This window comes from Citrobacter sp. Cpo091 (genome assembly GCF_030332645.1).
Classification (GTDB): Bacteria; Pseudomonadota; Gammaproteobacteria; order Enterobacterales; family Enterobacteriaceae; genus Citrobacter; species Citrobacter portucalensis.
The window spans coordinates 519,045-576,715 of sequence record NZ_JAOWHL010000028.1; the positions used below are offsets into that span (position 1 = coordinate 519,045).

The 57,671-nt window shown below is 51.3% G+C and carries 49 protein-coding genes and 1 pseudogene (2 of these 50 cut by a window edge); 17 read left to right on the top strand and 33 right to left on the bottom strand.

Annotated features, from left to right (window positions below; genetic code table 11):
* The 3 genes from OGY04_RS05965 to OGY04_RS05975 form a co-directional block, all read right to left on the bottom strand.
* Positions 1–908: the 5' end (the start) of a nitrate reductase subunit alpha gene (locus tag OGY04_RS05965; RefSeq protein ID WP_060682192.1), read on the bottom strand. Its footprint begins 2,833 nt before the window's first position; only the first 908 of its 3,741 coding nucleotides appear in the window; it begins with the start codon at positions 906–908; its stop codon lies off the left edge, out of view.
* A 96-nt stretch (positions 909–1,004) separates the two neighbouring features.
* The gene (locus OGY04_RS05970) at positions 1,005–2,390 is read right to left on the bottom strand and encodes a NarK family nitrate/nitrite MFS transporter (protein ID WP_008784805.1); all 1,386 of its coding nucleotides are present in this window, start codon (positions 2,388–2,390) and stop codon (positions 1,005–1,007) included.
* A 212-nt stretch (positions 2,391–2,602) separates the two neighbouring features.
* Positions 2,603–3,181 (bottom strand): TetR family transcriptional regulator, encoded by a 579-nt coding sequence (locus tag OGY04_RS05975; protein ID WP_057068227.1) that lies wholly within the window; start codon positions 3,179–3,181, stop codon positions 2,603–2,605.
* Positions 3,182–3,298: 117 nt separating this feature from the next.
* Between OGY04_RS05975 and OGY04_RS05980 the strand changes: the two genes are divergently transcribed.
* The gene (locus tag OGY04_RS05980) at positions 3,299–4,783 is read left to right on the top strand and encodes an MFS transporter (RefSeq protein WP_286584948.1); all 1,485 of its coding nucleotides are present in this window, start codon (positions 3,299–3,301) and stop codon (positions 4,781–4,783) included.
* Between the two features lie 3 nt (positions 4,784–4,786).
* Here OGY04_RS05980 and OGY04_RS05985 read toward each other — a convergent pair whose 3' ends face one another.
* The 3 genes from OGY04_RS05985 to yddG all read right to left on the bottom strand — a co-directional run bounded on the left by OGY04_RS05985 (position 4,787) and on the right by yddG (position 7,736).
* Entirely contained in the window at positions 4,787–5,227 is a 441-nt protein-coding gene (locus tag OGY04_RS05985) for a GFA family protein (RefSeq protein ID WP_003833032.1), read from the bottom strand.
* Positions 5,228–5,310: 83 nt separating this feature from the next.
* Positions 5,311–6,393 carry a porin OmpD gene (gene ompD, locus OGY04_RS05990; protein ID WP_103770613.1) on the bottom strand — a complete coding sequence of 361 codons (1,083 nt, stop codon included), beginning with the start codon at positions 6,391–6,393 and terminating at the stop codon, positions 5,311–5,313.
* 461 nt (positions 6,394–6,854) lie between these two features.
* On the bottom strand, positions 6,855–7,736 hold the full coding sequence (yddG, locus tag OGY04_RS05995; protein ID WP_286584950.1) for an aromatic amino acid efflux DMT transporter YddG: 882 nt from the start codon (positions 7,734–7,736) through the stop codon (positions 6,855–6,857).
* A 288-nt stretch (positions 7,737–8,024) separates the two neighbouring features.
* Here yddG and fdnG point away from each other — a divergent pair, with 288 nt between their 5' ends.
* The 4 genes and pseudogenes from fdnG to OGY04_RS06015 form a co-directional block, all read left to right on the top strand.
* A complete protein-coding gene (gene fdnG, locus OGY04_RS06000) occupies positions 8,025–11,072 on the top strand; it encodes a formate dehydrogenase-N subunit alpha (RefSeq protein WP_162623433.1) in 3,048 nt (1,015 codons plus the stop codon).
* 13 nt (positions 11,073–11,085) lie between these two features.
* Positions 11,086–11,970, top strand: a complete 885-nt coding sequence (fdnH, locus tag OGY04_RS06005) for a formate dehydrogenase N subunit beta (protein ID WP_003833024.1) — start codon at positions 11,086–11,088, stop codon at positions 11,968–11,970.
* On the top strand, positions 11,963–12,619 hold the full coding sequence (fdnI, locus tag OGY04_RS06010; protein WP_003020054.1) for a formate dehydrogenase-N subunit gamma: 657 nt from the start codon (positions 11,963–11,965) through the stop codon (positions 12,617–12,619). Before fdnH ends, fdnI begins: the two co-directional genes overlap by 8 nt.
* Before the next feature lie 129 nt (positions 12,620–12,748).
* Positions 12,749–13,349 (top strand): annotated as a pseudogene (locus tag OGY04_RS06015) (inorganic diphosphatase); the annotation flags it as partial.
* Positions 13,350–13,390: 41 nt separating this feature from the next.
* Here the strand turns inward: OGY04_RS06015 and OGY04_RS06020 are convergent.
* The 5 genes from OGY04_RS06020 to sra all read right to left on the bottom strand — a co-directional run bounded on the left by OGY04_RS06020 (position 13,391) and on the right by sra (position 18,216).
* On the bottom strand, positions 13,391–13,675 hold the full coding sequence (locus OGY04_RS06020; protein WP_003833018.1) for a HigA family addiction module antitoxin: 285 nt from the start codon (positions 13,673–13,675) through the stop codon (positions 13,391–13,393).
* Positions 13,675–13,953 (bottom strand): type II toxin-antitoxin system RelE/ParE family toxin, encoded by a 279-nt coding sequence (locus OGY04_RS06025; RefSeq protein WP_003833016.1) that lies wholly within the window; start codon positions 13,951–13,953, stop codon positions 13,675–13,677. The genes OGY04_RS06020 and OGY04_RS06025 overlap by 1 nt, the downstream gene beginning before the upstream one ends.
* Positions 13,954–14,173: 220 nt before the next feature.
* Complete coding sequence (locus OGY04_RS06030; protein ID WP_286584951.1) at positions 14,174–15,889, bottom strand: ABC-F family ATP-binding cassette domain-containing protein; 1,716 nt, start codon at positions 15,887–15,889, stop codon at positions 14,174–14,176.
* A 309-nt stretch (positions 15,890–16,198) separates the two neighbouring features.
* Positions 16,199–17,896, bottom strand: coding sequence for a malate dehydrogenase (maeA, locus tag OGY04_RS06035; RefSeq protein ID WP_003833011.1), 1,698 nt, complete (start codon positions 17,894–17,896; stop codon positions 16,199–16,201).
* 179 nt (positions 17,897–18,075) lie between these two features.
* A complete protein-coding gene (gene sra / locus OGY04_RS06040; protein WP_003833009.1) occupies positions 18,076–18,216 on the bottom strand; it encodes a stationary-phase-induced ribosome-associated protein in 141 nt (46 codons plus the stop codon).
* Positions 18,217–18,443: 227 nt separating this feature from the next.
* Between sra and OGY04_RS06045 the strand changes: the two genes are divergently transcribed.
* Positions 18,444–18,875, top strand: a complete 432-nt coding sequence (locus OGY04_RS06045) for an OsmC family protein (protein WP_286584952.1) — start codon at positions 18,444–18,446, stop codon at positions 18,873–18,875.
* An 84-nt stretch (positions 18,876–18,959) separates the two neighbouring features.
* Here the strand turns inward: OGY04_RS06045 and OGY04_RS06050 are convergent, their stop codons facing one another.
* The 6 genes from OGY04_RS06050 to OGY04_RS06075 are packed head-to-tail and all read right to left on the bottom strand — an operon-like array spanning position 18,960 to position 24,669.
* The gene (locus tag OGY04_RS06050; RefSeq protein ID WP_128317398.1) at positions 18,960–19,730 is read right to left on the bottom strand and encodes a 3-hydroxybutyrate dehydrogenase; all 771 of its coding nucleotides are present in this window, start codon (positions 19,728–19,730) and stop codon (positions 18,960–18,962) included.
* A gap of 11 nt (positions 19,731–19,741) precedes the next feature.
* The gene (locus tag OGY04_RS06055; RefSeq protein ID WP_196776256.1) at positions 19,742–21,136 is read right to left on the bottom strand and encodes a GntP family permease; all 1,395 of its coding nucleotides are present in this window, start codon (positions 21,134–21,136) and stop codon (positions 19,742–19,744) included.
* Between the two features lie 37 nt (positions 21,137–21,173).
* Complete coding sequence (locus tag OGY04_RS06060; protein ID WP_111465569.1) at positions 21,174–22,097, bottom strand: 3-hydroxyacyl-CoA dehydrogenase family protein; 924 nt, start codon at positions 22,095–22,097, stop codon at positions 21,174–21,176.
* Positions 22,087–23,292, bottom strand: coding sequence for an acetyl-CoA C-acetyltransferase (locus OGY04_RS06065; protein WP_286584953.1), 1,206 nt, complete (start codon positions 23,290–23,292; stop codon positions 22,087–22,089). The genes OGY04_RS06060 and OGY04_RS06065 overlap by 11 nt, the downstream gene beginning before the upstream one ends.
* A 10-nt stretch (positions 23,293–23,302) precedes the next feature.
* Complete coding sequence (locus tag OGY04_RS06070) at positions 23,303–23,959, bottom strand: CoA transferase subunit B (RefSeq protein ID WP_208744301.1); 657 nt, start codon at positions 23,957–23,959, stop codon at positions 23,303–23,305.
* A gap of 2 nt (positions 23,960–23,961) precedes the next feature.
* Positions 23,962–24,669 carry a CoA transferase subunit A gene (locus OGY04_RS06075; RefSeq protein ID WP_003020020.1) on the bottom strand — a complete coding sequence of 236 codons (708 nt, stop codon included), beginning with the start codon at positions 24,667–24,669 and terminating at the stop codon, positions 23,962–23,964.
* A 142-nt stretch (positions 24,670–24,811) separates the two neighbouring features.
* Here OGY04_RS06075 and OGY04_RS06080 point away from each other — a divergent pair, with 142 nt between their 5' ends.
* Positions 24,812–25,702 (top strand): LysR family transcriptional regulator, encoded by an 891-nt coding sequence (locus OGY04_RS06080; protein ID WP_003020016.1) that lies wholly within the window; start codon positions 24,812–24,814, stop codon positions 25,700–25,702.
* 19 nt (positions 25,703–25,721) lie between these two features.
* Here the strand turns inward: OGY04_RS06080 and OGY04_RS06085 are convergent, their stop codons facing one another.
* Genes OGY04_RS06085 through OGY04_RS06115 form a run of 7 tightly spaced genes read right to left on the bottom strand, consistent with a single transcriptional unit; the run spans position 25,722 to position 32,639 of the window.
* A complete protein-coding gene (locus tag OGY04_RS06085) occupies positions 25,722–26,657 on the bottom strand; it encodes an ABC transporter ATP-binding protein (protein ID WP_100272458.1) in 936 nt (311 codons plus the stop codon).
* Positions 26,650–27,636 (bottom strand): ABC transporter ATP-binding protein, encoded by a 987-nt coding sequence (locus OGY04_RS06090; protein WP_191227178.1) that lies wholly within the window; start codon positions 27,634–27,636, stop codon positions 26,650–26,652. Before OGY04_RS06090 ends, OGY04_RS06085 begins: the two co-directional genes overlap by 8 nt.
* Positions 27,633–28,529, bottom strand: coding sequence for a D,D-dipeptide ABC transporter permease (gene ddpC, locus OGY04_RS06095; protein WP_048235365.1), 897 nt, complete (start codon positions 28,527–28,529; stop codon positions 27,633–27,635). The genes OGY04_RS06090 and ddpC overlap by 4 nt, the downstream gene beginning before the upstream one ends.
* Positions 28,526–29,548 (bottom strand): ABC transporter permease, encoded by a 1,023-nt coding sequence (locus tag OGY04_RS06100; protein ID WP_003020008.1) that lies wholly within the window; start codon positions 29,546–29,548, stop codon positions 28,526–28,528. The genes ddpC and OGY04_RS06100 overlap by 4 nt, the downstream gene beginning before the upstream one ends.
* Before the next feature lie 44 nt (positions 29,549–29,592).
* On the bottom strand, positions 29,593–31,155 hold the full coding sequence (locus OGY04_RS06105) for an ABC transporter substrate-binding protein (RefSeq protein WP_003832992.1): 1,563 nt from the start codon (positions 31,153–31,155) through the stop codon (positions 29,593–29,595).
* A gap of 15 nt (positions 31,156–31,170) precedes the next feature.
* Positions 31,171–31,758 (bottom strand): D-alanyl-D-alanine dipeptidase, encoded by a 588-nt coding sequence (gene ddpX / locus OGY04_RS06110; RefSeq protein WP_008784783.1) that lies wholly within the window; start codon positions 31,756–31,758, stop codon positions 31,171–31,173.
* Between the two features lie 14 nt (positions 31,759–31,772).
* Positions 31,773–32,639, bottom strand: coding sequence for a MurR/RpiR family transcriptional regulator (locus OGY04_RS06115; protein WP_048214192.1), 867 nt, complete (start codon positions 32,637–32,639; stop codon positions 31,773–31,775).
* Positions 32,640–33,040: 401 nt separating this feature from the next.
* Between OGY04_RS06115 and hdeB the strand changes: the two genes are divergently transcribed.
* The 5 genes from hdeB to OGY04_RS06140 all read left to right on the top strand — a co-directional run bounded on the left by hdeB (position 33,041) and on the right by OGY04_RS06140 (position 37,800).
* Positions 33,041–33,370 carry an acid-activated periplasmic chaperone HdeB gene (hdeB, locus tag OGY04_RS06120; RefSeq protein WP_003019999.1) on the top strand — a complete coding sequence of 110 codons (330 nt, stop codon included), beginning with the start codon at positions 33,041–33,043 and terminating at the stop codon, positions 33,368–33,370.
* 155 nt (positions 33,371–33,525) lie between these two features.
* A complete protein-coding gene (locus OGY04_RS06125; protein ID WP_111465575.1) occupies positions 33,526–35,469 on the top strand; it encodes a methyl-accepting chemotaxis protein in 1,944 nt (647 codons plus the stop codon).
* Between the two features lie 179 nt (positions 35,470–35,648).
* Positions 35,649–35,963 carry a helix-turn-helix domain-containing protein gene (locus tag OGY04_RS06130; protein ID WP_032943458.1) on the top strand — a complete coding sequence of 105 codons (315 nt, stop codon included), beginning with the start codon at positions 35,649–35,651 and terminating at the stop codon, positions 35,961–35,963.
* The gene (locus OGY04_RS06135) at positions 35,956–37,227 is read left to right on the top strand and encodes a type II toxin-antitoxin system HipA family toxin (protein ID WP_048235368.1); all 1,272 of its coding nucleotides are present in this window, start codon (positions 35,956–35,958) and stop codon (positions 37,225–37,227) included. The genes OGY04_RS06130 and OGY04_RS06135 overlap by 8 nt, the downstream gene beginning before the upstream one ends.
* A 54-nt stretch (positions 37,228–37,281) precedes the next feature.
* On the top strand, positions 37,282–37,800 hold the full coding sequence (locus OGY04_RS06140) for a hypothetical protein (protein WP_008784779.1): 519 nt from the start codon (positions 37,282–37,284) through the stop codon (positions 37,798–37,800).
* Here OGY04_RS06140 and OGY04_RS06145 read toward each other — a convergent pair.
* The 5 genes from OGY04_RS06145 to OGY04_RS06165 form a co-directional block, all read right to left on the bottom strand.
* Positions 37,797–39,164 (bottom strand): glycoside hydrolase family 10-like protein, encoded by a 1,368-nt coding sequence (locus OGY04_RS06145; protein WP_048235369.1) that lies wholly within the window; start codon positions 39,162–39,164, stop codon positions 37,797–37,799. The two genes, OGY04_RS06140 and OGY04_RS06145, sit on opposite strands and share 4 nt — an antisense overlap.
* A 12-nt stretch (positions 39,165–39,176) precedes the next feature.
* On the bottom strand, positions 39,177–39,464 hold the full coding sequence (locus tag OGY04_RS06150) for a VF530 family protein (RefSeq protein ID WP_048235370.1): 288 nt from the start codon (positions 39,462–39,464) through the stop codon (positions 39,177–39,179).
* A 134-nt stretch (positions 39,465–39,598) separates the two neighbouring features.
* On the bottom strand, positions 39,599–40,927 hold the full coding sequence (locus OGY04_RS06155; protein ID WP_194841943.1) for an HlyD family type I secretion periplasmic adaptor subunit: 1,329 nt from the start codon (positions 40,925–40,927) through the stop codon (positions 39,599–39,601).
* Entirely contained in the window at positions 40,927–42,666 is a 1,740-nt protein-coding gene (locus tag OGY04_RS06160) for a type I secretion system permease/ATPase (RefSeq protein WP_286584957.1), read from the bottom strand. The genes OGY04_RS06155 and OGY04_RS06160 overlap by 1 nt, the downstream gene beginning before the upstream one ends.
* 10 nt (positions 42,667–42,676) lie before the next feature.
* Positions 42,677–48,010, bottom strand: a complete 5,334-nt coding sequence (locus OGY04_RS06165) for a peroxidase family protein (RefSeq protein ID WP_008784774.1) — start codon at positions 48,008–48,010, stop codon at positions 42,677–42,679.
* Positions 48,011–48,642: 632 nt separating this feature from the next.
* Between OGY04_RS06165 and OGY04_RS06170 the strand changes: the two genes are divergently transcribed.
* Together OGY04_RS06170 and OGY04_RS06175 are read left to right on the top strand one after the other, a co-directional pair.
* Complete coding sequence (locus OGY04_RS06170) at positions 48,643–49,830, top strand: OmpP1/FadL family transporter (protein WP_048235374.1); 1,188 nt, start codon at positions 48,643–48,645, stop codon at positions 49,828–49,830.
* Positions 49,831–50,067: 237 nt separating this feature from the next.
* A complete protein-coding gene (locus tag OGY04_RS06175; protein WP_003832974.1) occupies positions 50,068–50,697 on the top strand; it encodes a winged helix-turn-helix transcriptional regulator in 630 nt (209 codons plus the stop codon).
* 112 nt (positions 50,698–50,809) lie between these two features.
* On the opposite strand, the gene OGY04_RS06180 is transcribed toward OGY04_RS06175, so the two are convergent.
* Positions 50,810–51,196, bottom strand: coding sequence for a KPN_03583 family lipoprotein (locus OGY04_RS06180; RefSeq protein WP_008784771.1), 387 nt, complete (start codon positions 51,194–51,196; stop codon positions 50,810–50,812).
* 254 nt (positions 51,197–51,450) lie between these two features.
* Here OGY04_RS06180 and OGY04_RS06185 point away from each other — a divergent pair, with 254 nt between their 5' ends.
* The 3 genes from OGY04_RS06185 (at position 51,451) to OGY04_RS06195 (ending at position 54,323) form a co-directional block, all read left to right on the top strand.
* A complete protein-coding gene (locus OGY04_RS06185; RefSeq protein ID WP_286584958.1) occupies positions 51,451–53,433 on the top strand; it encodes an alkyl/aryl-sulfatase in 1,983 nt (660 codons plus the stop codon).
* A gap of 153 nt (positions 53,434–53,586) precedes the next feature.
* Positions 53,587–53,853: a type II toxin-antitoxin system TacA family antitoxin gene (locus tag OGY04_RS06190; protein ID WP_103285209.1), complete on the top strand. Its 267-nt coding sequence runs from the start codon at positions 53,587–53,589 to the stop codon at positions 53,851–53,853.
* Complete coding sequence (locus OGY04_RS06195; protein WP_286584959.1) at positions 53,841–54,323, top strand: GNAT family N-acetyltransferase; 483 nt, start codon at positions 53,841–53,843, stop codon at positions 54,321–54,323. Before OGY04_RS06190 ends, OGY04_RS06195 begins: the two co-directional genes overlap by 13 nt.
* Before the next feature lie 297 nt (positions 54,324–54,620).
* On the opposite strand, the gene OGY04_RS06200 is transcribed toward OGY04_RS06195, so the two are convergent.
* The 3 genes from OGY04_RS06200 to OGY04_RS06210 all read right to left on the bottom strand — a co-directional run.
* Positions 54,621–55,808 (bottom strand): OmpP1/FadL family transporter, encoded by a 1,188-nt coding sequence (locus OGY04_RS06200; RefSeq protein ID WP_286584960.1) that lies wholly within the window; start codon positions 55,806–55,808, stop codon positions 54,621–54,623.
* A 92-nt stretch (positions 55,809–55,900) separates the two neighbouring features.
* Positions 55,901–57,016, bottom strand: coding sequence for a DUF4056 domain-containing protein (locus OGY04_RS06205; RefSeq protein ID WP_048235380.1), 1,116 nt, complete (start codon positions 57,014–57,016; stop codon positions 55,901–55,903).
* Positions 57,017–57,671 carry the 3' portion of a BamA/TamA family outer membrane protein gene (locus OGY04_RS06210; protein ID WP_286584962.1) on the bottom strand. The gene runs 458 nt beyond the window's last position, so the window shows 655 of its 1,113 coding nt (coding positions 459–1,113); its start codon lies off the right edge, out of view; it ends in the stop codon at positions 57,017–57,019.

Genomic DNA, 57,671 nt, shown 5'->3' on the forward strand with positions numbered 1-57,671 from the left:
TCTGTTCCTTGTTTGGGTGCCAGCCACTGATCGCACAGTTTGGCGACTTCCGAGTAATCCGGCGTAATGGCAATCGTCTTGGTGCCTTTGTAGCGTACTTCTGTGAAAAAGTGCGCATCCGGGGTACGAGTCTGCGGCACGTTAGAACCCCAGGCGATGATATAGCTGGAGTTATACCAGTCGGCGGATTCAGGAACGTCGGTCTGCTCGCCCCAGGTCATCGGTGACGCGGGCGGTAAGTCGCAGTACCAGTCATAGAAACTCAGACATGTTCCGCCGATTAGCGAGAGATAGCGAGTGCCGGCGGCATAGGAAACCATCGACATCGCCGGGATCGGGGAGAAGCCGACCACGCGATCCGGGCCGTAGGTTTTCACCGTCCAGACGTTGGCGGCAGCAATCAGCTGATTAAGCTCTTTCCAGTTCGAACGGATAAATCCACCGCGCCCGCGTACCTGCTTGTAGCTCTGGCATTTTTGCGGGTCGTTCATAATGGATTCCCAGGCCAGCACCGGATCGGGTTGGTGGGAGAGGGCGTCGCGCCACAATTCGATTAAGCGTTTACGCACCAGGGGATATTTCAGGCGGTTAGCGCTATAGAGATACCACGAGTAGCTGGCGCCGCGTGGACAGCCACGGGGCTCATGATTTGGCAGGTCAGGACGAGTACGCGGGTAGTCGGTTTGCTGCGTTTCCCAGGTCACCAGCCCGTTTTTAACGTAGATCTTCCAGCTGCATGAGCCGGTACAGTTAACGCCGTGGGTAGAACGCACAATTTTGTCGAACTGCCAGCGCTGACGATAGCTGTCTTCCCAGTCCCGGTTGGTATGCATCACTTGCCCGTGCCCCTCGGCAAACGTATCGCCCTTTTGTTTAAAGTAGCGAAAGCGGTCTAACAGTTTACTCATGACATAACTCCTGCTTCGATAATATTGCCGACGGTGAATCGAACTCCAGGCCTGATCCGGCCTACCTAAATGTCCGATCCTGCGGTATCCATTTTGTTATTTTTTTTGTGATTTACGGCCATAGACCAACCAGGTCACCAGCACGCAGACGATGTAAAACACGAGGAATATTTTCATGGCACCCACCGGAGAGCCGGTCAACGCCAGCGATGAGCCAAACGCTTTAGGAATGAAGAAGCCCCCCACTGCGCCAATAGCGGAAATAAATCCCAGGGCGGCGGCGGTATCGGTTACCGCTTCCCGCTGAGCCTGTTCTTCGGTACCACCATGCAGCTTCACCCGATAAATTGTGATTTTGCGAAAGATCACCGCAATCATCTGGAAGGTTGAACCGCTGCCCAAACCCGCGGTCAGGAACAAGCCCATAAACACCAGGTAAAACGCGATAAAGCTACCTTCGCCCGAGCCGGGCAAAGTGAGAAACAGCAGGGCGCTGAACAGTGCCATAAAGATGAAGTTAATTAAGGTGACACGCACACCACCAAACTTGTCAGAGATAACACCACCCGCCGATCGTGCAAGCGCGCCGATGAAGGGGCCGAAGAACGCCAGTTGCAGGATATTCACGTCGGGGAACTGGGTTTTCGCCAGCATGGCAAAGCCTGCCGAAAAACCGATAAATGAACCGAAGGTGGCGAGATACAGCAGACTTAATAACCACAGATGAAAACGCTTGAGTACCGGTAGCTGGGAGGCAATTGAGGCCTTCGAGCTGGCAATGTCGTTCATTCCCATGCCCGCTGCCACGGTGGCTATCAGCAGTAACGGCACCCATATCCATGCTGCATTGGCCAGCGACAATAACGAGCCGTCAGCTTGCGGTACGCCCTGTACGCCCAAAAAGGTAAATATGGGCAGAAAGATCACCAGTGGCGCGATCAACTGCATCACGCTGACGCCGAGGTTGCCGAGACCACCGTTAACGCCTAATGCGCTACCTTGCTTCGCTTTGGGGAAGAAAAAGCTGATATTGCCCATGCTGGAGGCAAAGTTAGCGCCAGCAAAACCACACATCAGCGCAATGATTATAAATACTCCAAACGGAGTAGCGGTATTTTGCACGGCAAATCCGAGCCAGACGCAGGGAATAACCAGAATAATCGTGCTAAAAATGGTCCAACGACGCCCACCAAATATAGGTACCATAAAGGAGTAGGGCACGCGTAATATTGCACCAGAAAGAGATGGCAATGCCGTTAATAAAAACAGTTGGTCGGTGGTGAAATTAAAACCAATTTTATTCAGATTGACGGCTACGGCGCTAAACAACATCCAGACGCAGAACGCAAGCAGCAGACAACTTACTGATATCCAGAGGTTTCTGCGCGCAATGTGCTTGCCTTTATTTTCCCAAAAGCCGGGGTTCTCTGGTTTCCAGTCAGTTAAAAGATAACGATTATTTTTCTCATTTGATGATGACATATTATTCTCCATGCACATGCCGTTCATGAAAAAGAAATAAACGCATGCAGCGCCGCGCGGCTTCTTTTTAGAAACTATTGAAAAGTTTTAGGAATATTGACTGAAAGAATAGATAAAAAAGCGCAATAACGCGGCGTGATGGGAGAATTACACGTTGCTTAAGTGTTACTAATTGTAAACATAAAAGATGTATTGTTAATCCATCTATTACATCAAATAAATAACTCCTGCGTTATCATACGATCAAGATGACGATCGAATGCAGGATCGGCCATTTCCTCAATACCTAATATGTACATACCATCCAGGCCGCAGACTAATGCGATTAAGCGCCATGCGACGTCGGCGGCATCAGGCGCGGATGAGAACTCACCGGCTTTCTGTCCTTGTGTAATGATGTTGGCGGTTTCTTCGTGCCACATTCGCATGGTCAACAGGTAGGCGCTTTTAATTTCCGGATCTTTACCCGCAACAACCTGTGCTTCACGCCATAGCTTAATATAGGGTTCCAGACCACCATCTTCACTGCCTAGCATCGCATGCAGTCGCTCACGGAAACTGGCGTCTTCGCTGACCAGTTCGGCATCAAGTAGGGTGCGGATCAGGCGCACAAATGCCTGGGATTTGAGTTCGCCGGCAGAGGCGAAATGGTGATGTACCTGGCCCGTCGCGACGTGAGCTTCTGCAGCAATGCGTCGAACCGTCATGGCGGAAAATCCTTCTTCAAGTGCGACACGCATTGCTGCTTGCAGAATCACTTCCCGACGTTCATCCCGATTTAGATAGCTCATCATTCCTCCTGTACCCGTATAGATCGCAGTCTAACAAAAAGTTGGACATATGTTCAATTTTCCGTAGGATCGCTAAAGCTGGACATGTGTCCAGTTTTGGTTTCGTTAGGGAGTTTTATGTTTCGTCAGTGGTTAACGTTAGTCATTATTGTGCTGGTCTACATCCCTGTTGCGATTGATGCAACGGTGCTGCACGTTGCCGCGCCCACGCTGAGTATGACGCTGGGTGCCAGTGGTAACGAGCTGCTGTGGATCATTGATATTTATTCCCTGGTAATGGCCGGAATGGTATTGCCAATGGGTGCGCTGGGGGATCGCATCGGCTTTAAACGTCTGCTGCTGTTAGGCGGTGGATTATTTGGTCTCGCATCGCTGGCGGCCGCTTTTGCTCATAGCGCAAGCTGGCTGATTGCAACCCGGGCGGTATTGGCAATTGGCGCGGCGATGATTGTTCCGGCAACGCTGGCGGGTATTCGCGCCACGTTCTCTGAGCAACGGCATCGAAATATGGCGCTCGGCGTCTGGGCGGCGGTCGGTTCCGGCGGTGCGGCGTTTGGCCCACTGGTTGGCGGGATGCTGCTGGAGCACTTCTACTGGGGGTCCGTATTCTTAATTAATGTGCCGATTGTCCTGGTGGTAATGGCTTTAACCGCACGCTTAGTGCCGCGCCAGGCTGGACGTCGCGATCAATCGTTAAATTTTGGTCATGCGATAATGCTGATTGTTGCCATTCTGCTGTTGGTTTACAGCGCTAAAACCGCGCTGAAAGGGCATACGGCGACCGTTGCCATCGCCCTGACGCTGTTAACCGGCGCTTTACTGTTGTGGCAGTTTGTCCGTATCCAGCTTGCGGCAGCTCGCCCGATGATTGATATGCGTCTGTTCACGCATCGCATTATCTTGAGCGGTGTAGTGATGGCGATGACCGCGATGATAACGCTGGTGGGTTTTGAGTTGCTGATGGCTCAGGAACTACAGTTTGTTCACGGTTTAACACCATATCAGGCTGGATTGTTCATGCTGCCTGTGATGCTGGCAAGTGGTTTCAGCGGACCGATTGCCGGTATGTTGGTTTCACGCCTTGGATTACGTTGTGTGGCAACGGCGGGCATGACACTGAGCGCCGTCAGTTTTTACGGCCTGGCGATGACGGATTTCAGTAGCCAACAGGTACAAGCCTGGATTTTGATGGCTTTGCTCGGTTTCAGCGCCGCCAGTGCGCTCCTGGCTTCAACGGCGGCTATCATGGCAGCAGCGCCGGCGGAAAAAGCCGCGGCCGCTGGCGCCATCGAGACAATGGCTTATGAACTGGGGGCAGGACTTGGGATCGCTATCTTTGGCTTACTGCTGAGCCGTAGCTTTTCTGCATCGATTCTGCCGCCAGCCGGACTTAATGCGCAGGAAATGGAACGTGCCTCATCGTCAATGGGGGAGGCGGTACAACTGGCGCACTCGCTCCCGTCGTCACTGAGTGAGGCATTGCTGACGGCTGCCAGAGAAGCGTTCACCTGGTCACATAGCGTGGCCTTAAGCAGCGCCGGCAGCATGCTTATCATATTAGCGATAGGAATGTGGTTCAGTCTGGCAAAGGTACAACGTTAATAACTAGTGAGCTAAATGACAGGGGTAATCCATCTCTTCGACTTCTTTCCCACTCAGTCGAGCGTATTGCCCCGTCAGTCTCCAGAACGCAGGTTGCGTTTCCGTATAGATCTCTGCCGCTAATATCAGGCGGCGGCGATCTACCTCATTAAGTTCCAGAAGTGTCCATGGAATAAAGTAGCGATCGCTGTCCGTCAACGTAAACCACAGTGGGCATCCGCAGCCGGAACAGAAGAACCGTTCACCACGATTTGAAGAAGGAAAGTGCGAAGGTTCTGCCGATTCTGGCGACATCAGCGGGTGAGCGCTGGCTTCCAGATACATGGCGATGCCGCCTGACCATTTCTGACACAGCGTACAGTGGCAGGCATAGACATCCAGCATTTCGACGTCAACGGTAAAATGACTCTGTCCGCAAAGACAACGACCAGTGAATGTCTGCACGGCATACTCCTTATGACCGAGTCTACATTAAGAGAAAAAGCCAGCCCTTGAAGGACTGGCTTTGTATTCAGACTACAACAAAATTAGAACTGGTAGTTCAGACCAACAGCCACGATGTTGTCAGTGCTTACACCGGCAGCATTGGTGAATGCATTGTCATCCAGCAGGTTGATTTTGTAATCAACGAAGGTAGACATGTTTTTGTTGAAGTAGTAGGTAGCACCCAGGTCTACGTATTCAACCAGATCCTGGTCGCCGTAATTGTTGATGTCTTTACCTTTGGATTTCAGGTAAGCAACGGACGGACGCAGACCGAAGTCGAACTGGTACTGTGCAACAACTTCAAAGTTCTGTGCTTTATCAGCGATACCGTTAACTTTAGAACCATAGGTGGTCATGTTGCGGGTTTCGGAGTAGGTGGTTGCCAGGTAGATGTTGTTCGCATCATATTTCAGACCAGCAGCCCATACTTCAGCGTTTTTACCGTCAGCTTTGAACGCGCTGCCAGCATTGCTCTGAGAGTCAGTACGGTCAGATTTCGCATAGGTAGCACCTACGCCGAAGCCTTCATACTCGTAAGTAGAAGACAGACCGAAACCGTCGCCATTAGCTTCTTTGTCGTTGCTACGGTCATTTTTGCCCTGGTACTGAGCAGCAAAGTTCAGACCTTCAACCAGACCGAAGAAGTCGGTGTTACGGTAGGTTGCAACGCCAGTAGTACGGCCAGTCATGAATACGTCAGTCTGGGTCCAGGTATCACCACCGAACTCAGGCAGGACGTCGGTCCATGCGCCGATGTCGTATGCTACGCCGTAGTTACGACCGTAGTCGAAAGAACCGTATTCAGCGAATTTCAGACCAGCGAATGCCAGACGAGTTTTGTCGCTGTTGGAACCACCGGTGGATTCAGTACGGTTACCTTTGAATTCATATTCCCACTGACCAAAACCAACCAGCTGGTCATTGATCTGAGTTTCGCCTTTGAAGCCCAGACGCGCGTAGGTTTTGTCGCCATCGCTGCCGTTGTCGTCAGAGAAGTAATGCTGAGCGTGAACTTTACCGTAGATATCCAGTTTGTTTGCGTCTTTGTTATATACCTCAGCTGCGTTTACCGCACCTGCCGCCAACAGGCTAGTCACTGCCACTGCAACTAATTTAAGTTTCATTCTAAATAATCCTTATAATTTTTTCTTGGTGTGTTTCCTAAACCATTGCTAAACGAAGGGGTTCGTCAATGGCAAACTATTTTTAAATGACGCAGTGGTATAAGTTCAATAATAAGTTTCATAATATTGCGAAATATTTGAATTTGTGTGATCCAGATCTACATAATATAGCTGATTGTATTAATCTTTATATGTGACAAATCTGAATGGGTATATTTACGTAGGGGACTATTGTGCCGTCTATGGTTTAAATGGCGTTAGTCACGCAGGTATAATATATACATACTGAGGAATATAGATAAGCATGCAATATTTTCGGGAGTTAATTAATCACCAATTATTTAACATTAAATTAAACAAAAATAAACATAAACCACAAGTGGAATGAACATTTATTATTCATTAATTTGATTACAGTGTAGCCGGGTTTCAGATTTGCGCGATAAAACCCGGATTTTTTTTCAGGCGCAGCGTGTTGCCAACCAGCAAAGTAGCGAACCCGCACAAACCATCAATGCACCCTGCCAGAAAGATAGCGACAACGGGGCGCTGAGCAACACAGCAGCCAGAGCAGAGGATAGCACTGGGGTAAAATAGGAACCTACGGCCATGATGGTCACGTTGCCATGCAAAATGCCAATATTCCACGCCGCATAGGCAAATCCTAACGTTAATGCCGCTGAGAACATTTTAATAGTCACCGAAGTGCTGAAATTCATTTCTGGTTGCGGAGTCATAAAATAGTAAACCCACAAACTTGCAGCCGTTAGTAAAACGAATACGGTAATACCGTTAAAGCCTTTTGCGTATTTATTGGTCACCGTGCAATACGTTGCCCAGATAAATGCGCCAAGAAAGGCGAGGAAATAGCTCAGCGGGCTGCTGGCAACGTTGTTTATAATTTCACCAGGATTAAGGCCATTTTCGCCACCCAATACCCAACAAACCCCGGTCAATGCGATAATTAATCCAGGGATTACCAGCCAGGTTGTTTTTTGACCATTAAATAAAATAGCAAACAATATCGTCAGACTCGGCCAGAGATAATTGACCATACCGACTTCAATAGCCTGGTGACGAGTAGCCGCATAACCGAGAGCCAGCGCTAAACATATTTCATAGGTAACAAAAAGCACGCTACCCGCGATTAAATAACGCACAGGAATTTTTCTGATATTCGGAAAGCCGACGGTAAAAATCAGCAACAGGCCACTTAACGAAAAAATCATTGCTGCGCCACCCGCAGGACCCAGTCCTTCACTTACCCCACGCATTAGCCCGACCATCGTGCTCCAGAGCACGATGGCAATGAGCCCAATTAACGTCGCTTTTTGTTTTGTCATTCTGATTGTCTGTCCATGGTGCTGGCAAAAATTTAAGCTGAAATTTATAGCACTTTTACACCGTAGCGCGCTAACTAATTACCTTTTACCTACCCCCTTATGGGTACAAAGGTTAAACAAAGTGCACTATTTAGTAGCGGAACCGTTTCGTTATTGATTTGACGCAAAAAAAATATGGATATAGCTGATAGTTTCGTCGCGAAGTTGTACATGTCATCTTTCAATTATGCCGCGTTGGCGCGATCTGAGAGATGTCCTGTACGAATCCCTGCAAAAAAGAGGAAAGCAATGGACGTCAGCCGCAGACAATTTTTTAAAATCTGCGCGGGCGGTATGGCGGGAACAACAGTAGCTGCTCTGGGTTTTGCACCCAAAATGGCACTGGCTCAGGCGCGAAACTATAAGCTTTTACGCGCCAAAGAGATCCGAAACACCTGCACATACTGTTCCGTAGGTTGCGGGCTATTAATGTATAGCCTGGGAGATGGAGCAAAAAACGCCAAAGAGTCGATTTACCATATTGAAGGGGATCCGGATCATCCGGTGAGCCGTGGGGCATTATGCCCTAAGGGCGCAGGATTACTGGATTACGTGCACAGTGAAAACCGTCTGCGTTACCCGGAATACCGTGCACCAGGTTCCGACAAATGGCAGCGTATCAGCTGGGATGAAGCATTCACCCGTATCGCGAAGCTGATGAAAAATGACCGTGACGCCAACTTTATTGAGAAGAATGAGCAGGGCGTAACGGTAAACCGCTGGCTTTCAACCGGGATGCTGTGTGCATCTGCGGCAAGTAATGAAACCGGCATGCTGACGCAAAAATTTGTGCGCTCACTCGGCATGCTGGCAGTAGACAACCAGGCGCGCGTCTGACACGGACCAACGGTAGCAAGTCTTGCTCCAACATTTGGTCGCGGTGCGATGACCAACCACTGGGTTGATATTAAAAACGCTAACGTCGTGATGGTGATGGGCGGTAACGCCGCTGAAGCACATCCAGTGGGATTCCGCTGGGCGATGGAAGCCAAAAACAACAATGATGCCACGCTGATTGTTGTTGACCCTCGTTTTACACGTACAGCTTCGGTGGCGGATATCTATGCGCCAATTCGTTCCGGCACGGACATTACGTTCCTGTCCGGCGTCTTGCTGTACCTGATTGAAAACAACAAAATTAACGCTGAATACGTTAAGCATTACACCAATGCCAGCCTGCTGGTGCGGGATGACTATGCTTTTGAAGACGGTCTGTTCAGCGGGTATGACGCGAAAAAACGCCAATACGATAAATCGTCCTGGAACTACCAGTTCGATGAAAACGGCTACGCGAAACGCGATGAAACGTTAAGCCATCCTCGCTGTGTCTGGAACCTGCTAAAACAGCACGTTTCCCGCTACACGCCGGATGTGGTGGAAAACATTTGTGGTACGCCGAAAGAAGACTTCCTGAAAGTCTGCGAAGTGCTGGCTTCCACCAGTGCAGCCGATCGCACCACCACGTTCCTGTATGCGCTGGGTTGGACTCAGCATACCGTCGGGGCACAGAACATCCGCACCATGGCGATGATCCAGTTGCTGCTCGGCAACATGGGGATGGCAGGTGGCGGTGTCAACGCCTTGCGCGGCCACTCCAACATTCAAGGGTTAACCGACTTAGGTCTGCTCTCTACCAGCCTGCCGGGCTACCTGACGCTGCCGTCAGAGAAACAGACAGACCTGCAAACCTATCTGGCCGCAAACACGCCAAAAGCGACATTGGCCGATCAGGTTAACTACTGGGGCAACTATCCGAAGTTCTTCGTCAGCCTGATGAAATCTTTCTACGGCAATGCAGCGCAGAAAGAAAATGACTGGGGCTTTGAGTGGCTGCCGAAGTGGGATCAGTCCTACGACGTCATTAAATACTTCAACATGATGGATAGCGGGAAAGTCACCGGCTACATCTGTCAGGGCTTTAACCCTGTTGCGTCCTTCCCGGACAAAAACAAAGTGGTGCAGAGCCTCAGCAAACTGAAGTATCTGGTGGTTATCGATCCGCTGGTGACCGAAACTTCAACGTTCTGGCAGAACCACGGTGAATCAAACGACGTTGATCCGGCGTCGATTCAGACTGAAGTCTTCCGTTTGCCTTCTACCTGCTTTGCGGAAGAAGACGGTTCCATCGCCAACTCCGGCCGCTGGCTGCAGTGGCACTGGAAAGGTCAGGACGCACCGGGTGAAGCCCGCAACGACGGCGAAATCCTTGCCGGTATTTACCACCGCCTGCGCGACATGTATCGCACTGAAGGCGGTAAAGCTGTAGAACCCGTTCTGAAAATGAGCTGGAACTATAAGCAGCCGGACGAACCGCACTCCGAAGAAGTGGCGAAAGAGAACAACGGCTATGCGCTGGAAGATCTCTATGATGCCAACGGCGTGCTGGTTGCGAAGAAAGGTCAGTTGCTCAACAGCTTTGCGCTGCTGCGCGATGATGGTTCTACGTCATCATCCTGCTGGATTTATACCGGCAGCTGGACCGAGCAGGGCAACCAGATGGCCAATCGCGATAACGCCGACCCGTCAGGTCTCGGTAATACGCTGGGCTGGGCCTGGGCATGGCCGCTAAACCGTCGCGTGCTGTATAACCGCGCTTCGGCGGATCCGCAGGGTAAACCGTGGGATCCAAAACGCATGCTTATCCAGTGGAACGGTACGAAGTGGACGGGGAACGATATCCCGGACTTCAATACCGCGGCACCGGGCAGTGGCACCAATCCGTTTATCATGCAGCCGGAAGGGCTGGGGCGTCTGTTTGCTATCGATAAGATGGCGGAAGGTCCGTTCCCGGAACACTACGAGCCGATGGAAACGCCGCTGGGCACTAACCCGCTGCACCCGAATGTGATCTCCAACCCGGCAGCGCGTCTGTACGAAGCGGATAAACTCCGTATGGGCACGAAACAGGACTTTCCGTACGTCGGGACGACCTATCGTCTGACCGAACATTTCCATACCTGGACCAAGCACGCATTGTTGAATGCGATTGCCCAGCCAGAGCAGTTTGTGGAAATCAGCGAAACGCTGGCGGCAGCGAAGGGGATCAACAACGGCGATCACGTGAAAGTCAGCAGCAAACGTGGATTTATTCGCGCAGTTGCCGTGGTCACTCGTCGTCTGCGTACCCTGAACGTCAACGGTCAGCAGGTAGAAACGGTTGGGATCCCAATCCACTGGGGCTTTGAAGGAGTCGCGCGTAAAGGCTTTATCGCCAACACCCTGACGCCGAATGTCGGTGATGCAAACTCGCAAACGCCGGAATACAAAGCGTTTTTAGTTAACATCGAGAAGGCGTAAGGGAGGCGAACATATGTCTATGGAAACGCAGGACATCATCAAACGGTCCGCAACAAACTCCATCACGCCGCCGCCTCAGGCCCGTGATTACAAAGCAGAAGTCGCGAAGCTGATCGACGTTTCCACCTGTATAGGCTGTAAGGCCTGTCAGGTGGCATGCTCAGAGTGGAACGATATCCGCGATGAAGTTGGCCACTGCGTCGGGGTTTATGACAACCCCGCCGATCTCAGCGCCAAGTCCTGGACGGTGATGCGATTTACCGAAACCGAACAGAACGGCAAGCTGGAGTGGTTGATTCGTAAAGACGGCTGTATGCACTGTGAAGATCCGGGCTGCCTGAAGGCGTGCCCGTCTGCCGGGGCCATCATCCAGTACGCCAACGGGATTGTCGATTTCCAGTCAGAGCACTGCATTGGCTGCGGCTACTGTATTGCCGGGTGTCCATTTAATATTCCGCGCCTCAATAAAGAGGATAACCGGGTGTATAAATGTACGCTGTGTGTGGACCGCGTCAGCGTCGGGCAGGAACCTGCCTGCGTGAAAACGTGTCCGACCGGGGCAATACATTTCGGCACCAAGCAGGAAATGCTGGAAATGGGTGAACAGCGTGTGGCCAAACTGAAGGCACGCGGTTTTGAACATGCCGGTCTTTACAACCCGGAAGGTGTGGGCGGCACGCACGTCATGTACGTTCTGCATCATGCCAACCAGCCTGAACTGTATCACGGCCTGCCAAAAGACCCGCAGATAGATACCTCTATCAATCTGTGGAAAGGAGCGCTGAAGCCGCTGGCCGCTGCCGGATTTATCGCCACCTTCGCCGGACTGATTTACCACTACATTGGTATTGGTCCGAATAAGGAAGTGGACGACGACGAGGAGGATCATCATGAGTAAGTCGAAAATGATTGTGCGCACGAAATTTATCGACCGCGCCTGTCACTGGACGGTGGTGATCTGCTTCTTCCTGGTAGCGCTGTCGGGGATTTCATTTTTCTTCCCGACTCTGCAATGGCTGACGCAAACCTTCGGTACGCCGCAGATGGGACGCATTTTGCACCCGTTCTTCGGCATACTGATCTTCGTGGCACTGATGTTCATGTTTGTACGCTTTGTGCACCACAACATCCCGGATAAGAAAGATATTCCGTGGCTGAAAAACATTGTGGAAGTACTGAAAGGCAATGAACACAAAGTGGCGGATGTGGGCAAATACAACGCCGGACAGAAAATGATGTTCTGGTCGATTATGAGCATGATTTTCGTGCTGCTGATTACCGGTATCATTATCTGGCGTCCGTACTTTGCGCAGTTCTTCCCGATGCAGGTCGTGCGCTATAGCCTGCTGATCCATGCGGCTGCGGGGATTATCCTGATGCACGCCATCCTCATCCATATGTATATGGCATTCTGGGTGAAAGGATCGATTAAAGGTATGGTCGAAGGGAAAGTGAGCCGTCGCTGGGCGAAGAAACATCACCCACGTTGGTATCGCGAAGTTGAAAGACAAGAAGCGAAAAAAGAGAGCGAGGAGGGGGTTAACTAATCCCTGATGTTCCCTCTACGCAATGGCGCTACATCGGTAGCGCCATTTTTTTGCCAAAAAAACGTCATGTTTCTGTCATCTGCTGAACGTAAGGTGTTGTCTTTCCGATAATAGAAGAGTTAAAAGACAATGCATCTGGTGAAAAAATTACTCGCAGTCAGCGTGTTTCTTTGTGCTTCAGCTCAGGCACAGAACATCCTCGAATTTCCTCAGCCGGAGAACAACCCGGAAGAGTTTTATGCCGTAACCGAAATTCCGGCAGGTGGAATGATTAAATATGAAACCGACGCCAAAACCGGTTTTATCGTTGCCGATCGCTTCCAGTCAATGCCGGTTGCCTATCCCGCCAACTACGGTTCACTCACCCAGTCTTTAGCCGGTGACGGTGACCCGCTGGACGTCATTTTTTATACCCGTGCGCCGCTTGCTCCGGGAACGTTGATTAAGCTGCGCGCTATTGGCGTACTGAAGATGATCGACGGCGGTGAAAAGGACGACAAAATTGTCGCCGTTCCGGCCAGTAAAATTGACCCCACTTATGACGACATCAAAGAGTTAAGCGATCTGCCCAAGATTGAAGTTCAACGTCTGGAATCTTTCTTCCGCGTGTACAAAGATCTGCCGGAAGGGCGCAAGAAGGTCGAATTAAACGGTTTCAATGACGCCGCTACGGCAAAGCAAGAGATCAAACAGGCCTGGGATGCCTGGAAAGAGAGAAAACCGCAGCAATAAATGGTATGCCGGATGACAAAAGTATATCCGGCATTTATATCACTGTACCGCCAGCTTACGCAGACGTGAAATATCCACGCTTTTTTGGGCCTCTGCCAGACTCCAGGTATTTTGCAGGTTTAACCACATTTCGGGTGAACTGCCAATCACTACGGAGAGTTTAATCGCCATCTCAGGCGTCAGAGCCGCTTTCCCGGTTAATAGTCGACTTGCCGTTGACGGTGCAATCTCCATAGCTCTGGCAAACTCGCGCAGGCTGACATTGAGTTCTTCCAGCGCTTCCTGAATGATATCCCCAGGACGGGGATGATTTGCCATCTTCATCAATGATAGTCCTCGTAATCCAGTATGTACGCGTCGCCATTGACGAATTCAAACGTAATACGCCAGTTACCTGAAACAGAAATTGCCCATATGCCGTCGCGTTCACCCACCAGAGGATGTAGCTTATAACCGGGCATATTGATATCTGTAACCTTGCTTGCCGCATCAATAACGGCAAGTCTGTGTCGTAATCGTCGGACATGTTTCGCCATAACGCCTGATGTTCGTCCATGAAGAAACAAATCGCGCAATCCCTTGTGCCTGAAGTTCATGATCATCCGTATCATCCTTGTTCCTTCAAGAGGAACACTACCATCAATGTTCCGTTAAACGCAACACCAAGATTGCGATATTTAAAATTGTGCGGCGAATGTGCAAAAAGAAAAAGGGAGAAGGGGAATAACTGGAAAGCGTCACGCAAGAATTGCCGGATGCCTGGCCTACACGCGCATTTTGCTGATGTAGGCCGGATAAGCTTGCGCCATCCGGCAATAAAGATTACTCAAGTTGTGCGTTCAGACGTTCAATCTCCTTGCGCCATTGCGCCTGTAACAACGGTTTTTGATGTTTCGGCTTGCGGGCGAGATCGTCGGCCAGACGCTGCTCAAGATCGAGAAGTTGTTCCAGCAATCTATCGCTGTCACCGCTTATTTCAGTTTTCTCTTCGGCCACCGTTTTGGGAACGGTTATCTCCGCGGACGTTTCCCGAATACGCGCATTGACCGCCTCCAGATCGTGCCATTCACTGAGTTCGCCATTGTCGATTAACCAGAACCGGTTGCAGCTTTGGCTGATAAGCTGCCGGTCGTGACTGACCAGCAACACGCCGCTGTTATAGCTTTGTAGCGTTTCTGCCAGCGCCTCTTTGCCTTCCATATCCAGATGGTTGGTCGGTTCATCGAGCATCAGCAGACTGTAGCGCGCAAGCGTCAACCCAACAAACAGTAACCGGGAGCGCTCACCGCCGCTTAACGTGCTGACTCGCTGCGCATGACGAACCCACGGAAATCCCGCGCTAATCAACGCCATCTTGCGAATCTCTGGCTGCGGGGCAAACGCTTCCAGCGCGTCAAACAATGAATCGTTATCGGCAAGCTGATGCAGCGTCTGGTCGTAATAACCCAGGGTAACACGCGGGTGTAACACCAGTGAAGGTGATGCCAGCTGTGACTGAAACTGTTGCCAGATAAGCCTTAACAGCGATGATTTCCCGCAACCGTTACGCCCGACAATCGCCACGCGATCGCCACTTTTTAACCGGATACCGGCAATGGAAAACAGTGTATCTGCACCGGGAGCAGGGGCTACAGACAGATTGGTCATCTCCAGCAAACGATCTGCACGCAGGGCATCACCCTGCAATGTTAGTGTCCACTGACTTCCTGACGTTACTTCTGTTTGCACCTCTTTCAGGCGCTGTACCTGTTTTTCCATCTGCTTGGCCTTGCGGGAGAGATCTTCGTTGTCGTAGACCCGCCCCCAGGTTGCCAGCCGTTTGGCGCTGGCAGTCACCCGGTCTATCTCTTTTTGCTCAGCCTTGTGGCGCAGAGCATCGCTGACATCTCTTTCTGCCAGAGCCTGACGCGCTGCACTACAGGGTAGATCAAACGCATGGAGGGTGCGATCGCGCAAGATCCAGGTTCCGTGAGTCACCGCGTCCAGCAGCTGCGGGTCGTGGGAGACCACCACAAAACTGCCAGACCAGTTCTGTAAGAACTGCTCAAGCCACAGTAATGTAGGCAAATCCAGGTGGTTACCCGGTTCATCCAGCAGCAGCAGGTCAGGATTACGCATCAGTGCCCGCGCTAATAGCAAGCGCGTGTGCTGGCCACCGCTCAACGTTTGCGCTGTAAGAGATAAATTCTCTGGCGTAAAACCCATTTCGGCAAGCAGTGCTTCAACCCGCCACTGCTGAGCTGCGCGTTCATGCTCGGGAAGTTGAGCGAGAACGGCTTCCTGCAGCGTAAGCGGCAGTATATCGTCAGGTAGATGTTGTTCTACACGCGCGAGATGGCAGTGATTCGCCTGCGCGATTGCCCCACTGGTGGGCGAGATCGTGCCATCGAGCAGTTTTAACAGTGTGCTTTTGCCGCAGCCGTTGTAACCGATAAGCCCGATGCGGTCGCCTTTTTTCAGGGTAAAGGAAAGATCGTCGAATAGCGTGCCGAATGCCGTATCAACGTGTAAGGATTGTGCGGTTAGTAATGTGCTCATTGTTGCTTACTCAAGAGTTACAGGCGTGAAAACGCCTCGTCAAACATCGCTGACGATAACCCGGTAAGCCCGAGAGAAGGGGATTTAGAAGTTAGCTTCGCTCAAGCAGAAGTTATCGCAGCACGATACCGATAACGCTTGAGCACTGGCGATCGCCAAAAGCATGTGAAACGATAAAACGTTCACAGTACAGCATAAGTATCCTCCTTTTGTTTTTCAGAATGTTAATCGGTGGTGAAAGTGTAATCGTAAGTTACGCAAAAGCGCAAGTGTTGAACGCCCGGCAGCAGTGTGCCGCCGGGCAAACCGTCAAATAGAAGTACGACGGTAGTCGCGATATTCTGCCTGCCAGAAATTATCGTCAATCGCCTGTTGCAGCGCTTCGGCGGAGGTTTTCACTGCCACACCTTGCTGCTGAGCCATTTTACCGACGGCAAAGGCAATGGCGCGAGAAACGGTCTGAATATCTTTCAGTTCCGGTAGTACCAGACCTTCACCGTTGAGCACCAGCGGTGAATACTGCGCCAGCGTTTCACTCGCCGACATCAGCATTTCATCAGTGATGCGCGATGCGCCAGACGCAATCACACCCAGGCCGATACCCGGGAAGATATAGGCGTTGTTACACTGGGCGATTGGGTAAATTTTATCTTTCCACAGTACCGGTGCGAACGGACTACCGGTCGCAACCAGCGCGTTACCTTCGGTCCAGGCGATAATATCCTGTGGTGTAGCTTCAACACGGGAAGTAGGGTTGGACAACGGCATGACGATCGGACGCGGACAATGCTTGTGCATTTCGCGGATGATCTCTTCGGTAAACAGGCCGGTTTGTCCGGAAACGCCAATCAGGATATCCGGCTTAACGTTGCGGACCACATCGAGCAATGACAGCACATCTTCTTGGGTATCCCAATGCTGGAGATTTTCGCGTTTTTGCACCAGTTTGGTCTGGAAGGAGAGCAGGTTCGGCATTTTGTCTGTTAACAGGCCGAAGCGGTCGACCATGAATACGCGTTGACGCGCCGCTTCTTCGCTTAGACCTTCACGCTGGATCTGCGCAATGATCTGCTCGGCGATCCCGCAACCGGCGGAACCTGCGCCGAGGAAGACGATGTTCTGTTCGCTCAACTGGCTACCGGCCGCGCGGCTAGCCGCAATCAGCGTACCGACAGTAACCGCCGCGGTGCCCTGAATATCGTCGTTAAACGAGCAAATTTCATCACGATAACGGGTCAGCAGTGGCATAGCGTTTTTCTGGGCGAAATCTTCAAACTGCAACAGCACGTCCGGCCAGCGATGCTTCACGGCCTGGATGAATTCATCAACGAATTCGTAGTATTCATCATCAGTGATACGCGGATTGCGCCAGCCCATATACAACGGATCGTTCAGCAGTTGCTGGTTGTTGGTCCCCACGTCCAGTACCACCGGAAGAGTATAGGCCGGGCTAATTCCGCCACATGCGGTATATAGCGACAGTTTACCGATTGGAATACCCATCCCGCCGATCCCCTGATCGCCAAGACCTAAAATACGTTCGCCATCGGTGACAACGATGACCTTGATATTGTGGTTAGGGACGTTTTGCAGGATATCGTCCATATTGTGGCGGTTCTGATAAGAGATAAACACGCCGCGCGCACGACGATAAATCTCAGAGAAACGCTCACAGGCCGCGCCGACCGTTGGGGTATAGATAACTGGCATCATTTCATCCAGGTGATTATGCACCAGTCGGTAAAACAGGGTTTCGTTGGTGTCCTGGATGTTGCGCAGGTAAATATGTTTGTCGATTTCGGTTTTGAATCCCTGATATTGGATCCAGGCGCGTTCAGCCTGTTCCTCAATCGTCTCGACCACTTCCGGCAGTAACCCCAGCAGGTTGAAGTTACGGCGTTCTTCCACACTGAAGGCGCTCCCTTTATTCAGTAAAGGGAATTCCAGCAGTACCGGGCCAGCGTAGGGGATGTAAAGGGAACGCAGTTTTTTGGTTTCGTTTTCCATGTCACTCACTCTTTTTTGAATAACCGTCCCTGGCGCTCTTTATGATCGTATGTGGCCTGTCCGCCAGGGAAACGGGCGAAGTATAAAGCATTGTGAATGGGTTAAGGGGTTTTATAAGCAAAAACACCACTGCGGTTGCAATGGTGTTTATCTCGTTACTCAGTCAGACGTGCGAAAGGCTACTTGCCGTCAGTGCGGCGCTTTCTTCCAGTAGGATTATTGACCACGTTGGTTTTGTCACCTTCGGTCACGATTTTACGTTGATTTGAGATTTTGTGGTCCAGTCCGAGAATATGACGGGCCTGACGGTTCGATTTCATTCTAACTCCTTAATCCTGTTACTGGTTTCAAGGGCGAGCCCGTATGAGAACGGACGAAATACAACCTGATATAAAGCCGATGTTCAACATAACGGCTTTCTGGATGGTCGGTCATTTTATCTGAAAGGTCAATGCTTAAGCGGCAAATGAGAACTATCCCGTATGTAACATGCTTTTTCTCAGCCGTCCTATACTAGTAACTCCGACGACAACACAGGAGAGCGGTAATGACTATCCATAAGAAAGGTCAGGCACACTGGGAAGGCGACATTAAGCGCGGCAAAGGCACTGTGTCGACCGAAAGTGGCGTGTTGAATCAGCAACCGTATGGGTTTTATACACGATTTGAAGGTGAGAAAGGCACCAATCCTGAAGAGTTGATTGGCGCGGCCCATGCAGCCTGCTTCTCGATGGCACTTTCGCTGATGCTGGGCGAAGCAGGGTTTACACCAGATGCCATTGATACCACTGCCGATGTTTCTCTGGATAAAGTAGATGCCGGGTTTGCGATCACTAAAGTCGCGTTGCATAGCCAGGTGAGCGTGTCGGGGATAGACGCCGCCACGTTTGACGGCATCATCCAGAAAGCAAAAGCCGGATGCCCGGTATCGCAGGTACTGAACGCGGATATTACGCTGGATTATCAACTGAAGTCTTAATCATGGCGCGCCGGATGCGACTGCGTCTTATCCGGCCTACGACTGTGCCGGATGTAAGTCAGTCTTATCCGGCACCTGATGATGTTATTGCGCTACCCAACCGCCATCCATATTCCACGCCACGCCGCGCACCTGCGCCGCACCGTTTGAACACAGAAATAGTGCCAGCTCACCTAACTGTTCCGGCGTGACGAATTCGCGCGACGGCTGCTTTTCCGCCAGCAGGGCGTCACGCGCAGCCTCAGGCTCTGCGCCTTCGGCAATACGCTTATCGATCTGCTGCTGGACCAGCGGCGTGAGCACCCAGCCGGGACACAGCGCATTGCAGGTGACACCCGTCTGCGCGGTTTCCAGTGCGATGGTCTTGGTGAATCCCACCACGCCGTGCTTCGCCGCTACGTAGGCAGATTTCTCTTTTGAGGCCACCAGGCCGTGAACAGAAGCGATATTAATGATGCGCCCCCAGTTTCGCGCGCGCATACCAGGAAGCGCCAGACGCGTGGTGTGAAAAACGGAAGAGAGATTAATGGCGATAATCGCGTTCCATTTATCAACCGGGAAGGTTTCCACCGGGGATACATGCTGGATTCCCGCGTTGTTGACCAGAATATCAACACCGCCGAATTCGCTCTCGGCATAGCGCATCATGTCGGCAATTTGCGCTTCATCGCTCAGATCCGCGCCATGATAACCTGGCGTTTTGCCATATTGCGCAACAGCGTCTTTGGCGGCATCCACATCACCAAACCCGTTGAGGATCAGGGTGGCGCCCGATTGCGCCAGCACCTGTGCGATACCTAATCCGATACCGCTGGTCGAGCCGGTAACCAGGGCGGTTTTTCCCGTTAAGTTCATGATGATTCTCCTTAAACAATTCCGGTGGTGTAGAAGACGCCGATGACAAACAGTACGGCCAGACTTTTAATGACGGTAATAGCAAAAATTCCGCCATACGCCTGACGGTGGCTGAGACCGGTGATAGCTAATAAGGTAATGACTGCGCCGTTATGCGGCAGGGTGTCCATACCGCCGCTGGCCATAGACGCCACGCGGTGAAAGACTTCAAGTGGGATATTGGCAGCGTGAGCGGCCGCGATAAAGGTGTCAGACATGGCGGCAAGGGCAATACTCATCCCGCCAGACGCCGAACCGGTGATCCCGGCGAGCGTAGTGATACTGATAGCTTCATTGAGCAGCGGGTCAGGAATAGCCGCCAGTGCTTTTGACAGTACAAGGAAACCTGGCAGGGCGGCGATCACTGCGCCAAAACCGTACTCTGACGCGGTGTTCATCGCCGCGAGGATCGCGCCGCCAACCGCCGTTCTGCTGCCTTCCGCCAGGCGACCTTTAATGTTGCGATAGCCGAAGAGCACCACCAGCAGGATCCCAGAAATCAGCGCCGCTTCCACTGCCCAGATAGCAGTGATTTTACCGACTTCGGTGGTAATCGGTTTGGCGAGACCCGGAAGCTCCAGTTGATGCGTGGCGCCATACCATTGCGGGATCCAGCGGGTAAACAGCAGGTTAAATACCCCAACCAGGATCAGCGGAGAGATCGCGATGATCGGGTTCGGCAGATTAATGTTATCCGGCGTTTCCGGCTCGTTTAACAGTTCAGTCCCATAGCCTTCATTCTTTGCCTGCGCTTTACGACGCTGACGTTCGAGATAAACCAGACCAACAACGATGATAAACACGGAACCTATCAGACCCAGCCACGGCGCGGCCCAGGCGTTGGTACCGAAGAAACTGGTCGGAATAATGTTCTGGATCTGCGGTGTGCCTGGCAGGGCATCCATGGTGAAGGAGAACGCGCCCAGCGCAACGGTTGCCGGGATCAGCCGCTTCGGGATATTGCTCTGACGGAACAGTTCGGCCGCGAACGGATACACCGCAAACGCCACGACGAACAGCGATACGCCGCCGTAGGTCAACAGCGCACATACCAGCACAATAACCGGAATGGCATGGCGACGGCCGAGAATGTTGATAGCGGCGGCAACAATGGAACGTGAAAACCCAGATAACTCGATTAACTTGCCAAACACTGCCCCCAGCAAGAACACCGGGAAGTACAGCTTCACAAAACCGACCATTTTTTCCATAAACAGGCCGGTGAAGGCAGGGCCGACGGCGCTGGGTTCGGTAAGCAATACAGCACCTAATGCTGCGATGGGGGCAAACAGAATGACGCTGTATCCGCGATAGGCTGCCAGCATCAGCAGGCCCAGCGCTGCCAGGGCGATTAATACACTCATCATGACTCCTTATTATTATATTGGGGTACAGAAAGAGACGTTATGGCTTCAGGGCAAATCGCAGCTGATGCTCCCTGCGTTGCTGGATGTATTCCTTGCGCGAATCATCCCAATGATAAAAACCCTGACCACTGCGTACACCGGTATTACCGTTGGCGACCTTGTCAGCGACCAGCGTCATCATGTCGCTGCCGGTTGCCAGTTCCGGAAGCAGATGCCGACAAATGTCCTGCACCGTAGAAAGTCCGGTCATATCAGCAGCCTCCAGCGGACCGACCATTGCATAGCGACGTCCGAGCGAGGCGCGCATCACCTGATCAACCACTTCTGCGCTGGCGATGCCGCTTTTAACGATATGTAGCGCTTCACGCAGCAGAGCAAACTGCAGTCGATTGCCAACAAACCCTGGTGCTGCGCGGTCGAGCACCACGGCCTCAAGTTGCATCGCGATCAGTTGTTGTTGCAATTCATGGAGATACTCCGGCTTCGTTGCGGTGCCAGGTACAATTTCGACCAGCGGAATAAAATGTGGCGGGTGCCAGAAATGGGCGATCAGCAACCGTTCAGGATGGGCGAGTTTTTCTGCCAACGCATCCGGCGGCAGGCCGCTGGTATTACTGGCAATAACGGCCTCCGGCGCGATCAGCTCTTCCAGTTGCGCATACAGTGCGTGTTTAAGTTCGAGCCGCTCCGGGATCGCTTCAATCAGTAACCGGCATGCGGCAATATCCTGTAGCGAGGTTGTGCCGTGCAGGCGAGCCACGACCGTCGCTTTTTCACCAATTGCAAATTGATCGGTGACAATCAGCTCATCCAGGATACCGCCAGCAACTCCGCTTATTTCTGCAATTCGGCTGCTATCGGTATCGTATAACCAGACATCGTAACCAAAACGGGCGAAGTGGGTAGCAATGCCGACCCCCATTAATCCCGCGCCCAGAATGCAGATAGGCTTACTTTGCATGAGCTACCCCCTGCGGACGTTCTACCGCCAGCGCCACCCCCTGACCACCACCTACGCACAGCGTGGCCAATCCTTTGGCTGCGTTGCTACGCGCCATTTCATGCAGCAGCGTTACCAGAATTCGGCAACCTGATGCGCCAATCGGGTGCCCCAGCGCAATCGCACCGCCGTTCACGTTTACCCGGTTGCTGTCCCAGTTCAGGGATTCGCCAACCGCCAGCGCTTGCGCAGCAAAGGCTTCGTTGGCTTCGATAAGATCCACGTCATTTAGCGTCCAGCCAGCACGCTTCAGGCACTGGAGTGACGCTTCTACCGGCCCAATGCCCATAATGGCGGGATCGACGCCAGAAACCGCGTAGCCCGCCACCTGGGCAAGCACTGGCAGATTGAGTTCCGCCGCTTTGGCGGCGCTCATCAACATCACCGCGGCGGCACCATCATTGATGGATGATGCATTTCCGGCGGTCACCGTGCCGTTACCCGGACGAAACGCCGGTTTAAGTTGCGCCAGCTTGTCGGCCTGAGTATCCGGGCGAGGTTGTTCGTCACGGTCCACCACACGTGGCGGCTTTTTGCCCTGTGGGACGCTGACCGGCGTGATTTCCGCGTTAAAACGACCCGCTTCAATGGCGGCGGCAGCTTTTTGCTGGGAGTGCAGGGCAAAAGCGTCCTGCTGCTCACGACTGATTACGAACTTATCCGCCAGATTTTCGGCAGTAATACCCATGTGATAGTCGTTGAACGCATCCCACAGGCCGTCATGCACCACGCTGTCTTTCATACTGGCATGACCCAACCGCAAACCGGCCCGCGCGCCGTCGAGAAAATAGGGCGCATTGCTCATGCTCTCCTGGCCTCCGGCGATCACGATTTGCGCATCGCCACAGCGAATCGCCTGTACAGCCTGATGCACCGCCTTCAAACCTGAGCCACACAGCAGGTTGATGGTTAACGCGGGCGTGGTGACCGGCAGTCCTGCCCGTAACGCCGTTTGTCTGGCTGGATTCTGGCCGCAGCCCGCAGCCAGAACCTGACCTAAAATCACCTCATCAATTTGCTCAGGTGCCACAGCCGTTTTTTCCAGCAGCGAACGGACTACCGCCGTGCCTAACTCCACGGCGGAAAGTGGTGCCAGCACGCCATGAAAACTGCCAATCGGGGTGCGCGTTGCCGCGACAATTACAACATCCTGCATGGTCAGCTCCTCAGTTAAAGTGCATTTCGGGGACAGCTTCGGGAACGATCAGCTTGCCGGCGGTTCTGGCGACAATTTCATCCACGCTGATGCCCGGTGCACGCTCACGCAGAATGAACGCACCGTCGGCAATTTCCAGCAGAGCCAGGTCGGTAAGCACGCGTTTGATGCAGGCCACGCCGGTCAGCGGCAAGGTGCAGGCGGGAAGCAGTTTGGACTCACCGTTTTTGGAAGCATGGGTCATTACCACAATGATATTGTCAGCTCCGGCAACCAGGTCCATCGCGCCGCCCATGCCTTTCACCATTTTTCCGGGGATCATCCATGAGGCGATATTGCCGTTAACATCGACTTCAAACGCACCGAGCACCGTCAGATCAACGTGGCCGCCGCGGATCATGGCGAAGGATTGCGCCGAGTCGAAAATCGCCGCGCCTTTGCGCGCCGTCACTGTCTGTTTCCCGGCGTTGATCATGTCGGCATCAATTTCGTCTTCTGTGGGAAACGGCCCCATACCCAGCAAACCGTTTTCTGATTGCAGCATCACGTCCATGCCATCAGGGATGTAATTTGCCACCAGCGTGGGAATGCCGATTCCAAGGTTGACGTAATATCCGTCTCGCAGCTCGCGGGCGACGCGCATCGCCATTTGTTCACGCGTTAACATGGTCAGGCTCCTTTCTGGCGCAGGGTGCGTTGTTCAATACGTTTTTCAAACTGCCCCTGAATAATGCGGTTAACGAAAATTCCGGGAGTGTGAATCGCAGCAGGGTCCAGTTCTCCGGGAGGGACAATCTCTTCGACTTCCACGACGGTAATGCGCCCGGCGGCGGCCATCAGCGGATTAAAATTCTGTGCGGTGTGGCGATAGATGACGTTGCCGTACCAGTCGGCTTTCCAGCCTTTAACCAACGCAAAATCACCGGTTATCGCCTGCTCAAGGATATAAGGGCGTCCGGCAAACTCGCGAACCTCTTTCCCTTCCGCCACGGGGGTTCCATATCCGGTCGCGGTAAAAAATGCTGGGATCCCCGCGCCGCCCGCGCGCAACTGCTCTGCCAGCGTACCCTGTGGCGTCAGGATGGCTTCCAGTTCGCCGCTAAGCACCTGTTTCTCAAACAGGGCGTTTTCCCCCACATAGGACGCGACCACTTTGCGCACCTGACGCGTTTCCAGCAGCACGCCAAGGCCAAAGCCATCCACGCCACAGTTGTTTGATACAACGGTAAGTCCCTGAACCTCACGACGGCGTACTTCGGTAATCAGGTTTTCAGGGATCCCACATAAACCAAAACCGCCCGCCAGCAGCGTCATGTTGTCGGTCAGTCCTTCCAGCGCCTCTTGATAAGTGGCAACACGTTTATCCAGTCCAGCCATACACTTGCCTCCCCAGTTGTCCTTGCCGACATCATTGGGGGTGAAAAATGATTTGTTAATTTTAAATTTGTGACTCACTCATTGGGTTTTTTTATCAATTTAATGTTAATTAAAGGTATTCAACAAGTTAAAGGAATGCGAAATGGGAATGAGCATCAAACAGTTACGCGCGTTTTTAGCGGTAGCTCACACTCTGAATTTTGCTCATGCCAGCGAAAGACTGAATATGTCGCAACCCGCGTTAAGCCTGGCGATTAAAGGACTGGAAGATTCGCTGGGCGGGGCGTTACTGTTAAGAACAACTCGCAAAGTGACCCTGACGCAGGAGGGAGAAACGCTGCTGAATATGGGGCGACAGCTGCTGGCGGACTGGGAGAATACGGAAGAAGCCATGCGCCAGCGCTTTACGCTGCAGCGCGGTAAAATATCGATCGCCGCCATGCCCTCATTTGCCGCTAACGTCCTGCCATCGGTACTGAAAACATTTCGTGATTCTTATTCCGGTATCAACGTAACGGTTCACGATGTGATCAATGAACACGTGATTGAAATGGTCAGTGAAGGCCGGGTCGAGATGGGCATAGCCTTCGAGCCGGACTATTCGGGACATCTGCATTTCACGCCGCTCGGCGTGGATCGTTTTATCGCAATTGTGCCGCCAACCTGTCGGCTGGCAGACAGGGATCGTATTGCGTGGCGCGAACTGCTGACGCTGGATTTTATCACCCTGCAACGCCCGTCCGCCGTGCGGCTGATGCTGGAAGAACAACTGGTGCAAAGCGGACATACGCTGGAAGTAGCGCTGGAGAGCCATCAATTGGTAACCGTTGGCCGTCTGGTGGCTAACGGTCTGGGCGGTAGCGCCGTACCTGCACTATGCCGCACGCAAATGACAGAGTTAGGCGCAACCTGTATCGATCTGGATACGCCGGTGATCCAGCGTCGGATCGGGGTTTTGCGTTCGGCGCATCATAAATTATCTACCGCTTCCGAGGTGCTGGTGGATTCACTGAAAAAGGCGTATCGCACCTGACTTTTCTCAACGGCTCAGGTCATGTAACCGCCCGCCAGCAGCGAACGTCACATCCGGTATCACTCTTCAGCAATGCCTGTTTCTTCTCACAACCTTGGGTTGCCAATGGACATCTGTCACGGAAAAAGCAGCCCTGGGGCAACGTTCGGTTTCCCGGTAGCTCAGTCTTACGTAACACCAAATCTTCCGCCAGCGGTGCGCCCGTTTTAGGTACCGAGTCCAGCAATAATCGTGTGTACGGATGGGCGGGGTGAGTGAGAACCTGTTGGGCATCGCCCAGCTCAACAATTTGCCCGAGGTACATCACCGCCACACGGTCGCTCATATGGCGGACCACCGACACGTTATGCGATATCAATACGTAGGTTAGGTTTCTGCGCGCCTGTAGCGACACCAGCAGGTTGAGAATTTGCGCCTGCACGGATATATCCAGTGCTGAAGTTGGCTCATCAAGGACGATAACATCCGGCTCTGACGATAGCGCCCGGGCAATAGCAATACGTTGGCGCTGTCCACCGGAAAACGCGTGCGGCAAGCGGTCGAGATATTCAGGACGAATGCCCACCTGCCGTGCCAAATCCTCGGCAAGCATGCGTCGTTCACGCTCCGGGCTCCGTTTTTGGATCCACACCGGTTCGGTAATTATCCGCCACACCGGTAAGCGCGGATCGAGCGATGAAAGAGGGTCCTGAAAGACCATTTGCATACCGTTATGCTGCTTATCACCACGGCGAGAATAGCTTCCCTGGCTGGGTTTCAACATGCCCATCAACAGTTGCGCCAGCGTACTTTTTCCACAGCCGGATTCGCCAACAATCCCCAGCGTTTCACCCTGACGAATCTGTAAATCCAGACCGTTGAGCGCATGCACCCGTTCCGTAACCTTGCCAAGCCAGTTTTTACGCGCAGGAAAGTTGACATGAACATCCTGCAGCGCCAGTAAAAAATCAGACATGTGTTGTCTCCAGTTGCGGATACCAGCAGGCAGATTGTTGATCTGCACCTCCCTGACTACTTAACGCCGGCGTTTCTTCACAACGAGGACCAGCGGCAAAGCAGCGGTCGCGAAACGCGCATCCAGCAGGTAAGCAGGTTAGGTTCGGCACGGTGCCGGGAATGGCGGGCAGCAATGCGCGCGGTTCGCCGTGTTCCGGTGCACATTTCAGCAAGCCGATGGAATAGGGGTGCGTCGGGCGTTGAATAACGGTTTGCGTCGGGCCACTCTCAATCACGCTCCCGGCATACATGACGTACAACCGGTCGCATAACTGTGAAACCACCGCCATATCATGGCTGATAAATAATACGGCTGTTCCGCTGGCGCGCGCTTTTAACTTCAGCAAACGCAGCACCTGCAGTTGCACCGTGACGTCCAGTGCAGTGGTCGGTTCATCGGCAATGATAAGCTCCGGCTCGCACGAAAAGGCCAGCGCAATCATCACGCGTTGTCGCATACCGCCGGAAAGCTCAAACGGAAAACGTTTCATGACCTCCGGCGCGTCCGGGATTTGCATCTCTTCGAGTAGAGCGACGGCTTTCTGGCGGGCATCCGTGCGGCTTAACGCCTGATGATGGCGGATCACCTCCACCATTTGCTGGCCGATACGGCGGGTCGGATTCAGTGCCGTCATGGGCTCCTGAAAGATCATCGCGACGCGTGCGCCGCGCCATTGGCGCATTTGTTTCTCACTGGCGTTGAGCACATCTTCACCCAGCAGCGAAACGCGTCCCTGGTGAATACGATAGCTTCCCTCCGGTAGCAGACGCATGGTGAGCATGGCGGTCACGGACTTACCGGAACCGGATTCACCCACCACACCAACGATTTCTCCGCGGTTGATGTGCAGTGATACGTGGTTCAGCGCATGCACGTCAGCTTTATAGCCGGGGAAACTCAGATGCAAATCTTCGATTTCCAGTACGGGTTGTGTCATGACTGTTTTCCTCCGGCTTTCGGATCCAGCAGATCGCGAATACCATCGCCAAAGAGATTAAAGCCCACGGCGGTAATCAGAATGGCGGCGCCGGGAAAAGCACAATACCACCACTGATCAAGCACGTAATTGCGGCCAATTGCGACCATCGCACCCCATTCAGCGCTGGGCTGCTGGGCGCCCAGACCGATAAACCCGAGCGTGGCGGCCATCAGGATCGCGCTGCCGATATCCAGTGATGACTGCACAATGAGCGGCGGCAGAGAATTGCGTAAAATGTGCCAGCTAATCAGATGCCAGCGTGAAGCGCCGTAGGTCCGGGCAGCCTGTACAAAAGTAAACTGGCGTACCACTAACGTCTGACCACGGGCGAGGCGTACATAGAAAGGGATACGGACGATTGCAATCGCCAGCATGGCGTTAAACAGGCTGGGGCCCAGCGCGGCGGCTAACGCCATCGTCAACACCAGCGAAGGAATGGACAGCATAATGTCCATCATCCGCATAATTATCGCGTCGGCACGCCCGCCCATGACACCCGACAAGCAACCCAGCAGTGAGCCCAATCCCCCGGCGATACCCACTACCACCAGACCCGCAACGACAGATTGCTGACTTCCTACCAGAACGCGGCTGAACAGATCGCGACCGACTTCATCGGTTCCAAACCAGTGAGCGGCTGACGGGGGCAGCAGGCGCGCACTCAAATTAATGGCATTCGGATCGTGGGGTGTTATCCACGGCGACAGCACCATCAGCAGCAGTATCAATACGATGATGACCCCGCCAACCAGCGTCAGCGGGCTACTTTTCATCATCCAGAACAGTTTGGCCCAGTCCGTGCGGCGACGTGCTGTCTGAGGGGTGGTCGGTGTTTCTTGTGTGAGCATCATTCAGCACCTCCACGTCCAATTCGAGGGTCTACCCACAGATAGAGTAAATCCACCACCAGGTTGACCAGCACATAGGCGAACGAGACCACCACTGCAAAGCCCATTACCGCCGGGAAGTCGAGAGCCTGAATTGAGGTCACCACCCAGGCGCCCATGCCAGGCCAGGCAAAGACCGTTTCGGTCAATACCGCACCGTAGAGCAGATCGCCCAGCGCCAGGCCGAGGACGGTGATTGATGGGATAAGTGCGTTAGGCAATGCATAGCACAGCACGATGTACCAGCCCGGGAGCCCGCTGGCGCGGGCGGTACGTATGTAATCTTCACTCAGTTGCTCCAGCATGGCGGAACGAATCTGACGAGCAACGATCCCAAGATGTACAAAAGCCAATGTCAGCGATGGCAAAATCAGGTGCTGAAGCGCATTGAAAAAGACTTCGCCGTTGCCTTCCAGCAGAGCATCAATCAGGTAGAAACCGGTGACGTGAGCAGGTGGATCCAGCCAGTCGTCTAAACGCCCACCGCCGGGTAAAATTTGCAGATGACCGTAAAACAGCACGATAACCCCCAGCCCCAGCCAGAATGCAGGCGTGGAGATACCGGTAATTGCCATTAGCCGAACAAGGTGATCAAGCCAGCGGTTACGCCAGACCGCAGATAAAATACCCAGCGGGATACCTATCACCAGCGCCAGCAACAAAGAGCAGAAAGCCAATTCAAGGGTCGCGGGGAAGAAAATGCGCAGCTCATCCAGTACCGGACGTCCTGTGCGAATGGAAGTGCCTAAATCGCCGTGAAAAATATCGCTGACATAGCGAAAAAACTGGACATACAGCGGTTGATTCAGCCCCAACTGTTGGCGAATATTTTCGACAATTTCATCACTGGCGCGATCGCCCGCCAGCAGCCGCGCGGGGTCGCCAGGTATCAGGTGTGAAATAATAAAGGTGATTACGCAAACACCGATAACCACCAGAATAAGTCCCCAGCATCGCTGGCGTAAAATACTCCAGAACGTCATTAGCTTCCCCTTGCGGAGCCAGAGCGGCTCCGCATAAACGTGGCTTATTTACTCATGGTGGAGATATTGAAGACCTGTTCCAGCATGGGGTTGAATACAAATCCTTTGACGTCTTTGTTCATCGCCAACTGATAGTTTTTCTGGAATAAATAGACGTAGGCCGCTTCATCAATCACGATGGTTTGTGCCTGCTGGTAGTCATTGGTTCTGGCCACCTGATCGGTCGTGGCCAGCGCGCTGCGCAGCAGTTTATCGACCTCACCGTTTTCATAGAACGAACGGTTACCCGGCAAGCCTTTCTTATCTGACTCAAACCAGTAGTTCATAAACATGTACGGGTCGGCAAAATCCGGACTCCAGTTGCCAATGGCAATGTCGTAATCACCTTTGCCCACGCGGTCACGCATGGTGGCGTTTGCCAGTTTTTCCAGTTTCACCTTAATGCCCAGTTTGCCAAGGCTTGCCTGGGTGGCGAGCGCGATAGGTTCCCAGTTAGGGTCATTATCGGAGTACAGGAAGCTCAGGCTTTCAGGTTTGGTGGCAACTTTGTCCCACGCTGCTTTGGCTTTGGCTTCATCAAAGCTGTACTGCATGGCCTTGTCGTCAAAACCCCACATGCCTTCAGGGATCGGGCCACGCATTTGCTTCCCGTTGCCGCTCAGGATCCCGTTGACCATGCCTTTATAATCGGTGGCCCACGAGATGGCGCGGCGTAAATCCACCTGATTGAGCGGCGCTTTACTGTTGTTGAGATACAGATAGGTCACGCGCAATGAGGGATAATCCGCCACGTTCACTTTGCCTTCCTGTTTTAAAGCGGCAAGCTGGTCAACAGGAAGCGCATCGGCAATGTCGATATCACCACGTGACAGTTGCAGGCGACGGGAGGCGCTTTCACCAATGATTTTGACTGAGACACGCTTAAATGTCGGTTTCGCCCCGGCATAATGCGGGTTCGGCACCAGCACCAGTTGTTGTCCCTTTTGCCAGCTCTTCAGCATGAAGGGACCAGAGCCCGCCGTGTTCTGCGCCAGGAATCCGCGGGCATCGTCTGCGGCATGCTCTTTTAAGATGGCCGGGTTAATGATTGAGGCACCGTCATTTGCCAGCGTATACAGAAACGGGGCAAACGGCTGGCTGAGGGTAAATTTCACCGTGTTGTTATCAATGACGTCGACCTTCAGATCTTTTGGGAAAGCCTCCGCAGGCCCCTGACCAATTTTGAGCAAACGTTCAAAGGATTGCTTTACCGCATCTGCCGTTACCGGCGTTCCGTCGGCGAATTTGGCATCGTTTTTCAGGGTAAACGTCCACTCTTTCTGATCGTCAGAGGCTTTCCAGCCGCTGGCTAAATCACCTTCAACTTCCGTGGATCCTTTACCTCCGTCGGTTTTGTATTGAACCAACCGCTGGTAAGAGGGATAGGTAACCGTCCAGTCATTGTTATCGATGGTCACGGCGGGGTCGAGCGTCTGCGGATCGGCGGCTTTACCAATCACCAACATATCTTTGGGAACGGCAGCCTGTGCGGCGGGCAGGGCAAATGCTAACGCAACGGCTATCAGAGCGGGGCGGAAAAACGCGTTTAACGCAGGTGTAGTCTTCATAACCAGGCTCCAGAATTAAAGGGGATGTTGTGTTGTTATGGACGTGACAGTGTAACAATCTATTTGATCGTCAAGCAGCGGGTAACGGGCGGCATCAGGTAATTCAAAATGCCACCATTCACTGTTAATACCGACAAAACCACCGCCAAACATAATGGCATTGAGCAGCAGGCGGTTACGCTGCGCTGCCGGAGGTACAGACGGGTGCCAGGCATGGGAACGGTCGTGCATTTCATCAAAACCGGCCCCCATATCAAGGAGATGGCCGCGATCGTCCATCAACGTAACGTCAATGGCCGTTCCGCGACTGTGATTGGAACCAATTGCGACATCGACAACATACTGCGGGTCGGGACAGGCATTCCACAGTATCGCCTGCGCCTGCTGGGGGCGATACGCGTCGTACACCACAAGCTGCAGGCCGGCCAGTTGCGCAATGCTGATGCTTTTAGCCAGCGCGGTTACCGCCTCAGTGTGCAACAGACAACGCGCTTCCCGGTAGATAGGTGCGCCGGTAATGTTATCGGCAGTAGCGTATTTAAGATCGATATGCAGCGACGGAAATATCACCGACAGATCGACCAGTTCTGGGAGTTCTGACATAGCACGTTTCCTGTTTATTGTTCGAATTGACCAAATTGTTGTTGTAACTGGCGATTGGTTTGCAGGCGTCCTGCGAGGGCGTCACCCAGTTGCGCCACCACCGCAGAAAGTAATAAGTTGAACAGACAGCTCACCGGTGCCAGTGAGTCCCAGAAATGCCCGGTGTCAGTTTTTACCTGAAGTAAATCAATGGAATAATCCCTGGCCCATGGGCACCACACATCGGTAATGAGCGCCAGCGGAATACAGCGCTCTGTGGCGACACGGCAATATTGTCGCGAAATAGCGGAGTAGGCGCGCATATCGGTAATAACCACGTAAGGCTGGCTGAATCCCGAGTTCAGCGACTCAACCCAACTGCCGGACAGGCCTTCGGAGTAGCTGACTTTAGGTCGCAGGTATTCCAGGTGACTAAAAAAGGCGTTGGCGATCCCGCGGGTGGACTGGATCCCGAGGATGTATACGGCTTCCGCATGCGCCAGCTGCTGTGCAATGCGTAAAAACGTTTCGCCTTGTGCGAGCTGGTAGACGTGGGTAATAGCGTCGATCTCCAGCAACAGCGACTGCTGTGCCCGATCCGGCAGGCTTTGTTGCTGGTGCCAGGAGTCCAGTCGTTCATTCATTCCCCAGGGCTGATACGGAACAACGGGCAGTTCACGCAGACTGGCTTTTGCATCCTCCAGGTTACGAAAACCCAGTTTACGCAGATAACGTCCGACGGTAATGCCGCTGGTTCCGGTTGCTTTGGCGATGCCATCTGCGGTTTCAAATGGGATCTGCACAGCATGGGCTAACAGCCACCCGGCCACGCGCTTTTCGCTGGGCGTCAGCTGGCTAAAGGTTTGCTCTATGCGGGTAAATAACTCTGGTTTGGCTGTCATTACCTTCTCGCTGTTAGTTGCCTGTCAGATACCGTATTTCTGTTAGCGAATTAACAATGCAGGACGCGTGCCATGTGCGTAACAGCTGCACGCCGGCTGTTTTTGTTAAAAGCCAACCGATATTCATTAACCAATGATCAACATTTGTGCAGCGTAGTTCAGTTTTGGTGCAACGGTAGAGGAAGAGGGGTATGAATCTGCTGATTTCGTCGGAACGATCACATTGTGGGCAACATTTATCCCTCAGACATAAGAATCAGTAATGGGAAATATAAATTTCAGCCATATCAATAACAGCAATCTTTATTCTTATGACGGTAGGGGTATTATTTTTCGCGAGCTACATTAACGGTGTTAAGCGCAAGTGTAGATATTATTTATATTATAAATGGAGTACTACAATGAATAAATTCTCCCTTTCTACAGCAGGTATTCTGGTCGCAGCGCTGTTAACCAGTGTCAGCGTCAATGCAGCAACAGATAACGCTAAAACTGAAGTGACTCCGAAAGGTATGAACTGCCAGGAGTTTATTGATTTGAACCCACAAACTATGGCTCCGGTGGCCTTCTGGGTGCTCAATGAAGACGAAGACTTCAAAGGTGGTGACTACGTCGACTATAACGAAACCGTTACGACTGCAGTTCCTCTGACCGTTGAACTTTGTAAGAAACATCCGCAGAGTGAATTAAGTAAAATAAAAGACGAAATCAAAAAAGAATTATCTAAATAAGATTAAACCGTTATTAAAACCCAGCCAAAGTGCTGGGTTTTGTTATTTGTGACGCTGTCACTAATTTGTTTTGTGATACTTAAGAAAACTTTATAAAGATATAAACGCCTGTGCCGATACTGGATAAAAGTTAGCCTTTTGCAGAAGGAGTTTGTATGGCCTGGTATCCTACTCGTATTTCAACGCGTTTAACCATCGGCGGCATTCTGCTGCTTGCAGTAACGACCCTTGTTATCGTGGTGATTATGCTCTGGCGCGGTCAGCCGCGCGTCGTTGAAATCAACACAGCTCTGATCGAAGAAACAGGGCAAGGTTTAACCCGTCAGTTGAGTACCGTATTGTCCCGAATTGAAGGTGAGACCGTCAGCCTGTCGCGATTGGCTGAAGTGTTGCCTAACGATGAATCACTGTACCAAAGCGTTGTTCCGCATCTTATTGGTGAAGGTAAAGACTCGATTATAACCGGCGGCGGCATCTGGCCAGAACCAGACGCCTTCACCCCAGGTGTGGAGAAAAGAAGCTTTTTCTGGGCGCGTAATGCTGAAGGAAAGCTGGTGTATTCCAATGATTATAACGTCGAAGGATCGAGTGGATACCACAATGAAAGCTGGTATCAACTGGCCAAAGGCCATTCACAAAACAGCTGTTTATGGTCTGACGTTTACCAGGATGCCAGTTCAGGCGTCAACATGGTGACATGCAGCGTGCCTTATCAACAGGCGGGCAAGTTTGCCGGTGTCGCTACCACTGATATCCGTCTGGATAACGTCGCTACCTTCATGCAGCAGCAGGGAAACAGCACCGGTGGTTACGCGTTTGTGGTAGACAAGCAGGGACAAATTCTCTATTTCCCGCAGGCCGACCTGGCAAAATATAAAACCATTAACGATTTGGCGCAAAGCGCGCAGTGGCTAATCCCGGTGCAAAACGGTCTGAAATCTTTGCGCCCGACAGATGGGGTGAAGACTATCACGCTGGCAAACGACAACGTCCTGAATACCGCGTCACAAGTAATGCTGTTCCCGATGCCAGATACCGGCTGGGTCGTAGGACTTGCAACCCCGGAATCTCGTATTGTCGGTCTTGCCAAAGTGATGATGCAGGACGTTCTGGAAGTATTGATCCCTATCATGACGCTGTTGCTGGTGGGATCATGGCTGGTGGTTCGTCGACTGATTTCACGTCTTGATGATACCCGTCAGGCACTTGATGACATCGCGCAGGGAGAAGGCGATCTTACCCGTCGTCTGGATGTTCGTGGCAAAGACGAGATTTCGGCTATCGCCGAGGCGTTTAACCTGTTCGTCGATAAAATCTCGGCCATCCTGATCACCGTCAGAAGCAGTAGCACAGTGGTAGCGAATAACGCCGTTAGCCTGGCTGACAGTAATATGGAGCTTTCATCTCGCGTAACGCAGCAGGCCGCTGCGCTGGAAGAGAGTTCGGCGGCCATGGAGCAGTTAAATGCGACCGTTCATCAAAACGCCAGTAATACACAACTGGCGGATGAGCTATCCGATAGCACCGCGCAAACGGCCAACCGCTGCGGCGATGTGATGCAGGGCGTGATCTCAACAATGGATAACGTCAGCGCCTCATCCGGCAGAATGGTGGAAATTGTCGCGGTCATCGACAGCATTGCGTTCCAGACCAATATTCTCGCCCTGAATGCCGCGGTTGAAGCCGCCAGAGCGGGCGATGCTGGCAGAGGGTTTGCCGTCGTGGCCTCCGAAGTGCGCACGCTGGCTCAGCGCAGTGCCACCGCCGCCCAGGAAATTAAAACGTTGATTGATGAATCCGTTTCTCATGTTGGTAGCGGAAGTCAGCAAATTCACAATGCCGGTGAGCGTCTGGGAGAACTGGTCAACAATGTGCGTCAGGTGCGCCAGTTGATGGGGGAAATACGCGTTGCGGGTGAAGAACAACGTAAGGGCGTTTCCGAAGTTACGCTGGCCGTTACCGAGATGGACAGCACCGTTCAGCAAAACGCCTCATTAATTGATGATGCCGCAGCACGGACGCAGGCGCTGAAAGAGGAGGCGGAACAACTGGCAATGCTGGTTTCGTCATTCAGACTACCTGAGCCTTCCGTTGCCTGATAACGGCATCATTTCCGGGTGCAGACCTTGTGCCCGGATAACTCCAGTATAATGTCCCTTAAGCAAGATTTTCCGGTTTAACTCCTTTTTATTGTGTCTTATAAGACTTTGAATCATTCCCCACTTAACTCTATAATATTGGGTGTAAAGTCGTTTTTATCCCAATAAGAGCCGATATTATGGATTTAACGCTAAATACTGCAGCCGATATCGTCAAACTACTTTGCGACAGATTGCGTAAAGAACGACTCGCCCGGCAAATGACGCAGGCTGATGTTGCCGCGCGTTCAGGGGTCGGTGTGAATACCGTGTCGAATCTGGAAGCGGGGAAAAATGTAGGATTTGAGAATCTGGTCAAAGTCGCGATGGTGTTAGGCTATGGCGATGCACTGGAGGGGTTATTCAAACCCAGGATTGATAGTCTGGATGATATTTTGCGTTACGAAAAGAGCGCGGCACGTCAGCGGATCAAAAGGAAAAATTCTGATGCCTGAGCAAGTTGATGTCTTCTATGAAGGCTGGGGTGAGAAATGGCTGTGGGGCAAACTGGTGTCTTCCACAGCCCTGACCGGACGTCCGTTGATCGCCTTTGAATACAGTGAAGAGGCCTTACGTAAGGGGCTGGAACTGTCCCGACTGATGTTACCGCTGAACGGTCCCCGTTTACGCAGGGATTTCCCGGCTCATCAGCTGGGATTACCTGGGCCAGTCTATGATTCGCTACCTGACGGCTGGGGTATGCTGTTGATGGACCGACTATTTAAACGCCGCGGGCTCAACGCAGCACGCATTGGTCCATTGGAGCGCTTAACCTGGGTCGGCAACAACGCGATGGGCGCCATGACATTCCAGCCCGTTCAGTCAGATGCCGAGACGCTGTCAAAAGAGGATGTTCCTCTCGCACAACTGGCCGCTGAGGTTCAGGAAGTCCTGAGCGGCGAAGGCGGGGAATTCTTGCAAAAACTACTCCAGATGGGCGGTTCGCCACAGGGAGCAAGGCCTAAGGCGTTACTTTATCGTGACACTGTCACGTCTAAATTCACCACGGCGCCGCTACCCGGGAGCGAAAGCTGGCTGATAAAATTTCCCGCCAGGCATGAGCATGCTGAGGTATGTGCCATCGAAGCGGTTTATGCTGAATGCTTGCGCCAATGTGGGATAACCACGCCTGATACGGCGTATTTCAATCTGCCCGGCGGACAGGCGGCATTTGCCACTCGCCGTTTCGACCGTGACCAGTCGACACGAATTCCTATGCAGAGCCTGGCGGCACTTACCGGGGCAAATTACCAGATACCCGGCGCTTTAGACTACCGGGATTTTCTGCGCGCCACGCAGATTTGTACCAATGATGTCAGAGAAAAGGCAAAAGCGTTCGAACGCGTGGTTTTCAACGTGGCATTTAACAACCGCGACGATCATCCGAAGAATTTTGCCTATTTAATGTCAGCTGATGGAGACTGGACTCTGGCTCCGGCTTACGATGTCACCTGGTGCGAAGGGCCTGGCGGGTATCACCAAATGGACGTGCAGGGAGAGGCGCTGGATATCGAAAGAAAGCACCTTCAGTCGCTTGGCGTTCAGGAAGCTGAGTTATCTGCTGACCATGTGAACGGCATAATCGAAAAAGTCTGTCACTTTGCCACGGCATTGAGCGCTATCGCCAGGGACAAATACCCCGATCAGATAACGCAATCCACGCTGAAGACGATTCAGAAACAAATTGATGATAATGTCCGTCGGTTAATGTCCCGGTAACGCAGATACAGCCGCTACACTTAGCGAAGAATTAAATCTGAGCGGGGCAATGTTATGGCTGAATTTGTCTTGGGTATGCTGGAACACACGCCAGTTTGGGTGTATCTGCTGTTTGCCTTTCTACTTTACAGAGGGATTAAAGCCAGAACACCCGCCACCGTCACGCTGGAAAAGCTGGCGCTGATCCCGGCTATTTTTCTGTTCTGGGATATCTACGATTTAATCACTTATCGCGACCCGACCCTCATTACCTATATCCAGTGGACGATAGGTATTATCAGCGGCGCGATAATTGGCTACATATTAATTAACCCAGACCGTTTGAGCCGCAGTAGCGCACCGCGGAGTATTCATCGTCCGGCAGATTATTCCGCATTGCCATTTATGCTGCTGGCATTTGGCGTTAAGTACGTTCTTGGCGTACTTAACGCCACTGCTCCCGACGTTTTACGTCAACCCGCAATGAGCGCTCTGGCTATCATTACAGGCGGCATGTTCGCCGGCGTTTTTGTGGGGAAATTTACCCGCTACGTGAGCGTCTGGCTCAGACTTCCCACTCAGGACAACTATTAACGTCCCCAACGATTACGAATATAGGTCACGGCTTCCTGCGTTTGCGGTTGATTAAGATAATCTTCGCGAAACAGGATCGTGCCGTTGATGTACGGTTCGGATTCGTTTAAATCGAGCTGCTTTTTCAGTTCCGGCACACCGCCTTTTACCGTCCAGTCTGGCTCTTTTCTCGATGGTTCACCAACTTTATACAGCGCTACACCAATGTAGAGGCGGGTGTTGGTTGATTTCACGACATCTGCCCACCATTTTGCCAGTACATCGTAACGCGCTGCGTCGCGGGCAAAAGGCCAGTAGAGTTGCGGTGCAATGTAATCCAGCAAACCTAGTTGCACCCAACGGCGGGTGTCTGCATACGACTCATCATACGCTGCCGCGCCGCGCGTGTCGGAGCCCGCTGGATCGTGCGAACGGTTGCGCCACACGCCCGCAGGACTGACGCCGAATTCAACCTCAGGCTTGAGTTTCTTGATGGTCCGCGAAACCTGGGCAATCAGCCGTTGCGTGTTATCGCGACGCCAGTCAGCCTTGGAGGCGAATCCCTGGCCGTATCTTCTGAAGGTCTGGCTGTCGTTGAGCGCAGAGCCGGGAGATTCGGTATAGAAGTAATCATCAAACTGCACGCCGTCAACCGGGTAATTCTCAACCACTTCCGCCACGATGCTGGTGATCCAGTCGCGCACGTCGGGAATACCGGGGTCTAACACAAAACGCTCGCCCGCAGTGCGGATCCAGTCCCGATGCAGGACGTATACGCTGGACGGTGTCTGTGACAGAGTGCTGTTTAACTCAGTGACCGTCGAAGGTTTGGTGTTTACGGACACGCGGTAGGGGTTAAGCCAGGCATGAACTTTCATTCCGCGTTTATGCGCTTCATCGAGCATAAACTGCAGCGGATCGTAACCCGGATCCTGGCCAATCGTACCGGTCAGGGTATCTGACCACGGTAGGATCTTTGACTTCCACAATGCGGTCCCATCGGGCTTAACCTGGAAAAAAACGGTGTTAATACCAAGCCGTTTCAGGTTGTCCAGCTTATCCGTCAGCGCTTTTTGCTGCAGGCTGATGCGTACGGCAGGCGAACTGATGTTCACGGATGAGATAGGCGGCCAGTCAAGACGAGAAACCGTGGCCAGCCAGATCCCGCGCACTGGCTCCTTGCTCTGCTGTGGTTTGCTCACCGGAGGTAGCGGAGTGGTTTTGGGGCCGGGCGGTTGTGAAGAACAGCTGCCAAGTAACAACATACTGCCCACAAGTACAGCAAACCATTTCATGTTGGTCAGCGGTAGTCTGGCACGAGAACGGGCGAGAATATTCGCCAGTTTTTTCTGATAATTTCCTGAAAAGAAACCGGATGCTGCCATCTGATTTTGCTCTTATTTCTTTTTATTGCGGCTGTTAGCCCAGGGATCGAAGGCCGGTTCGGGGGTGTTGTTTGAGGCCAGGTCATGCAGCGAATCAAGGTACAGCGCTTCAACTTCTGCCCGCGCCCACGGCGTACGGCGCAGAAACTTCAGACTGGATTTAACACTCGGTTCATTTTTAAAGCAGTTGATATTAATGTGTTGCGCCAGTTCAGCCCAACCATAACGTTCAACCAGGGCATTGACCTGCATTTCAAGCGTTACGCCATGTAAAGGGTCTTTAGAAATATGAGCATTCATATGAAGTCCAGTTCAGTGGTTCCAGATTTTGTCAGTAGTGTGACGGGAAGAAGGTTACAAGAAAGCAAAGCTGCCAGCAACGGCAGAAAGCGGTATGGCGCGACAAGCCGTACGCCATACCGGCAATGGATGGCTCAATACTCTTTAAAAGCCAGTTCCAGACGGGCAATCAACGGTTTAAACAGGTAACTCATCAGGGTTCGTTCACCGGTCTTGATCGTCACGCTGGCAGGCATTCCCGCTTTAATTTTGTAATCGCCCAGCAAACGTGCGCCCTCTGCTGAAACCTGTACTTCCGCAAGGTAGTAAGGCTGCTGAGTGGTTTCATCAATTAAGCGGTCCGCCGAGATAGTCAGAACCCGGGCCGGAACCGACGGCAACAGGGCATGGTTAAGGGCAGGGAAAAGCACATCAACGGTTAAGCCGGGGACCAGTTTATCAATGGCATGCACGGGTATTTTGGCATCAATTTGCATGGGTTGTCCGGCGGCGACAATATCCATAAGATGTTCGCCGGGTTGAATGACGCCGCCCACGGTACTGACTTTAACATCCAGCACGATACCGTTAATCGGTGAGCGGATCTCGGTGTTATCCAGCTCGTGACGGGTGGACACCAGTTCATCCTCCAGCATTGCCACTTCTTTTTGGTTTTCCGTCAGTTCAGACTCAACTTCACGTAAATATTGATGACGCACCTGGTAGGCTTTAATTTTTAATTCGTTTTGCTGCGATTTCAGTTTGGCAATATTAAGAATATCTTCTGAAACGCTGCCAGATATTTCAGCCGCTTCGCGCTCCAGCACCAGTAATTGCGCTTTGGGGTAATAGTTCTTTTCGCTCAGCGCGCGAATAGCCCCCAACTCCCGGTTAATCAGAGAAAACTGGTGGTCGCGATAGCCTTTTATTTTATTGAGATTATCCGTTTGCCCAACCAGACCATCGAGCGTCTCCTCAATCATCGACAGTTCGTCCTGAATCGTTTTGCGACGCGTATCGAAAAGCTTGGCCTGCAGATTTCTGACTTCTGTCAGCCGTTTATTGCCAGAGAATTGCTGCGTCAGCGTCGTATTAAAGCGGATCGCTTCCAGGCCATCGCGTTCTGCCAACAGGCGATCTTCGATACTTTTTGCAGAAATATACTGGGCATTTAACGCGCTGAAACGCATTTCGAGCTGCATTTTATCCAACCGGACGAGAACCTGATTTTTCTTCACGAAGTCGCCTTCTTTGATAAAGATATCCGTTACCCGACCGCCGCTCAGATGCTGAATGGTTTTGCGGTTACTCGATACGGTTACCGTACCATCAGCGACCACGCCCGCATCTAATGGAGCTTGCACTGCCCAGAGGATAAAACTACCGACACCAAGCACAATGACGATCACGCCCCGGATAATCGGCGACCAGATATTGGTATCTACGCCAGCAGATGCCGTGTTGTGGGGATTCTTTTTCATCATCAGGCCTCACGTTGCTGTTCAGTCGTGGATGGAGAAGGCGTAGCCACCGGTTTCAGTACGTTGGCCTGACGCAAATGGGCAAAAACCTGATCGCGGGTACCAAACTCCTGTATGGCGCCATCGTTAAGCAGCAAAACCTTATTGACCACGCCGAGCAGCGTCGGGCGGTGTGAGATAATGACGGTAGTTTGTCCCTGTGTACGCAGGGTATTGATGGCTTTAACGAGTGCAAATTCACCCGCGTCGTCAAGATTAGCATTCGGTTCATCAAGCACGATGAACGCAGGATTGTTATACACGGCGCGTGCCAGCCCGATACGCTGCCGCTGCCCGCCGGAGAGCTGGTATCCGCCTGTGCCCAACAGCGTGTCATAACCTTGTGGCAAGCGCAGGATCATCTCATGAACGCCTGCCAGTAATGCGGCGGCGACGATAAGCTCACTGTCATTCTGCGCGAAGCGGGCAATGTTTTGCGCGATGGTACCGTCAAACAGTTCCACATCCTGCGGCAGATAGCCAATAGACGGGCCCAGCAGCGCTTTATCCCACTGACAAATATCTGCGCCGTCTAATCTGACTTTCCCTGATATCGGTTTCCAGACGCCAACCAGAACCTTTGCCAGCGAGGTTTTCCCTGAGGCTGAGGGGCCGATAATCCCCAGAACTTCACCTTGCTCCAGCTGGAATGAGATATTACGCAGTAGCGGGGAAGGCTGGCCGGGGGCAGCGGCGAAGACGCTTTCGACGCTGATGTTGCCGTTCGGACGCGGCAGGGTCAGTACCTCTTTCGGTGCCGGATACTCCTTCAGCAAGGTTGAGAGCTGATGCCACGCGCTACGAAACTGCACGAACTGCTTCCAGCTGCCAATAACTTGTTCTACCGGGTTGAGGACGCGGCCAAGAATGATCGAGGCGGCGATCATCAAGCCCGGAGTAATATGGCCGCCGATCACCAGTAAAGCCCCTGCGCCCAGCGCAATAGATTGCAGCAACACCCGCACAAAGCGGCTGAGGCTGCTTAACCCGGCCGTTTTGTCGGCAATCTGCGTTTGTAGTGCCAGCACTTTGTTATGTTGCTCCTGCCAGTTGGACTTCAGGGTCGAAAGCATCCCCATCGCCTCAATGGCATCGGCGTTTTGCAGCTGTTTATTCAGTTTGCTGGCATTGTTAATGGTTAAGGCGTGCGCTTGCTGAATCGGGCGCTTGGTAGAGATTTCAGATACCAGCGTCAGAATGAATAATAACGTTATTCCGCCGAGAGAAAGGTATCCCAGCAGGGGATGGACCAAAAAGGCGATGAACAGATATATCGGCGTCCAGGGAATATCCAGTAAGGCGAATAGACTATTCCCGGAAAGAAACTGACGAACCTGATCCAGCTCGGCTAAAGATTGCGCCGGGTTGTTATCGCCGGTAACCATCTTTCTTTTAAAGGCTGCGTTAAAGACCAACTGGCTTAGCTTTATATCAAGCCGGTTGCCAAGTCTGACCATAACCTGCGCGCGGGCAGATTCAATCATGGCAATAACGATGTACAAGCCGACAATCAATAAGGTCAACATTAACAGCGTGGTGGTATTTTTACTGACCAGCACACGGTCGTATACCTGTAGCATATAAATTGCCGGCGCCAGCATAAGCATATTAATCACACAACTAAAAAACAGCAGCATCAGAAAAGTGGGTTTCGTTCCTTTTAATGCATCATTCAGTTCTGTTGGCGTATGCTGGCGCGACATAGTCTTCTCCTTATACGATCAATGAACTATTGCCGTTGTTACTGGCAAGGGTAGTGGGCATTTCCAGATAAAAGTCACCAATATTCACGGTGGTTGAGTTGACGCCCACCAATGTGATGGTATCTGTACCGATAGTCACAATGGTGTTGCCATTGTTTCCGGTGATAGACACGCTGCTGGCAAAATTACCCGCGTTGATACCTAACAAGACGAGATCAAGGAAGTCCTGCCCGCCGTTGGGGTTACTGTCAAAACCGGTAATTCGGTCCTGCCCAAAGTTGGCGCCAAAGGCAAAGATATCGCTCCCGGCACCACCGTCCAGAATGTCGTTACCTTCCTGACCATTAAGAATATCGTCCCCGCTACCGCCGGAAAGGGTATCCGCGCCCGCACCGCCAATCATGACGTCGTTGCCAACTCCACCTTGCAGATTATCAGCGCCATCTCCGCCATCGAGGAAGTCATTCCCGATACCACCAAACAACTGGTCGTTACCGCCCATGCCGAACAGATAGTCGTTACCGGTCCCTCCCGTAATGGTGTTCGCAATGGCATTACCGGTACCGATAAAACTACCACTGCCGGTAAATACCAGTTCTTCCACGTTATCGGTGAGGTCGTAGCTGCTGAGGTTGGTTCGGACAACGTCCGTGCCACCATTCACACCTTCGATAACTACATCACCGAAATCATCAACAATGTAGGTATCATCGCCCGTGCCGCCGGTCATACTGTCGGCACCAAGCCCGCCATCAAGCGTGTCATTACCGGCATCACCTTGCAGAATATCTTGCCCCGCCTGACCAGAGAGGTTGTCGTTTCCCGCACCGCCAATGAGCAGATCGTCACCTGCACCGCCGAGTAAGGTGTCATTACCGCCTTCACCGCGTAGGATATCGCTCCAGGCAGTACCGACGAGGGTGTTAGCCCCGTTGGTACCCACAATCAGATCGCCCACGGGCTGGGTGGTGGTCGACGTCAGGACAACAGGGGGGTTGCCTTCATCGTCGACGACGGTAACGACCACCTGCAACGTTCTGCCAACCATAGCCTGGCCCGGCGTATAGGTGGCGGAAGTCGCACCGTTAATGTTGACGAATCCGGTTGGCGAACTCATTCTCCATTGATAAGTGAAATTACCGCCGCTCAGACCATCGGCGTCAGCAATGCCTGAAACCACCGCGGTCAGCGTCAGGCTTTCAGTTGGGGTGAGGTCGTTAATTACCGGCACACCAGTCGTGGCCTGATTTCGCGGTAGGATCGCCTGAGTTTGTGCCGACACCAGGGTTTCAGCGTCACCCATGCGGTCGTTAAAGCTGGCTACCACACGCAGCGGTGCGCCCTGAATAGCACCAGGCACTCTGAACTCAACGCCGGTTGCCTGATCTCGCCATTGGCCGTTGACGAATGCCTGCCAGGTCATGGTGATGGCCACATCCGCCGCAAGCCCGTTACCATCCAGCAAGTTCGCCACGTTGACGCGCAGCAGGTCGCCCACCGAAGGGTTAGGGTTACTGATGGTCAGATCGCCCGTCGCTTGTTGCCCCGTCACCCACAGCTGCTTCCCATCGCCAAACTCCAGTTTTTCGATGTTCAACAGACGATCGATGCCATCATTCAGGTTCAGCGCGGCATCCGGCGTGGCGTGATCGACGCGCAGGCTACCGTCCGCCATACGGGTAAAGACATAGTTGCTGCTGACATCACGGTACACCGCGACGTCAGTTTCCGTGCCGTTACCTTCATGCAGGATTTCTCGCACAATCGACAGCTGATTCGGTTTCAGCGTGCCGGCCAGCATGTACGATTTCAGTTCAGCCATACCTTCGGCGCTGGTGAGCCCTGCCATACCCGTAACGGCAATACGCACGTTGAGCCATGCATCACCATCAATGATATCGTTACCGGCTTTACCCATAATGCGGTCGCTACCGCCACCGCCGAGTAAAATATCGCTACCATCATCAGGATTCAGGAGCACCGCGTCCGGATTTGTAGAACGCTCTACGCCGAGAATAGCCTGTAAACCGGTGATCCGATCCGCACCTTCCTGGGTCAGGTTGTTAGAGAGGGGAACGCCCTGAACAGGCGCAGTACCTATCGGCTGTTCTGTCCCGGTCAGGATATCGTCGTATTTCCAGCCCGACAGCCCTTCAACAAGATCAAAACGGTCGCGTAGAATAAACTCCTGCTGGTTGACGAAAATAGGGATCCCAAGGTCAGAGTTAGCGCCATTTGGGTCGCCTTTATGGATAGCCCAGTCGAAACCGGCCATGCCATTATTGCGCTGGATCCCCGCGCCCTGAACCATGATGTCGTCACCGGCTTCGCCATCGTAGTCGGTGTCGTTACCCTGACCGTTGAGGACATCGTGACCGATAATGGTACTGTTGAAGAACAACTCGGAGTTGTCACCCGCCAGCGTGTCAAACCCGTCACCGCCTTCCAGCCAGTCATCGCCTTCGTTGCCCATCAGGAAATCACCACCTGAGCCGCCAAGCGCAAAGTCGTTATCTTGACCCGAGAAGACCTCCTGTGCATCTTCGCCGACCACCACGAAGTCGCTACCACTGCCACCAAAGACCAGATCGTTTCCGTTACCGGAGAAGATAACGTCATGTCCGGCATCACCGTGCAGGAAGTCCGCATCACCCACAGGCGTACCGGTATCGGTAATAATGTCATCACCGTCACCGCCATGGACCACGTCTGCTTCGTCGCCGCCGTCCAGTCGGTCATCTCCGCCATCACCCCACAGACTGTCGATCCCTTTACCGCCGATTAACGTATCATTGCCTGCCGTCCCTCCAAGCACCACATGCCCATCGCCGGTATATTTCAGATACCCGCCATCGGCAAAACTATCGCCGTCAACATCCACACCTGGGTCGCGACGCACCAACAACGGCGAGAGCAGATCCTTCAGCGGATTGCCCCATTTCGGGTCGATTTCCGTTTGCAGCACGCGGTTCACTTCAAAAATATGGTCCGGTGTCTGGAACAGATTTGCGGGCAGGTGGGAGGATCCCTCATCACCAAGATCGCTGTTACGCATTACTAGTGCGGAAAACGAGTTGGCCTCCAGTTCATTGAGTAAGTTCAATCCCTGAACGCGGCTCAGATAGTAGAAACGATCGCCGTCCTGAAGCATTTCCATTTGTGTTTCAAAGACGAAGTTGAAGGTTGAGCCGAGCATGCCGCCAAATTCATTTTTGCGCTCTGCCAGCCCGCCAATCCAGAAATCGACCATATTCAGGCCGGTCTCTTTGGTTGCCCACGCTCCGGTACTGTTAAAGAAATCCATCGCATCCGCAGGCGGGGCATTGTTAGCATCACCAAACAACAGGAAGTTTACCGCTGCACGCTTACCTTCAAGGCTGGTGGCATTGAGGATCAGCTCATGCTGACCATAGGCGGCCATAAAGTTAATGATTGAAGCGGGATTTTTCAGGTAGGTAGTGAAGTCAGCCCAACTGGTATAAGGCTTCAGTTGACTATCACCGCTTAATGCAAAAAACTGCTCGCGGGCCTGGTTCAGCGTCGGCATTGCGGTGTCACGGCCACGGGCTATATTAAGCGCGCCTAAATCGAGGGGCAGGCCGATGAGATTATTACGCAGAGCATCGGTAATAAATTCATCAATTTCGTTACCCACCTGACGCGTCATACCACGCACAATTGCGCCAATAGCCTGATCGTCCGTGACGGTGGCCCCGTTGATTTGATTAAATGCTACCGGATTCAGGAATGCTGAAATCAGGTCAATATCACCGCTTTGCATATCAATGTCGGTGCGCGCCACGGTTTCTGTCAGCATTGAATGCCCGAAACGGTAAACCACATGCGCAAACTCGGCAAAGATCATCGGGTTTATATCCGCCGTGTTGGAGAAAACAAACGGATCGACGGCGGGTTGTACGGTACGGGCAAACTCCTCGAAGACGAGGTGCTGATATTGCATTTCCGTGGAGAAACGACCTGCCTGGAATAGGTACTCACCGTTCCATACCAGCGTACTGGTATCGGCAGGTAATTCCGTGATTTGATGATTGGGCATCAACCACTGATTAATGAGGTCGATATCACCGGTTTCCAGCAGTGTTGTTTTATATTGCTCAACCAGACGGTTATGCTCGCTGTGAAAAACGGCGTGCACCGCGGTTAAACCTATATTTTCGTTCCCACGCCCGTCACCGGTAATAAAGTGACGATCGAGCAGTTCGTTATCATAGGTTCCTGCCGGTTGCGCTCCTTCGCCCCCAATCGCAGTGTCATCATCTGCCAGCAGACCCGCTTTTGGCGCGGCAGTATGCGCAATATCATCAAGAAACGCATGGCCGGTGCGGAATGTTCCCTCAGGCAACAGACCGCCGTTGGCTTCAACCAGTCCCCCGGTGGTAACAATCTGTACCTTTCCATTTTCACTTAAAATCAAATTACCATAGCGATCCGTAGCCAGCAGGGGAACATTAAACACATCCTGATCGGTGAGTTTAATGCCAAGCAGGGTTTCAGCCTGGTTTTTAACGTCGGCCCAGGTCGCCAGTCCACCGTTCGCACCGCCTAATAAATTCCCGGTAGGCTCAGGTTTCCCATCAATAATGACGTATTCGCGGATGAAAATCTGATGTGAAGGATGGGAGGTGTAGGTTTGGTTTTGGTCGATGAAGGGGGTCGTCAGGTTTACTGTCTCTCGATTTTCATCCACCGTTGCCCGGGTTAATAGCATAAAGTTTGTTGACGACCCTTCCACATATAAAGGGTCATCCGGCTGTAGCGGAATGAAAACGATACCGTTGCCTCCTTTGGGAATCAAATCCAGACCGTGGTCAAAAAACTGGCCAAAGAAGGTCATCCAACCGTTAAAAGCAGGGGAGAGACCGATATCGGGAGACTGGTTAGGAATGGATAACGTTTCTCCGTCTCCTGTAATAGTCCCCCCGCCGGGAGCATCTTTTAACGCGTTAAATACCTCCAGCGCGGCTGGGTTAGATGCCGTTTGATCGGAAATTAAGTTACTAATAATACGTGGGTCGGCATCAATAACGGTGCCACCAATTTGGATATAACTGGTCATTTGGTCCGCATCTTGCCAGTTTAACGCGGTTAATCTCGGCATTGTCTGGTCGGCAGAGCCATATAACTCCTGACCCGGTAGAAGATTATTCCATGAACCATCTACCGTGCGAAGTCCATAAGGTAATAGCGGGCTGGAAACTAATTCTCTAAGCAATTCAGCATTAACGCTACCATCTGGGTTAGTTGCCGCTTCGGATATTTTGATCTGCTTAAGAATAAAAGCAAGATCGTGCAGGGTGACAGTAAAGTCATATTGTGAGGCCATAAGTCATTACCCCTATCTTTACCTGTATTAGCTATCATCACTCTTTTCTTCCGCTTACAAAAAATGACAGAAGAATGAGTCGTATCAGATACCTGATTGTTATTGCATGATTAAAAGTCCATATTTTAAAAATGATGTATCCATGACCAGATTAACGTTATTCTCCTGAAGATTAGTTAGCACAATAAGATATTCACCTCACTTATATATTAGGTTTTAGAGGTTAATAATCATCGTGCCCCATTGAAATCACAGACATATTTGAGGCGCGAAGTTTTGAGAAGACAAGGTCTCCTCAAGGCTGTAAAGGTTTTACTTTTTAAAACGCATATTACAGTTATGTGATGATCATAACTATGGTTTTTCCGTTGACGACTTCACTCATACTTTTTTATGAAAAGATTAAATTTTCATTTCTTTACATTAGAATTTATGTCAAATCACTTATTAAGAAGAGTTCTCATTAAGTCGACTTTTAAGATGTCATTGTGTTGAATTATAAAATTTAATATTGGATGAAATTTAACACGACATCATTCCTGATGCCTGATTATGCTATTAGCATAAATCAATACCGTGTGATAGCTGACCCTACGTTTAGTAAAGAACGCCCCATCCAAACAGGTAATACAATGAAAAAAAATATAATTTTTCTCTCCGGGATGATCTTTTCATCGGTCGGTCACGCCAGTGCGCTCTATTTCTATGAAATCGGAACGGAGGATACCGCACTGGCTGGTGCAGGGCAGGCCGCTCGTGCTCAGGATGCCTCTACGCTGTTAACGAACCCTGCGGGGATGACTCGTTTACCTGACCATATGGTCACCGGAGGATTACAGGCGATGGGCGGAGATATTCCCTATACGCTGAATAATACGACAGATGGCAGACAAAGCCCCGGTAATGTAATGACGCTTTTCCCCAATGCCAGCATGTTTTATACGCAACGGCTGAGTGATACCGTTTCTGCCGGTTTGGGTTTGTACGGCAACTATGGGTTAGGTATCGACTTCGGCAACTGGGCAGGGGATCGGTTAATTAAACAAAGTACCATGGTTGCGATGACGCTGAGTCCCGCTGTTGCATGGAAACTAAGTGATAAGGTGTCGGTTGGCGCAGCTGCAGGGCTAAACTATGGTTTTCTGTCGCTAAGCAGAGATGTCGATGGCCACGATGAGAAACAAAGCGATCATGACTGGGCGATGAATTACCACCTTGGGTTATTAATGGACTTAACTGACAATACACGGGCGGGTGTAACCTGGACCAGCAAGACCGATTATCATTTCAATATTGACGGGACAGCGCGTTTTCCCAATATACCTAATATTGGATATGATCTGCCGATCTCCACACAAGTCCGTGCTCCGCAGCAGGTGATGCTTAGTCTGGTTCACGATATCAACAGGCAGTGGTCAGTAATGGGCGATCTAGGCTGGCAGGACTGGAGCCAGTTTGGCAGCCCGCAGATTACAATGAATGGTCAGCAAAGCGATCGTGATAATCGTCTGAAAGATACATGGCATACAGCGCTGGGCGTGCAATATCATCCCGATGAGCAGTGGCGCATTAATGCCGGTATTGCATATGACAGTTCACCGTACAAATCGCAAAGTGATGTAGCGCTTTCGATGCCAACCGGCGATGAATGGCGACTTGCCACCGGTGCACAGTACCAGATTACGCCAGCCAGCAATATTGGCGTTGCCGTTGAGTATTTGCACATGCAGTCGTCCAACGTCAAATCTGATATCTTTGCAGGCCAGTATAAGAACCCGTGGCTATGGTTTGCCAGTGTCAACTACAGCTATCAATTCTAGCGCCGTTATTCCCGATTAAATATCTCACGCATTGTTAATAGTCACCATAGCGGATTATCTATCCGGTGGTGTCTGGTGACCATCTGCTGGTGGTCTTATCACTCACGCTCGTTTAAATAAAAATAAATTTGTACTTTTATTATTGAGCAATTTATGGTTTTAATATGAATCTGTACTACCTTCATGGAATATAGGTAAAAGCATATTGTTTTCAATCTAAATAATACAGGTTTGATTATGCAAATTTCACCTCCGGTACGCCCAGAACAAAGCATACAACGTCTAATGCAAGCACTTGAACCGATTGCAGAAAAGATGAAGGTTGTGCCGCGGCGGCGTATCATGTGGAAATACAAGAATAAGCCTCAACTCTACCTTTTTTTGCAAGGGGAGCTGTCCATTTTACGCTCTTCTGATGGTCTGTTAATCGTGACCGTCTATGAACCCCATCTGTTCGGTATTGCCGAAATGATCCAACCGGTACACGGCCATTTATTGCGCGCTGAAGCTGAGTCAACCTTATTACGCGTCGATGCCGATAAAGCACGAGAACTCTTTCATCAACAAGGCTTGTGGGAAGATGCGGCGGCAGTGCTTTCATATCATACGGGCTATCTCTTTTATCGTGATGATTTAGTCGTACAGCAGCGTACTTATTCAGTGATACGTAACCACCTCGAAGAGATGATTTTGTTGCCGGAAGAGACGCGCACGCGAGTCTCTATTTTGGATTATATTCAGGATCGGACCCACTTATCGCGCAGCAGTGTTTTAAATGTTGTATCTGCGTTAAAAAAAGGAGGGTATATTGATTTTGAACGCGGAGGGTATCTTACTTCCATCAATAAATTACCTGAGCGATTTTAAATAAACCCACAAACAAGTTACAAATCGATTATCTAACTTTAATATTCTATTGTAGTAGCATGATATCAATCGTAAAAAATCCTCCTCATCATTCTCTGAGGAGGATTTTTTGTTATTCAATAAGAGAGTTCACGGACTGATTAATGCTTAACAGTCCTGTTTGATTATGCTCCTTATAATAAAAATTGTTCATTTGCTGCATTTGTTCGAGCTTGGTTAAAGAAGCATAAACCTGGTACGCCTGGCTATGAACGTCAAACATCTCTCTTGGCTTAACCTCATGAAGATATTCATTTTTTAACGAACTCACGACGTTTTCAATTTGCTGTTTATTATCCTGATATAAGGACAGGGATGCCGAGTCACTACTTGATTTTGACTCGGGTTGTGCCTGAACAACAGGGATCACCATTTTATTGATCTTAACAACTTTCTCTGGGGGAGAAGTATTACAGCCAGAAAGTATCCCAGTGATGAGAAGTAGATAGAGAGTGCGCATATATAGTGTTCTAAAGACAATGGATGCCAGCCATTATCTTTTTATACAGTCAGGTGTCTACAGCTATTTTGTTTAAATAAAAACAAAAGGAAATTTAAAAATAAATGTCATTGCATTACATTGTTTCAGAAGACCATGTTAGCCTACGAGCATTAGATCATAGAAACCTGATAAATACAGTATTAAGGAAGCTTCTCAGCAATCAGAGCAGCAGGGTTTCTTTCTTCTTGATAATATATTATTAGCGAGGATTTATGAAACTTAATAAACTAGTGAGTTATCTGGCTTTAGCTGGTGTGTGTTCAATATCATTAATATCACTACCTGTATTGGCACAGGAAGGGGCAAAAGATGCGACTGCTCAGACCAAAAGTGCGAATGACGCCTTATATGGTCAATTGCCATTCACTGATAAAACCGATTTTATGAACGCACATAAAGGTTTTATTGCTCCACTTCCCAGTCAATTGATTAAAGGTAAGCAGGGAAATGTTGTTTGGGACCCTCAGCAATATGCCTTTATCAAAGAGGGCGAAAAAGCCCCCGACACGGTTAATCCAAGCCTGTGGCGTCAGTCGCAGTTGATCAATATTGGCGGTTTGTTCCAGGTCACTGATGGCGTGTATCAAATCCGTAATCTTGATCTCTCGAATATGACAATTATGGAAGGGAAAGAGGGTATTACGGTCATTGATCCGCTGGTATCGGCAGAAACCGCGAAAGTAGGAATGGACCTTTATTATAAGAATCGCGGTAAAAGACCCGTTGTTGCCGTCATTTATACGCACAGCCATGTTGACCACTACGGTGGCGTTCGCGGCGTGATTGATGAAGCTGATGTAAAATCCGGTAAAGTGAAGGTATATGCACCGGCTGGTTTTATGAAGGAAGCTGTATCTGAAAATATTATGGCAGGTAACGCCATGAGTCGCCGAGCCAGTTACATGTATGGCAATCTGTTGAAACCGGATGCAAAAGGTCAGGTCGGTGCGGGTCTGGGAACGACAACCTCCGCGGGTACGGTGACGCTGATTGAACCCACTAACTATATTACCCACACCGGGCAGAAAGAAGTTATCGACGATCTAACCTATGATTTCATGATGGCGCCGGGATCGGAAGCACCTTCTGAAATGCTGTGGTATGTAGAAGAGAAGGGAATGATCGAAGCTGCAGAGGATGTCACCCATACGCTGCATAACACCTATTCATTACGTGGCGCGAAGATCCGCGATCCGCTGGCATGGTCAAAATATATCAATGACGTTATTGGCCGCTGGGGTGGAAAGGCAAACATTATTATTGCTCAGCATCACTGGCCGACCTGGGGTAATGAAAATGTGGTGAAGTTAATGAAAAGTCAGCGTGATATGTACCGTTACATCAACGATCAGACGCTGCGCATGGCTAACCAGGGGTTGACCCGTGACGAAATCGCCGCTAACTTCAAACTGCCGTCAGGCCTGGAAAAATCATGGGCCAGCCGTGGATACTATGGTTCTGTCAGCCATGATGTAAAAGCAACGTATGTCTTTTACCTCGGCTGGTTCAACGGTAATCCGGCAACACTGAATGAATTACCGCCCGTTGATGCCGCGAAGAAATATGTCGATTATATGGGCGGCGCCGATGCAATCATGCAAAAAGCGAAAACTGATTACGCCCAGGGCAATTACCGTTGGGTGGCGCAAGTCACTAACAATATCGTCTTTGCTGATCCGAGCAATAAAGAAGCCCGTAATCTGGAAGCAGATGCCCTTGAGCAAATGGGTTACCAGGCTGAGTCCGGTCCATGGCGTAATTTTTATCTGACTGGTGCACAAGAATTACGCAACGGTGTGGTGAAAGGCGCGACACCAAATACCGCCAGCCCGGATACCGTTAAAGCCATGTCACCTGAGATGTTCTTTGATTATCTCGCGGTACATATTAACGGAGAAAAAGCGGCAAATGCGCAGGCAGTCTTCAACGTCGATTTAGGTGCTGACGGCGGTAAATACAAACTGGAACTGGAAAACGGTGTTCTTAACCATAGCGCTGATGCACAGGCCAGCAACGCTGATGCCTCCATTACGCTTAACCGTGCAACGTTGAACAAAATTATTCTCAAGGAAGAGTCGCTGAAACAGGCAGAAGAGAAGGGCGATGTGCAAATTTCCGGCAATCACGCCAAGCTTGATGAGTTCCTCGGGTATTTAGATAGCTTTGATTTCTGGTTTAACATGGTAACGCCTTAACTTTAGAGCCAAACCATGCCATAACCCGCCAGCACTGGCGGGTTTTTTATTGTTGCTTATCAGAGTATTGAGTTGTACGAGACTGTATAGCTGTTGCTATACATAAGCCATATGGTATGCTTGTAAAGCAATTGCTATACAAGAGGCTTAATAATGAAATCAGATGTCCAGCTCAACCTTAGAGCTAAAGAATCCCAACGCGCGCTTATTGATACGGCCGCAGAGATTCTACATAAATCGCGTACAGACTTTATTCTGGAAATGGCCTGCCAGGCGGCAGAGAACGTCATTCTCGATCGCCGAGTGTTTAATTTTAATGATGAACAATACGCTGAGTTTATCGAGATGCTTGATGCTCCGGTTGCCGAAGATCCCGCTATCAGGAAGCTACTGGCAAGGAAACCACAGTGGGATTTGTAACCGCACCTGAGCCACTAACTCACATTCATCAATTGGCGGAATTTGTCAGCGGAGAAATTGTTCTCGATGATTGGTTAAAGCAAAAAGGACTAAAAAATCAGGCTCTCGGCGCAGCCAGGACGTTTGTTGTCTGCAAAACAGACACGCGACAAGTCGCTGGCTTTTATTCACTGGCCACTGGTAGCGTCAACCACACAGAAGCAACAGGCAATCTTCGGCGTAACATGCCAGATCCAATCCCCGTAATTATCCTTGCCAGATTGGCCGTAGATCTTTCTGTTCGTGGAAAAGGGTTAGGGGCCGATCTGCTTCACGATGCGGTACTGCGGTGTTACAAAGTGGCAGAAAATATTGGCGTGCGTGCCGTTATGGTGCATGCGATCACAGACGAAGCTAAACGTTTTTATCTTCACCACGGATTCAAAGCATCTCAACTGCAGGAACGGACTCTGTTTCTCAGGCTTTCATGATTGTAATGAGCAGAGGAGGTCAATGGCCAAACGTGGGCCACATGGGGACTTAACTGAGTACGTATCAAATTGAATTTAACATAATATACATTATGCGCACTAACGTAGATAAAGGCTGAATCTGATGTTTTATGGTCATCCTTGTGCTGCTCAATAATGACGCCTCAAAACCCTTTCAAGCACAGTTGCCTCAACAGCGCTAACAGTTCTGGATGATGGCTCTCGACTACAGCTGGTTATGCAAATAGCTGTTTTATGTCTTCTACAATTCCACCGCGACTCTCACTTCACTGAACATTAAAACTGATAACTGTAGTTCACACTGGCAAACCACAGATACGGATTATCGTAACTCCCCTGATAAATTGATGGTGACTGTACGTGGGACGACTGCATATGCAGATACGACACAGCAGCACCGATATTGCTTTGTGGTGTAATTTGATATTGCGCTCCGGTAGCAAATCGCCATTCATCACCGGTCGGCAACGTCAGCGCCACATCGCTTTGCGAATTATAGACTGTACTATCAAAAGCTACGCCCGCATTCAAACGCCATTGTTCCGTAGGTCGAAATTGCACACCTAAAGCTGTATGCCACGAATCCTTAAGACGACTGGACTTATCAACTTCTTGCCCGACCACCGTTATTTGCGGCGCGCCGAACTGACTCCAGTCCTGCCAGCCAAGATCGCCCATCACTGACCACTGTTTATTAATGTCATGAACCAGACTTAACATAATCTGCTGTGGAGCATGTACCTGCGCAGAAATAGGCAAATCGTATTCCACGTTCGGTAAGTTCGGGAAACGCGCTTTGCCGTCAATATCAAAATCGTACTCAGTTTTGCTGGTCCAGGAGATACCGGCCCGGGTTTGATCGGTCAGTTCCATCAATAATCCCAGACGATAGCTCATCGCCCAGTCATGATCCTTTTCTTTTTCATCGTTGCCATCAACATTTCGAGTGAGTGACAGAAAACCGTAATTGACGTTAACAGAGCCCCCAACGGAAACCCTGTCACTAAGCTTATAAGCCAGCGATGGACTGAGCGTCATCGCAACCATGGTGCTTTTCTTAATCAGCCGGTCGCCGGACCAATTGCCAAAATCGATCCCCAGACCGTAATTCCCGTATAGCCCAATACCAGCATAAAGATCGTCATTCACCTTCTGGGCATAGAATGCGCTGGCATTTGGAAAGAAGCGCATGATGTCACCGGGGCTTTTACGCCCCGTCTCGTCTTCAAGGGTGTAGGACACATCACCATCCATTGCCTGTAATCCACCGGTGAACATATGATCCGGAAGTCGCGTCATTCCTGCGGGGTTAGTCACGATGGTGGAGGCATCCTGCGCACGCGCTGCCTGCCCCGCCCCTGCCAAAGCCGTATCTTCGGTGCCTATTTCATAAAAATAGAGTGCGCTAGCTTGTGCTAACGGCGAACAAAAAAGACTAAGATAAATCAAGGTCAATTTTTTCATATGCCACCTGCAGAATTTCTTCATTATTGAAGTAGTTAGCGTCTGTAAAAGCGTAGCTCGCAGCATTTAAATTGTCAGGCAAAAGCACCGGATTAAAAGCGCGACTTGTGCATACGTTCGAGCTGAATTTTGTCTGCTTCACTCGCTGTGTCAGCCAGGGACTGAAAACTATCTGGTGCGTAATAAGTTTTCGGTCGCGGAAGCGATTGCATGGAAGTGCCCGGGTAAATTTGTAACTCGCCCAGGCGCGCAAGCCGATATCCTTCGATCACGGCAGGAAAAGTCAGTTGCAGTGGCGTGGCGTTCTCGTACGAAACTGGGGTTGGTAACCGGTTATGCTCAAGATTATAGTTACGCTTTAACACCAGAAATTTATCTGGAACCCTACGTTTACTGTTCCACCAGTCACCGTCCAATTCGCGAAACTTACGCTCAGTTTCAGTCCGGGTTGCGACGCCAAGTTGCAGTAAAACCCGCTGCAGTTCGCGATCCACCGCCGCGTTGTAGGCCGCAATGGATTCCACCCTGCCCTGTAAAATCACGTTGATGGCGATACGAGCACCCAGTAGATTTGAATAGAGATCTTCCGGGGAAAATGCAGAAATCTGCTCAGAAAAACCGGGAACAGACTCGAATCCATACCACTGTGCAATTTCGTGCCATTGAGCCAGTTCAAAGGCCAGATTCCCCGCCAACCAGGCGGCCAATGTGTAACGCTGCGCCATTGCTGCAGGAGGTGTGAAACCGTGTAGCTGTATCCGTCTGACGCCCAATTCTTCGCTGTAAAAAAAACGCCACTGTTGACCAAGTTTTGGATAAATACGAGAAAAGAGGTAAAAGGTGTTATCCGCCGTATCGCGAACGTGCGCTATGTCGATAAAACCCCCACGGTGGGTATAAAGCAGTCCGTTTTTTTCCTCACTCAGTCCAACGATATTTTTCACGGCCCCCAACGCACTATCGTTATAGTGATGACGCCCCAGTGAATCTAACGTTAATACATTGCCAATCTGGTAGACAGGGATCGGCACACCTATCGCCCTGACATGAAGATCATAGCCAAACGCGCAGCATGGGCGTAGTGACTCCGGCGGTGCTAAATGGCCGACAACGGGATATGCCTTATGCGCTTGTTTAAGAGTGAGGCCAGGAACTTCCGCGCAGGCAAATCCGGCTATCAGCAGTAAAAACAGAAATCCTTTAGCCATTCAGAATGCCTCCGCAATTTGAAAATAGAATCCTGCACACTCTCTCCCAAAACCTAAATCCAGGCGGATATTCATGGCGGGCTTCACTTCAAAGCGATAACCGACACCCGCATTAGGTAAGATCGGATGATGTCCCATATCGTCAATGTTTCTGCCTAAAGCTCCTGCGCCCAACCACAACACGTAACCATGTCGCCAGTTGAGTTTTTTTCGATATTCCACCTGCCCACTTACCACATCCTTATCCCGATAACGCCCCTGGTAATACCCCCGCAGACGGCGGTCATCTCCGGCCATTGATAAACGATCCCACGGCACGTCTCCACGAGTGAAACGTCCCCATAAATCGAACGCCAGCACAGTCCTGTCATCAAGTAAAAGGTAACGATCGTATTGAACCTGTGCTGCCGTAAAATGAGTATCTGAACCAAAAGACGGATCAAACCAGGTGTACTCCAGCTTAAAATAGTGTCCATGCTGCGGGCGCGTGACAACGTCACGTGTGTCGTAACTCAGACTTACACTGGGTCCAGACGATAACGGCGATGTCTGCGCATTATTTAGGCTGAACACGTCCCCCTGATGCGGATCGTCAACGTCCGCCTGCATAGAAGAAAAATCCCAACCCGCGCCGAGATAAACGCGTTCAGCGATT

What these genes read in the sequence shown, in the direction of transcription:
- OGY04_RS05970 (WP_008784805.1), bottom strand. Translation starts at nt 2,390, where the DNA reads ATGTCATCATCAAATGAGAAAAATAATCGTTATCTTTTAACTGACTGG.
- OGY04_RS05975 (WP_057068227.1), bottom strand. Translation starts at nt 3,181, where the DNA reads ATGAGCTATCTAAATCGGGATGAACGTCGGGAAGTGATTCTGCAAGCA.
- OGY04_RS05980 (WP_286584948.1), top strand. Translation starts at nt 3,299, where the DNA reads ATGTTTCGTCAGTGGTTAACGTTAGTCATTATTGTGCTGGTCTACATC.
- ompD (WP_103770613.1), bottom strand. Translation starts at nt 6,393, where the DNA reads ATGAAACTTAAATTAGTTGCAGTGGCAGTGACTAGCCTGTTGGCGGCA.
- yddG (WP_286584950.1), bottom strand. Translation starts at nt 7,736, where the DNA reads ATGACAAAACAAAAAGCGACGTTAATTGGGCTCATTGCCATCGTGCTC.
- fdnH (WP_003833024.1), top strand. Translation starts at nt 11,086, where the DNA reads ATGTCTATGGAAACGCAGGACATCATCAAACGGTCCGCAACAAACTCC.
- fdnI (WP_003020054.1), top strand. Translation starts at nt 11,963, where the DNA reads ATGAGTAAGTCGAAAATGATTGTGCGCACGAAATTTATCGACCGCGCC.
- OGY04_RS06020 (WP_003833018.1), bottom strand. Translation starts at nt 13,675, where the DNA reads ATGAAGATGGCAAATCATCCCCGTCCTGGGGATATCATTCAGGAAGCG.
- OGY04_RS06025 (WP_003833016.1), bottom strand. Translation starts at nt 13,953, where the DNA reads ATGATCATGAACTTCAGGCACAAGGGATTGCGCGATTTGTTTCTTCAT.
- OGY04_RS06030 (WP_286584951.1), bottom strand. Translation starts at nt 15,889, where the DNA reads ATGAGCACATTACTAACCGCACAATCCTTACACGTTGATACGGCATTC.
- maeA (WP_003833011.1), bottom strand. Translation starts at nt 17,896, where the DNA reads ATGGAAAACGAAACCAAAAAACTGCGTTCCCTTTACATCCCCTACGCT.
- sra (WP_003833009.1), bottom strand. Translation starts at nt 18,216, where the DNA reads ATGAAATCGAACCGTCAGGCCCGTCATATTCTCGGACTGGACCACAAA.
- OGY04_RS06045 (WP_286584952.1), top strand. Translation starts at nt 18,444, where the DNA reads ATGACTATCCATAAGAAAGGTCAGGCACACTGGGAAGGCGACATTAAG.
- OGY04_RS06050 (WP_128317398.1), bottom strand. Translation starts at nt 19,730, where the DNA reads ATGAACTTAACGGGAAAAACCGCCCTGGTTACCGGCTCGACCAGCGGT.
- OGY04_RS06055 (WP_196776256.1), bottom strand. Translation starts at nt 21,136, where the DNA reads ATGATGAGTGTATTAATCGCCCTGGCAGCGCTGGGCCTGCTGATGCTG.
- OGY04_RS06060 (WP_111465569.1), bottom strand. Translation starts at nt 22,097, where the DNA reads ATGCAAAGTAAGCCTATCTGCATTCTGGGCGCGGGATTAATGGGGGTC.
- OGY04_RS06065 (WP_286584953.1), bottom strand. Translation starts at nt 23,292, where the DNA reads ATGCAGGATGTTGTAATTGTCGCGGCAACGCGCACCCCGATTGGCAGT.
- OGY04_RS06070 (WP_208744301.1), bottom strand. Translation starts at nt 23,959, where the DNA reads ATGTTAACGCGTGAACAAATGGCGATGCGCGTCGCCCGCGAGCTGCGA.
- OGY04_RS06075 (WP_003020020.1), bottom strand. Translation starts at nt 24,669, where the DNA reads ATGGCTGGACTGGATAAACGTGTTGCCACTTATCAAGAGGCGCTGGAA.
- OGY04_RS06080 (WP_003020016.1), top strand. Translation starts at nt 24,812, where the DNA reads ATGGGAATGAGCATCAAACAGTTACGCGCGTTTTTAGCGGTAGCTCAC.
- OGY04_RS06085 (WP_100272458.1), bottom strand. Translation starts at nt 26,657, where the DNA reads ATGTCTGATTTTTTACTGGCGCTGCAGGATGTTCATGTCAACTTTCCT.
- OGY04_RS06090 (WP_191227178.1), bottom strand. Translation starts at nt 27,636, where the DNA reads ATGACACAACCCGTACTGGAAATCGAAGATTTGCATCTGAGTTTCCCC.
- ddpC (WP_048235365.1), bottom strand. Translation starts at nt 28,529, where the DNA reads ATGATGCTCACACAAGAAACACCGACCACCCCTCAGACAGCACGTCGC.
- OGY04_RS06100 (WP_003020008.1), bottom strand. Translation starts at nt 29,548, where the DNA reads ATGACGTTCTGGAGTATTTTACGCCAGCGATGCTGGGGACTTATTCTG.
- OGY04_RS06105 (WP_003832992.1), bottom strand. Translation starts at nt 31,155, where the DNA reads ATGAAGACTACACCTGCGTTAAACGCGTTTTTCCGCCCCGCTCTGATA.
- ddpX (WP_008784783.1), bottom strand. Translation starts at nt 31,758, where the DNA reads ATGTCAGAACTCCCAGAACTGGTCGATCTGTCGGTGATATTTCCGTCG.
- OGY04_RS06115 (WP_048214192.1), bottom strand. Translation starts at nt 32,639, where the DNA reads ATGACAGCCAAACCAGAGTTATTTACCCGCATAGAGCAAACCTTTAGC.
- hdeB (WP_003019999.1), top strand. Translation starts at nt 33,041, where the DNA reads ATGAATAAATTCTCCCTTTCTACAGCAGGTATTCTGGTCGCAGCGCTG.
- OGY04_RS06125 (WP_111465575.1), top strand. Translation starts at nt 33,526, where the DNA reads ATGGCCTGGTATCCTACTCGTATTTCAACGCGTTTAACCATCGGCGGC.
- OGY04_RS06130 (WP_032943458.1), top strand. Translation starts at nt 35,649, where the DNA reads ATGGATTTAACGCTAAATACTGCAGCCGATATCGTCAAACTACTTTGC.
- OGY04_RS06135 (WP_048235368.1), top strand. Translation starts at nt 35,956, where the DNA reads ATGCCTGAGCAAGTTGATGTCTTCTATGAAGGCTGGGGTGAGAAATGG.
- OGY04_RS06140 (WP_008784779.1), top strand. Translation starts at nt 37,282, where the DNA reads ATGGCTGAATTTGTCTTGGGTATGCTGGAACACACGCCAGTTTGGGTG.
- OGY04_RS06145 (WP_048235369.1), bottom strand. Translation starts at nt 39,164, where the DNA reads ATGGCAGCATCCGGTTTCTTTTCAGGAAATTATCAGAAAAAACTGGCG.
- OGY04_RS06150 (WP_048235370.1), bottom strand. Translation starts at nt 39,464, where the DNA reads ATGAATGCTCATATTTCTAAAGACCCTTTACATGGCGTAACGCTTGAA.
- OGY04_RS06155 (WP_194841943.1), bottom strand. Translation starts at nt 40,927, where the DNA reads ATGATGAAAAAGAATCCCCACAACACGGCATCTGCTGGCGTAGATACC.
- OGY04_RS06160 (WP_286584957.1), bottom strand. Translation starts at nt 42,666, where the DNA reads ATGTCGCGCCAGCATACGCCAACAGAACTGAATGATGCATTAAAAGGA.
- OGY04_RS06165 (WP_008784774.1), bottom strand. Translation starts at nt 48,010, where the DNA reads ATGGCCTCACAATATGACTTTACTGTCACCCTGCACGATCTTGCTTTT.
- OGY04_RS06170 (WP_048235374.1), top strand. Translation starts at nt 48,643, where the DNA reads ATGAAAAAAAATATAATTTTTCTCTCCGGGATGATCTTTTCATCGGTC.
- OGY04_RS06175 (WP_003832974.1), top strand. Translation starts at nt 50,068, where the DNA reads ATGCAAATTTCACCTCCGGTACGCCCAGAACAAAGCATACAACGTCTA.
- OGY04_RS06180 (WP_008784771.1), bottom strand. Translation starts at nt 51,196, where the DNA reads ATGCGCACTCTCTATCTACTTCTCATCACTGGGATACTTTCTGGCTGT.
- OGY04_RS06185 (WP_286584958.1), top strand. Translation starts at nt 51,451, where the DNA reads ATGAAACTTAATAAACTAGTGAGTTATCTGGCTTTAGCTGGTGTGTGT.
- OGY04_RS06190 (WP_103285209.1), top strand. Translation starts at nt 53,587, where the DNA reads ATGAAATCAGATGTCCAGCTCAACCTTAGAGCTAAAGAATCCCAACGC.
- OGY04_RS06200 (WP_286584960.1), bottom strand. Translation starts at nt 55,808, where the DNA reads ATGAAAAAATTGACCTTGATTTATCTTAGTCTTTTTTGTTCGCCGTTA.
- OGY04_RS06205 (WP_048235380.1), bottom strand. Translation starts at nt 57,016, where the DNA reads ATGGCTAAAGGATTTCTGTTTTTACTGCTGATAGCCGGATTTGCCTGC.